A 57,671-nucleotide genomic window follows, 5' to 3' on the forward strand; every position below is an offset into this window, starting at 1 on the left:
GATATCGATCGAGATAGCGAAGTATCCCGAGAGGAGTTGCACGCCTATTTGAGCGAGCTGCAACAACAGGCTGGGGATCCGGCGTTGGGGATTCCGACGTGGTTCTTCGAACGCGATGTCGATCGCGACGACCAAGTCACGATGGCTGAGTTTGCCGAGGACTGGTCGCAGACGGCGATCGGCGAGTTCAGTGCGCTGGACGGCAACGATGACGGCATTCTGACGATGGCGGAAGTTGCAAACTCAGCGGCGCTGACCGGCGGTGACTTTGTCAACGAAACCGCGATGATCCTGCCGCCGCGCAAGACCGTGATTTCTGAAATCGTAATCGAAGAGAGTTTCGAGATCGCTGACCTGAACGTCCAGCTTTCGATTACTCATTCGCATGTTTCCAAACTAGACGGTTACTTGGTTGCGCCCAATGGCGAACGGGTTGAATTGTTCACCGAGGTTGGCGGGGCAGGAAATCACTTTGATAAGACGATTTTCGACGACCAAGCTTCGGTCCCGATCACCAAGGCGTCGGCGCCCTACGAAGGCCGCTATCTTCCCGAAGCGGTTACGAAGCGAAAGCCAGGGTTCAGCCAGTTCAATGGCACGAACAGCCAAGGCGTTTGGAAACTCGTGGTGGCGGGATCCAGAAACGATCTGTTTGGCATGCTGCACCGCTGGGCGTTGATTATCAAGCCTCGCGATACGGTCGCCCCCAGCTACGAACTCTCTGCAGCCACAGAAACCGACGCCGATGCCCTGGACATGACTGAGGTCGACAATGCCGAGCCACGGCTTAGCGACGCAGGTGAAGTAGGGACGGCCATCGATGGCCAGGCGGATGCCGCTTTGACAGATGCCGAGGCGATCCGAGCTCGCCGTGCAGCCTTGATTCAAGAGTATCGTGCGAAACTGAGCGAACTATTGGAAGCAGAAAACCGTGCCCTCGACGAAGCTGAGGCGACTCAGTAAGCCGCGATCGCGGTCGCACTGAAATCGGTCACTCCCGGGCGGCATCATCGGGACCGCGGTTCATCGTCCCGATTCGATTCCAGGTGTGGTGCACGTAAGAACATGATAGTGTGTGCGCACACTTGGTTTGGATTCCGCGATGATCGGCCCCAACACGTCACGGTTGGAATCCAATGTAACCACGTGGTCAATCTTGTCCTAACCAATCGGAAAACAGATGGCTGCCGTCGAAAATCGCGTGTTGATGATCATCCTGGCGATCTTGTTGCCACCACTGGCAGTGTTTCTGAAGTCCGGCTTTGGTAGCCAATTCCTTCTGAATGTTGTGCTGACAATCTTCGGGTTCTATATCGTCGGCATCATCCATGCGTTGCTGGTGACCCGCTAGAACATTCAGCTAAGCGACGATTCGATCAGTTGCTTTGGCGGAATGCCGTAGACCCGCTTGAATGCACGTGAAAACTGAAAGGCGTCCGCGAAGTTCAATCGCTCGGCGACGTCTTTGATCAACAGGTTTTCTTCTAGCAGCAAGGCGGCCGCATGGTTCATCTTGGTTCGCAACAGGAAACGGTACGCGCCGACTCCACCAAAACGTCGGAACAGACGCGATAGGTGGATCGGTGTGACGTCGCATTCCAACGCGACTTCTTCGATCGTATGAAAACGAAGCGAATGGGCTTCGATGTGTCGGCGAATTCGCTCGTAGGTCGCAAACGCGCGTGTCGTTGCTGGACCTTCGGCCAAGCTGCATTGTCGGATTTTGACCAACAGCAACCGTAGCAGGTGCTCGCAAATTTCCGCCACCGTGTCGCTGTCGGCTCGAGCTTCGCGATCGATCAAGTCAAAGATCTCGACAAGCTCGTGCATGCGAGTCAGGCGAAGCGGTTTGCCGTCCAAGAGGCCCGATCCGCGGACCAATTGCTCGGCCTGGGTGCCGGCGAAGTCGATGTAATGTTTCCGCATCCGATCGGCTGGAAGATTGCGGATCTGATGGGGTGTTCTGGGGCCGTAGGCGAACACCATTCCGGGCGAAAGCGGGAAAAGGTTCCCGTCAAGGACCAGTTCGCCGCGCCCCTCGGTTACCATCTCGATGCCAAAGTAAGGAAATTGGTCGCGGTTGATTTCGTAGTCAGAACGGACCTTTTCCACTCCGCCACAAACCACGGTTAGCCCAGCTTCGTTGGATGGTTTTAAATCCAAGTAGTAGCGGCGAGCTTCGGATACCTGGACGGAAACGAATTCGGGGTCAGGCTTCGGGTTCAGCGGCATCTGGCAATCGGTCTTCGAGAAAGTAACGAATGGATTGTAGTGGCATTTCTACTGAGCGTGCACAGTGGCACACCTTCGTTATGTCTTGCTTGATCGGCGCAGACCACCAATCTGGGCCTAGTGTCGATCCGGAAAGGTTAAGAATGCGCATGCAAATGTCAATCTCGGCTATGGGGACATCCCTGTAGCTGAGCCACACTATCGAGCTCAAATCAGTACTTAAGGAAAGAATCATGCTCCATCTGGAAAAATACACCTTCGGCGTCGGCGACCGATTTGCTCACCAAGCGGGCGCGCAATTGCGAGCTTTCATTCAATTGGCCGATGAGGGAATCGATGTGACGCCGGTTTGGAATAAATCCAATCGCGAGCACAACTTTGTGGGGTCCGAGCCACAAAGTGTCTACGATGCCGCCAAAGCAGCGACGGAGAAACTGGGGTGGGACAAGGCATGGCACGTTGATGCTGACCACATCCAGCTGAAGACAGTGGGCCCGTTTCTTCCCTGCAGCGACTTCTTTACGATCGACGTTGCGGATTCCATCGGTAAAGCGGCACCCGCAGAAGAAGTGACTGGCTTTGTCGATCGCCACCCCGAGTTGGTCGGCACATTGAAGTTGGATGGTCTGTCGGCGCCACTGGAAGTGACTCGCGATGACGTTCAGCGCGTTGCCGAGCAGTATCTGTTGGCGGTCAAAGAAGCGGGCCAGATCTATCGTCACATCGCCGACGCCAAGGGAGCCGACAACGTAGCGGCTGAGGTATCGATGGACGAAACCGATACCCCACAAACACCGCCCGAACTGCTGATCATTTTGGCGGCTTTGTCGGACGAAAAAATCCCAGTCCAAACGATTGCACCGAAGTTCACTGGTCGTTTCAACAAGGGTGTCGACTACGTCGGTGACCTGGACCAGTTCAAGCGGGAGTTCAACGATGACGTCGCTGTTATCGCGCACGCGGTGAAGACCTACGGGTTGCCCGATTCGCTAAAACTAAGCGTGCACAGCGGCAGCGATAAGTTCAGCCTGTACCCCATCATCCGTGAATGTCTGCAACGAACCGGGGCCGGATTGCATCTAAAGACCGCCGGAACGACTTGGTTGGAAGAGATCATTGGATTGGCAGAAGCCGGTGGCGATGGTTTGAAGCTGGCAAAAGAAATTTACGCTTATGCCTTGGAACACGTCGAAGAGTTCTGTGCCCCGTACGCCAGCGTGATCGACATTGATCAAAGCAAGCTGCCCGACGCAGAAACGGTCAATGCTTGGGACGGTCCACGGTTGGCCAGCGCGATTCGGCACATTCAAGACAACGAACACTTCAACGCGCACATGCGTCAGTTGCTTCACGTCTCGTTCAAAGTCGCGGCCAAACATGGTTCACGTTACACCGACATGTTGAAAGCCAACGAAGAGATTGTCGGGAACGAAGTCACCAAGAATATTTACGATCGTCACCTGAAGCCATTGTTCGTTGGCTAACGATTCGTGTCGTTCACGGTTTCTTCGAGGCCGCCCAGGCGCTTGACCGCGCCCACGGCCTCGACAGACGGTGGCCCATCGTTGAACTTTCGGCCCTCGGTTGGCCGACGTTGTCGTTCTGCATGCCAGGCACCCGTGTTGCTGTTGGCATTTTTGGTTTCTGATTCCCAATCACGCAGGTGTCTGATGTCCTTGATGCGCTCTATCGCGGTTGCGTCCGCACTGATGTTGGCTGGTTCTGCGATCGCCCAAGCGGCCGATCCAGCGACGCTTCCGAATCCCAAGGTCGCTCCGTCGGTCGCCAAGATCGAAACTGCGATCGCCCAGGGGCCTTTCCAGCCCGATTGGAAGTCGCTTGGAAAATACGAAATTCCACAGTGGTACAAGGACGCCAAGTTCGGCATCTTCATTCACTGGGGGGCCTACAGTGTTCCGGCACATGGCAGTGAATGGTATCCACGTCAGATGTACATCAAGGACCAACGTCGCGGAGTCAACTTCTTTGACTATCACGTCAAGACGTACGGCCCACAAAAGACTTTTGGCTACAAGGATTTCATTCCCGAGTTCAAAGCAGAGAAGTTTGACGCGGCCCAATGGGCCAAGCTGTTCAAGGACACCGGCGCGCGTTATGTGATCCCCGTGGCAGAGCACCACGACGGATTCCCGATGTACGACTGTGCGTTCACGCGTTGGGACGCCAGCGAGATGGGGCCCAAGCGTGATGTGATCGCCGAACTTTCGACTGCCGTTCGTGCCGAAGGAATGAAGTTCGGTGTTAGCAGCCACCGAGCGTTCAATTGGATGTTCTACGTTCGTGATGAATCGTTCGACAATGCTGACCCGAGTCTGGCGGATCTTTACGGCCGACCGCTGCCGTTCCTGTTTGATGAAGATGCGGCGGACTACCAAAAGAAGTTCCCGCCCCAGGATCAACAGTTTAAAGACGATTGGTTGGCTAGGTCTTGCGAATTGGTGGACAAGTACAAACCCGACGTATTCTGGTTCGACTTCGGAATCACCCCCAAGCAGGACGCGACGTATGAAACCAATTCGTATGCCGATCACCTGAAAAAGTTCGCGGCCTATTACTACAACCAGTCGTCCGAATGGAACGACGGGTTAGGAATCATCAACTACAAGTTCAATGCGTTCCCCGAAGACGCTGCGGTCTTGGACAAGGAACGATCCAAGATGGCCGAGATCCGCAAGCCTTTTTGGCAGACGGATACCGCGGTCAGTTCAAGTTCGTGGGGCTACACCAAGAACCAAAAGTACAAGACGCCGGATCGTTTGGTCGATGACTTGGTCGACATCGTCAGCAAGAACGGTTGCCTGTTGTTGAACGTCGGACCACGTCCCGACGGGACCATCCCAGAAGAAGATCAAGCGATTTTGAAGGCGATCGGCGGATGGTTGGATATCAACGGCGAAGCGATCTACGACACATCCTATTGGACAACGTTCGGCGAAGGCCCAACGTCGGTATCAACCGGTCACGTTTCGGAGGCCAAGGACAAGCCGTTCACGGCACAGGATCTTCGCTTCACGACTCGTGACGATGTGCTTTACGTCACCGGTTTGGCGTGGCCCGATAATCACCGTGTGAAGGTTGCGTCGCTTGCCAAGGGATCCAAGCTGTATACCGACGATGTCAAATCGGTCACGCTGCTGGGATCCGACGAAACCGTGACCTGGACGCAAGATACCGATGGCTTGAACGTCAAGCTGCCCAAGACCAGGCCGTCTGAGTTCGCGTACGTTCTGAAGATCACCAAGTAGAAAGAATCGTACGATGAATTTGAATCCGTCCGCGTCGCACCCGGCTGCCACGCCCATTGGGCAGACCGGTGTCAGCCTGCCTCCCATCGTGTTTGGAAACAGCTCGCTTGGGAATATTTACCGCGTCATCGATGACGACGTGAAGCGCCAAATCGTGGCCGAGTGGTTTGCTCAATCGCCGGGCATCCCTGCGGTTGATTCGGCAGGTAAGTACGGGGCAGGGTTGTCGCTAGAGGTGACAGCCAAGGCGTTGGCGGGTTTGGGAGTGGCGTCGGAATCGATCGTGATTTGCAATAAGCTGGGGTGGCGGCGCGTTCCCTTGCAGACTCCCGAGCCGACTTTCGAAAATGGGATTTGGTTCGATCTGGAATACGATGCTGTTCAAGACATCAGCTACGACGGAATTGGCCGTTGTTTTGACCAGGGCTGCGAACTGCTATCGCCATATCGTCCTCAGATGGTGTCCGTCCATGATCCCGACGAATACCTCGATGCGGCGATCGACGACGCAGACCGCACCGCTCGTTGGGACGATATTCTAGGCGGCTATCGGCGTCTAAGAGAGCTGCGTGATTCCGGTCAAGTCGCGGCGATCGGAGTCGGCGCCAAAGATTGGCGCGCGTCAAAACGATTGGCCGACCAGTGTGAATTGGACTGGGTCATGTTGGCTACCTCTTTGACCGTGTATAGGCACGACCGCGAATTGTTGGAGTTTGTCGAATCGTTGCACCAGCGTGGGATCGCGGTGATCAACTCGGCTGTTTTCCATGCTGGTTTTCTGACGGGCGGAAACTTCTTTGACTACCGCGCGGTCACCGGCGACACCGAAGAGGACCGCCAGTTGATTGATTGGCGGAAACGGTTTCAAGCGGTCTGCAAACGATTTGATGTCCAGCCGGCCGCCGCGTGTGTCGCGTTTGGAATGTCAATTCCGGGGGTCATTGCCACGGCGCTGAACAGCAGTCGGCCTGAGCGCGTCGCGCAGAACGTCGCACTTGTTAGCGATTCGCCGTCCAATGATTTTTGGTTGGCGATGAAGGACGATCAGCTGATCGATTCTGAATTTCCGTATTTGGGCACAGCTTGATTGATCTCGCTAGAAGCTCCTGATCGCATCCACTGCAAACGAGAATGACCATGGCGGAAGACCAAGATTCGAATTCGACCACTGCATCGGATTCCGGTGTCCCGATTCCCGACGCGGCCCTAGCGGACCGAAAGATCGAGGTCGTGCCACGCCAATACCTGAAAGCATTTGTGTTGACGACCTGCTGCTTTGCGCTGTGGGGATTTGCCAACGACATCACCAACCCGTTGGTCAAACTTTTCAAAGAGGTCTTCCTGATCAGCAACACGCAAAGCACGTTGGTGCAGTTTGCGTTCTATGGTGGTTACTTCACCATGGCTCTGCCGGCCGCCGTGTTCATTCGACGGTTTTCGTACAAGGGCGCGATCATGGTGGGGTTTGCCCTCTATGCAATCGGTGCGTTGCTGAGCATCCCGGCTAGCCTGAACGCGAACTTCTGGATCTTCATCGCTGGCTTTTACGTTCTGACGTTCGGGTTGGCGTTCTTGGAAACCAGTTGCAACCCCTACATCTTGGCGATGGGGCCGCCGGAGACGGCGACACAGCGATTGAACTTGGCGCAGGCATTCAATCCGATGGGGTCTTTGATCGGAATGATGATTGCGTCAACGATCATCGCCCCCAATCTTCAGGTGGGTGAGTTCCGATCGAAGATGGAATCCCAAGCACCCGAAGCGATCCAGTACGTTCAGTCCGAGTTCCCCGATGGGTTACCGGATTTCGAGCAAGAGTTCGGTGCACTCGATTCAGCGGTCGGAACCGGGCTGGCGAACATGAAGTCGGCGGATCCCGAAGTTTTCGACGCGATGCAGCAGCATGACCTGGGTGTCGTGCGGACACCGTATGTGGTCATTGCCGCGGTGGTGTTGGGCTTTCTGGCGTTATTCGCGGTGACGAAGATGCCTACCTTTGCACAGCCCCAACCGGATGCTCCCTTGGGCCAACTGGCCCGGCGGTTGTTGGCTAAAGCCCACTACCGCGAAGGGGTGATCGCCCAAGCGTTCTATGTCGGCGCTCAAATTACCTGTTGGACCTTCATCATCCACTATGGAATGGAACAGGTCGGTTTGACGTTGGGGGAGGCTCAGAACTGGAACATCGCGGCGATGTGCATTTTTCTATTCAGTCGTTTCATCTGTACGTTCATGCTGAAGTTCGTCAGCCCCGGAAAGCTGTTGGCCGTACTGGCGATCGTGGCTGCTTGTTTGACATTTGGTGCCATCATGCTGGCCGCCAAGACCGGATTGGTCTGTTTGGTGCTGGTGTCGGCTTGCATGTCGCTGATGTTCCCCACGATCTATGGGATCGCACTGAAGGGGTTGCCGGCCGAGGAAGCTAAGTTGGGTTCGGCGGGGTTGATTATGGCAATTGTTGGCGGTGCATTGTTGCCGTTGATGCAAGGTTGGTTCATCGATGAAATGGGAGTTCGCAATTCGTTCTACTTGCCATTGATTTGCTTCGTCGTCATCGCCATTTTCGGTTTCCGGACCTTCACCCGCTACGAATCCGAAGAAGTGCAAACAGCTTAGCCCCTTTCCAGTTTGGCTCGGCCAACCGGCTTGGCCGAATCAGTTCTGCGGGATCAGATCGACAGAGAAGGTCGAATCGGATGCAGTTGGAAGGAACGCCGAATATTGCTGGCGGCGGGCGCGTTTGGCGTTCCCGCCGGGGTACCATTGGATGCCAAGCATTGCGTCGACTGTCCCCGTGTCGGCTGGGAAAATCAGGTTCGTTTCGCCATAGATGGCGAACGATTCATTCAGCGGGCAAAGAATGTCGGCGCCGATCACCATCGATTCGTCAAACGGCGCCTTCGTGCCAACCACGGCGTTGGATTCGCTGTGCCCGTCCGCGATGCCCATCCATAGGGTTCCCTGGACACCGGTATCGAAGGTTCTTCGAATGTAGGCGCTGACTTGATCAACGGTTTGCAAACGGACATTCGATCCATTGAAAGTTGCGTCGTCACCCGTACTTCGCGCTCGCCCGGTCACGCCCATTTCGGTCAGGGGCGTCAGTCGATAGCCGATGCGGGCACGCCATTGTCCCAGGGTGACGGTATCGAAACCATCTTGGTAAAGGAAGTCGTGGACGATGCCCCAGCCGAGTCGTTCGCCGCGGTGGAAGACGCCCGCGGTTGTATGGTTTTGGATTCGAGTGGTGTCTTCACCGAGCAATTCAAATACTTGGACCGCATTGTCGCTTGGTTCGAATGCGGTACCGATCTGGTAGCCCAATCCCCACTCGGTGGACAGCGGCGCGGCCCATTCGGCAGCGAAGCGGACGCCTAGATTTGCGTTGACGCCATAATCTTGAGGCTGTTTCGAACCGTCGATCCCAGAAAACATAGTCAGGTATTCCGACCAGTGGTTCGTGGGCAGATAGTTCAGCGAACATGGATCGTGTTCTGCGTCGCCGTAGGCCATCACGGATGGTTCAGGCAGTGAAGCGTATCCGTGAACGCCGATGTCCGAGGTACTTTCGATCTCTGCGTTGAAGTTTTCGGCGCGTGTAGGACGGTCGCCAATGATGATGCACAGTGTGATTAGCGCGATCGCTGCGTTCGCGTTACGAAAGGCGTCAATCAACATCGGGTACTTGCTCGTAGTGTTGCTTCGGACGGATAGACGCATCGGGCTAGTTATCGGCATTTTGACGCTGGTATCGGATTTCTGGGCCATTCCAGGCGCAACGGTCCCGCGATCGTTGCAATCGGCATGCTCGGTAAAGTTTCGCGACAGACCGTCGACACGCTGCTCGACACGCTTGATGCGTGGGCAATCATTCGGATGGAAGACTTGACTAATGCGTAGAACCAATGGAATTGTCACTGATGATTGGTGCTCCTAAGAACGAAGACACTTTTGCCCAACCCATCGAGCTGCTTGGTTTGGTCGGGCGAGATCACGTGGATTCGTTCGATCAACCGTCCAGGGCGTCGGTCGATGGACAGGCTGGTTCGATGACCCGAGGGATCGATCAGCTGGATTCGCTATCCAACGCTATTGATTCCGAGATCCATTTGTCGTCGAACCCGTCGGGCGACGCCCACATACTCCCGCAGCCCATATCACCATCCACGCGGTGGCGACTATCGTCGGTTGGCCCAAACGCAACCGCCTATGAGTCGATGGATGCGCCATCCGATCATTCACGAATCCGTATGATTCTTCGGGAAGACGGATGGGATGCTCAGCAGATGTCCGATCTGCGCCAGCGTCTGGCTTTGATCCAATTGACACGTTCGCCGTCGATCTTGGCTGTCTCGGCCATTGCAATGACGAGTTCTCCGCCTAGTTTTGTCATGGACAATCCGGATAGGCGTCCGTGGAAGTCCATCGTTGATCAACTACGATTGGCGGACCAGATATCAATCGCAGGGCAACTGGTAGCGATGTTTCGCGACGCGCATCGCGTTGGGCTGACGCTGCCTGCGGGACGACTGTTTGATTCAGCGATGATTTCGATCGTGCAGTGCAGTGGAAACGATCCCAGGTTGTGCGTTGACTACAGCGGAGTCGACTGTGGCGAGGTTGAGAATCTGGCTAGCAGGGCAGTGGATCAAAGCGATTTATCGAATCAAGATTCGGTTCAGCGGGATCTATTGGAACTTCGCAATCTGTTGCGGGTGCTTCTGCCACAGGACGACAGAGGTGCTGACGTAACTGATGGCCAGGCTCGTTTGCTAGGCGGACGGTCGCGCGCAGCGGCTCGCCGGCTGTTGTCGGATTCCGGCGAAGTGCCGGGGTTGGATCAGTGGCTGTCCGTGTTGGACGCGATTGTTCCAGATCGCGCCGAGGCGAAGCTTGGCAGCGAAATGTTGCTGTCGCAGGCCGACGACGAAGACTCGGACTCGACCGGCGTATTTCCGATTGCAGAGGTGTCGGAGCAGCATCCACTGGCTCTGGACAAAACCGTTGATCGGTCGGCACCCGCCGGATTCAACTTGGACGACGAGAATCTTCGGACTGGGGAACTACCGATTCCCGGTCAACGCCCCGCGGATCCCTTGATCGGTCAATCACTTGGTCGATTCCGAATCGATGCGATCGTCGGCCAGGGTGGCATGGGGACCGTTTACAGCGGCATCGACCTGACCAGTGGCGCAATTGTCGCGGTCAAGGTGCTGCGCAACGATCTCCATGATATCGCTCAGGCTATTCGGCGGTTCCGAAAGGAAACTCGCTTGTTGGCCGACGTACAGAACGATCATGTTGTGAAGTTGCATCATGTCGGAATGGATCAAGGCATGCATTTCATGGCGATGGAGTTCGTTGACGGGATCGATCTGAAAACGTGGTCGCAAGGCAGGTTACCGCTGAACGCAGTGGACGCATTGTCGGTCATCGCTGACGTTTCGCGTGCTCTCGTCGAAGCTCATAAAAAAGAAATCGTTCACCGAGACATCAAGCCCGAGAACGTTTTGATGGGTCGACGCATGCAGGGTGACGATTCACTGGGGAACCTCCGGATCAAACTGACGGATTTTGGAATCGCACGGCATGTGCAGCAATCTGAGTCGTTGGAAGTCACCAAAGCGGGCACGATGTTGGGCACGCCTCGCTACATGTCGCCAGAACAGTGCCGCGGTGATGGCGAAATCGGAGTCGAAGCCGACGTTTACGCGCTGGGAGTTTCGCTCTACGAGCTGTTGACGGGGAAAACGCCGTTTCAAGCAGATGATCCGATCAAGATGGCCGCCAAGCACTGCTTTGAATCGCCGCCCCCGATCGCACGACGCGACGACGATCTGTCGGATGCTGCGGCTCAGATCGTGATGCGGATGTTGGCGAAAGAACCGTCCGATCGGTTCGCCAATGCAAGCGAATTGTTGCAAGAGATCGAACGTGTGCTGCGTGGCGAAACCGCAGACTTTCAGGCACATCCGCAACTGCCCCCTCATGATCCAGCTCGCATTTGGAAAAAGGCAGTCCAGTGGGATTTGGACAGCAGTGTCGATGAAATGTGGCCGCTCGTGTCCAACACCGAACGATTGAATCGAGCCATTGGTCTGCCTCCGGTTCAGTACGAAACGATCCACGATTCAAAACGGGGACTTCGGAAATTTGGTTCGTTTCGGCTCGGGGGCGTCCAGATCCGTTGGGAAGAACATCCGTTTGAATGGGTCGAAGGACAGCGGATGGGGGTCTTGAGGGAGTTTTCCAGCGGTCCCTTCAAGTGGTTCATGAGTATCGTGACGCTAAGTCCCCGTGGTGCCGGTTCGCAGCTCACTCATGAAATTCGCATCGAGTACCGGAATCTCTTTGGACGCGTGCTGACCAAAGTGGAAGCCGATTGGAAAGGATTTCGACAGCTCGATCGCACGTATCGGCGAATCGACCGATCCGTTCAGCAACACCACCAGTCCAACGTGTTTCAAGACGTCTTCGAATCGCCCACCCAACTGGATCGAAATGCGATCCGGCGACTCGACCAACGGATCGAAGCGGTGGCGCATGCGGGCGGCGATATCACGGCGCTTGAAAAGCTCGGTGACTTCATCCGACACGCCCCGCCACAGCCACTGGCCCAGATTCGACCGCGTGCGTTAGCCGATCAGTTGGCCGTTCCCGAAGATCTGATGATCGACACCTGCCTTGTGGCGGCATCGCAGGGCTTGTTGTCGCTTCGCTGGGATGTGCTTTGTCCCACCTGCCGTGTATCCGCCTCGACGACAGACATGCTGTCCCAGATTGGTGCTCACACTCGCTGTGAAGCATGCGATGTGTCGTTTCGATCCAACGTCGCTGAAGTAATCGAACTGGTGTTCCGCCCTCATCCAGACATTCGAAGCGTTGACGATCAAGACTACTGCATTGGCGGTCCAGAGCATTCACCCCATGTTGTGGTGCAAGTTCGGATCGAGGCCGGTGAACGAATGGAGCTTCCGGTGCGTCTATCGCCGGGGGACTATATTCTGCGTTCAGCCCGCTTGCCACGGACACAGTCGATCCGAGTTCAGCATTCCGCGGCACCATCGCATTGCGATGTGATTCTATCTCGCGTCGGTGAATCCACAAATATCCCGACCTTGCGTCAGGGGATGCCTACCATTCGGATTGTGAACGATGACACATCACTGCATGTGGTTCGGATCGAACGCACAGCCTCTCGCACCGATTGTTTGACCGCAGCGGTGGTTTCAACCATGCCTCGCTTTCGTAAACTGTTCCCTGAACAGACGTTTGATACAGAAAACCCTGTTACTAGCGAGCATCTGACGTTGTTGGCGACGACGGTTGTCAATATCGAAAGCATCTATGAACAGTTCGGCGAACGTGAGTCATATGAGCTGATCAAACGGCAACAGAAGGTCTTAGGCGAAATCGTCGCCCGGAATCGTGGCAGTGTTTGCAAAACGATTGGCGAAAGCTGTTTAGCGGTGTTCGAATCCTGCGACAACGCGGTGATGGCTGCGATGGAGTTCGATAGGATTGCAAAAAACGACAAACGCTTGGTCGGTCTGGTCATCGGTCAAGGCTTGCATCGTGGTCGAACTCTAGTCGCCACGGAGAACAGCCGTCTCGACTATGTGGGGTCATCGGTTCGCGCCGTACAGGCGCTGCCGCCCATGTCCGAAGGTGAAATTTTGATGACAGAGTCGGTGTTTGCAGACGTTGCGGTCGTCGCTCGGCTAGGAAGCCAGCTCGCTCAATCGACGGTGTCCGAAGTCCGCCTTCCGGGGATTGCGGATTGTCGCGTCCAATCGATCAATTCGGACCCAGGGAACAAAGAATGAATTATTTTGATGTGAAGCGAACGAAAGCCTCTTCGGTCTCGAAGTCGAATTCGAACTGGATGCTGACAGAGTTCGGAAGTGGACTGCATCAGAGCCGATCGTATCTGATCCCGATGCCGGATTGTATCGTTGGTCGGTCCACTTCCGCAGGGCTACGGATTTCCGATTCGTCCGTTTCAAAACAGCATGCGCGATTGTTCACCGACGCGGGACAATTGTTTGTCGAAGATCTGGGAAGCACCAACGGAACCTACGTCAACAACGAAAAGGTGCAGCATTCCGCCCTGGTCACCGGTGATCTGTTGCAGTTTGCAAACTCGCTCTACAAAGTGTGCGTCGAACAGACCGGTGGAGACGAAGGAACGATGGAACAGGGGCCCGAGACTTGGGCCGGGACGCTTTTGATGTTCTATCGATTGATGTCCGACCGCGCCGTCAAGCCGTACTTTCAACCGATCGTTAAACTAGAGAATCTTCAAGTCGACGGGAACGAATTGCTTGCTCGCAGCGATCTGGATGAATTGCGTGACCCCGCATCGATGTTCGGAGCCGCCGAACGGCTAGGGCAGCAAGCCGCCCTCAGTGAGCTCATGCGTGACGAGGGTTCGCGGGTCGCGTTGGGACACCCGGTCGCCGAAACCCAACTGTACTACAACACCCATTCAGCGGAATTTGGCACGGATCGACTGGACAGTTCCCTGCGTGATCTTCGTCAGCGGTACCCGACGCTGCCTCTGACAATCGAGATTCACGAGGCGGCAATTACCCAGCCGGATGCCATGCGAAAATTGCGTGCCCTGCTAACTAGCTTGGACATGCGGTTGGCCTATGACGATTTTGGGGCCGGTCAGGGACGATTGGTGGAACTGACTGAAGTTCCAGCCGACGTGTTAAAATTCGACATGCAGTTAATTCGGAACATCGATTCGGCCTCCGCGACGCGTCAAGAATTGCTTCGGTCGCTTGTGCGTGTATCGATTGACTCGGGTTCTGTACCACTTGCCGAAGGCGTCGAAACCGAGGCCGAGCACAAGACTTGTATCCAGTTGGGATTCCAGTTGGGACAAGGCTACTATTACGGTCGGCCGGCACCTATCTAGCGAAACCTCTGTGGCTCAAGCACGATTGTGTCTGACGGGTAACGCCGGACAAAGGACGTCGGCCCATTGAAATGAATGGATTGCCAATTCGTAGGCCCGTCGGCTAAGGAACGCTGCGAAGTGATTCGATTGCTTTGGCGACTCGATGGGCGATCACTTTGCTGCCTTTGGGATTGCTGTGGATGCCGTCGTCGCTGAGACGTGAATCGGCGGACATCCACATGCCGGGCGGGGCGATGGGGCTGTTCAGCACGATTTGGCGGAGCCAAGTATCGGCAACCAGTTCGACATCTTTCTCATACGCAATCTGTCGTTCTAGACTGGCGAATGGATCCAACATGAATCCGCGCGGAATCTCCATCAACACAACCTCCGCCCCGTTCGCATGACACTGGTCGATCATGTCGATCAGGTTCGATTTGGTGGATGCACGACTGTGCCCTTTCAGAAAATCGTGGCCGCCAAGTTCGATCACGACCACGGTGGGTTGGTGAGCCAGCACTCGGGGCATCAGGTCCAGTCCCTGGTGGGTTGCGATTCCAGAGAATCCTTCATTGATGACAGGATTGGTCAGCATTTTGTCTAGCGCATCGGGATAGCCAAGGTCGGGCCGCATGCCATCGGTCAGGCTGTCTCCGATGCATACGATCGTTGCATCGTCAGCGAAGGATTGAAAGTGGGGGCGACCACAGTGGATGATCCTGTGGTGTTCCCATAGCATTGCTGCCCAAGCCAACCAAAGTACAAGCAACCACAACCACGTTTGGCGTGGTGCAACCTGCGGATGATGGCGCTTGCGAAATCGAATCCAAGCGGTCGCTGTCAGCACGACGCCGAACACCAGCATCGCCGGTGTGGCTGGTACCAGTCGAACCAGCAACAGGATGATGCAGAACGCGAGTGGGAACCAACCTGGACGCCCCCAGAACCGCAATGTTGTGTGGACTGCAAGCCACAGGGCGATCACCCAAGGGCGAACGCTGGGGAACGCCAGCAGAGACAGCGCAAGCACGGATCCGATCGCCAGAGTGCGAATCACGCGCCGAAACAATGATGCGATCCGCGCCGCGGCGGATCGCTGGTCGTCTGGTGCCGGGACGTTCAATGCGTCGGACATCGACTTCCTGAAAAGGTTCAAAGGAGAGTGCCTGCGGTTCAGGCGATCGAATCGCGTAAGACGATAGGGATCTGTCCGGTCGCATCGGAATGCATCGACTGGCTAGGAACCGGCATTGGCAAATGCGTATTCAAGCCGCGGCCAGTTAAAAGCCAATGGGGGCGTTGCCAGTAGCGCATCCATCACGTGCCACGCTTCAATCCTAACTGATCCGAATCGGTGAAAAGGTCGCCGCGATTGCTTTAGAAGGAAGATTTCGGTAGTGATTGCAGGTTCCAAATGGCATCAAAACGCATCCGACCGCGCCCCATCGAAGAATGGATTCGGCCCTTGATAGAAGGTCCTCGCAGTTCCCTGCACACAGTCTCGATTTCACAGGTGTTGAAATGTCCACAAGTCTTCCCCCGAATGGCGTTCGAGCGAACGTCAAGCCAGAATACGAAGAACAGCTGATCGCGAACCCAATGTCCGGTTGGGGGCCTTTGGCCGTGTGCTTTCTGATCGTGTTGATGGGGATCGGCAGCTTCGTCACGGGCGTCAGCAGTGGTTCGCCCGAGTTTTTGGTGCCGCTGGCTGCGTTGATGATGTTCTGCGCCGTGGTTGGCTTGTTTGGGCTGGTTGCGATCGCGCCCAATGATTCCCGAGTGCTGCTGCTATTTGGCGACTACAAGGGCACGATCAAGAAGTCAGGCTTCTTTTGGGTGATCCCGTTCTTTTCGAAACGAAAAGTGAGTTTACGAATTCGCAACTTCGAAACAGGATCGTCAACAACGCCCGAACAAAAGTCCAAAGAAGGCGTCATCACGCAAGCCAAGACTCGCACCGCGGGTCGTCCATCGAAGGTCAACGACCGCGATGGCAATCCGATCGAAATTTCGGCCGTGGTGGTTTGGAAGGTGGTCGACACGGCCGAAGCTCTGTTTGAAGTCGACGACTATCAAAACTACGTCGAAGTACAAAGCGAAGCGGCCCTCCGCGGGTTAGCGACGCGGTATCCGTATGACAGTCGCGATGACGAGGTGTCGCTGCGTGGCAGTACCGAAGAGATCTGTGATCGGCTTCGCGAGGACATTCAAGACCGACTGGGGAAGGCGGGCGTCGAAGTCCTAGAGGCTCGTATCAGCCATCTGGCCTACGCGTCCGAGATTGCTGCGGCGATGCTGCAGCGTCAGCAAGCCAGTGCGGTCGTTGCGGCTCGGACTCAGATTGTCGAAGGTGCCGTCGGTATGGTGGACATGGCTCTGGAGCACTTGAAACGCGATGGTATCGTTGACCTAACGGCTGACCAACGCGCCAGTCTGGTTTCAAATCTATTGGTCGTCCTGTGCAGCGACCGACACACCCAGCCGGTTGTCCAAACGGGCAGCTAAGCCGAGTGGAACCGTTGAATTCGTCGACCGGTTATGAACGTATCGACGCGTCGAGGCGGACGAAAAAAGCCAGGTGGAGAGATCTGCCCTTGGAAGGCGTATCCTCGCACCTGGCTTGAAGAAGCTGACCCGTTCCGCACGGCGTGTTAGGCCGCGGCCTTCTGTGCCACGGGTTCGGAATCGTTCAGCCATTGCTTCATTTGGGACAAGTCTTTGTTCCATGCTTCGGCATCGCTGCGGCGATCGCAAAAGGCGTGGAACAACAGATCAACCGTTTCGCTGAGGGTTCGGATCGCATCGATGCGGTCGTCATCTTCGAATTCTTCGTCTTCGTCCAGATGAATCTTAGCTCCGCTGATCGCGAACGTTTCGGCCTGCAGTACCAAGTCAAAGGTCCGTCCTTCGCGAACGATCGTCAGCCCGGCTTTGCGTGGCAGTTTGCCACTTCGGACAGCCTGCATCGCTTCGGGCAACTTCACCGGGCATTCCGATGTGATCGTTTCTTTGCCCGATTCGCCAAGTGGGCATTCCAATGTCAATGTTTTGGCAAACATCGCACAGACTTCGGTTTCGTCGGCCAGATCGATGGTGTCCGATTCGTTTTCAAGCGTCCACCAAAGCCACAGCAGAAATTCGTTGCCTAGGAAGTCGGGAGCCTGCGAATGCTCGTTCGCCCAAGGCAAGCTTGCGTGCGTGTGGGTGTCGACAAACGCGGCTGGATGCAGATCGTCCAGATCGGCGAACCGGTCCGCGTCGATGGCCCACTGCTGAGCGATGATGCCGGCGCTGATCCGACGCATTTCAACTTCGAAGGTGCGTTCCAGCAGGTCGATGCAAAAGGCGCTGGACGTTCCGACGGATCCGCCAAAGTACAGCGTGCTATTGCCATGGTCCCACAGCAGCGGGAACTGTTGCATGCGACGGTATTTGCCGGACGCTGCTTCGACTTCGCAGCGTTGTTCAACAGCTTCTTTCGCTTCTTTGCGCTGTGCCTTGGTTGGTTTTCCCGACGGGCTATCTTTGGCATAGCCGGTCAGTTCCATCTGTAACCAGGCCTCGCGGATGGCGGCGGGGATCTGGTTGGTGTCAATGCGAACCGAGCAATGGACGGCTTCGTTGATCACGTTCTTGGAAGTGTCAAAGTCTTGATCGAACAGGTGGGCACCGCCCAAGTATCCGACGTGCACGTTTTCGGTCGATGCACTCTCGTTTCGCCCAGCCGCGTTGTTGGTAAGAATTTCAATGTGTTCGTCATCGAAACTGGACGACTCGAAACCTGCGACGCTGAATCTTTCGAATCCTAGGCTTCCGCGGAGGAATGGCATATACGGTCCTAATCTAGGTGAAGGTCGAACGGACGGAAGTGTCGTTGCGTTATCGACCTAGCGGATGCCTAGAATTTGCCATAACCAAAACAGGTCGTACCAATGACCTACCCCACACGACCCTGTCGGCGCGACAGACCTTGCCAGACCGGCAAGGTTTGCCAGGGCGGCTGAGTGGCGGAGACTTGGCTGCCCGTTGTGGTTGTTTGAATTGCCCCCCCACATGGCGCGAGCCATGGAGGGGAATTGCACGGACCAATCGGGGGCGTCGTGTTAGATTTTTCCGTCCAATCCCATTTGGTAATACTTGTGGGTGATCTTGTCCTGGTTGTCGAGCAGCCAGTCGATCGAAGGTTCGTTGTTCATCGCCTTGTGGATCGCTTGGGCCATCGCTTTTCGGTGGATGTCAAACAATGCCTTGTGGTCCAAGTCTTCACAGGTCGCCACGCCCGGGTTCAGCCAGACGCTGCAGATGATGCCGAGATCATTGGCTTTGTCTTTGGGGAGATCGCCGGCGCGAACGGCATCCAATACACCGTTGGCGATCGCCGCTTGGACGGTGCCCATCAGAATATTGGTATAGCGACTGTTTTTGACCGTCACCTTGCTGACGCATAGCGTGACCGGACGAACTTGAATGTCGGTGTTCAAGATGGCAAACACCTTGGAGTGTCCCATCGACTGATCACCGGTCAACGTTGCCAGCGCGGTGCCAACCGGTCCATCCAATTCGCCGATGACGACCTCGGGTTCCGCGGCCGTGAATGGGGGACCACCAGCGACCAAGGATTCGCCGGTGCGAAGTACGATACGTTCTGACATGGTGGATTCTCGAGAGATTGAAGATTAGGAAACAGAAAGACGGAAACGGTGAGCGGCGGTCGTTATCGCTGGATTCGCCAGAATTCCACCTCGTGCAGCGACTTCTGGCGAAATCCAATACGCCAGTTGTGGTCTGACCGGACCGGTAAGAACCTATGCCAACCGACGTCCGCGTCCCAGCCCCGGGCAATGTAACTTGCGAGGTCCGCCACGGTGGCCGGTACAGCGTCGGATGGTCACTGGTTGCCGATGCAGGTGATCTGCCGGATCGTGTGCGCGTAAAGTTTGCCATCGGCATAGCTGATTGCCGCTCGTTGGAACGATTGCCCGACCTGCCCCAAATCGTTGACCGCGATCAGTGCGGTTTCGTCTAATCGCGGGGCTTGGGAATCGATCACATAGACGGTGCCATTCATGATCGGGACGTAAAGTCGCTGGTTGACCACGGTCGGAATCGGCGAAGCATGGTGTCCCCAACCGGTTCCCATCGAACGGTTGTCGCCCATCACGACCAAGCCCCGTGAATTTTTCATATCGTTGGGTTCGAAGTGCCATCGTTCGATGGGAATCACGGAACTCCGTTTCTTGGACTCTTTCCGCACCTCGGCGATGACGTTCGCAGACATTCCGGATTCATCCCACAACCACTGCTCGTCACCGGTCAGCGACCGCTTCACTTGGACCGGCAGTTGCAGATAATCCACGCGGCCGGTTTGGACATGAATGCGGCCTAGATAGGGGCGGCTATAGCTCCGGAAGTAGTGAAATTGACCGGCAAGAATATTCGACTGTTGGATGATCGCACGTTTGTTCTTTGCCGCCGGAAGCGACTCGTTGACAATTTGCCATCCCTCGGCTGAATGCCGACATACCGCAACGTCATTCAAGAACGACACTGATCGGTTGACTTTGCCGTTGTTTTCGTCAATCCACAGGTGTTGGTCATCGTGGAATACCAGGACGTTGCCTTGGGAAAGGTGGAACGCCATGGTGCTCATGAATCCAGGCAACGGAAGCGTCCATAATGTCGAACCGTCTTGCGCATCCAGCATCGAAATCCCTTCGGGGTGTTCCGGTGGCGAGTGTCCGCCGCCACGGCCGACAACGATGACCCGTCGTCCATCGGTTCGTTCCGCAAGCACCGGAACGCATCCCATGTTGACGCCACAGTCCGTCGTCCACTTCGTTTTGCCAGTCCGCATGTCCAGGCATTCAATTTGAGTCCACTGTTCGACGGGGGCATCTTTGTGTTCGTGCGTAAAATGCCCTTGGTCGTCGGGCATGTAGCGTTGACGGATGAACGCGACCCCATCGTCGATGATCATCGGTTGCGTCCGCCCAACCGGCATGACTTCGCGAGTCCAGAGTTCGTTGCCGTCGAAATCAAAGCAACTGATCCGGCCAGACGCGTTGAAGAAGCAGACGCGTTGACCGTCGGTGACCGCAGGCGGCGCCGAACTGTCACTGAAACAACCGGAAAGTCGCAGCGGGAACTGACCGGTCACTTTGCGATTCCAAATCGTGGCACCCGTACCCGCATCGCAGCACCAGGCAATGATGTTCTGGCCCAGTTCTGCGTCCGCGGTGACTTCTTCCATCGTTGTGAAAAAGATCCGGTCGCCCCAGACGGTCACCGTGCTTTGGCCGGTTTCCGGCAGCGTCTTGTTCCAGACGATGTTCCGGCTGCGGACAACACTCCAATCGTCGGGCGGTCGCGGTCCGGCTGCGCTGAAGTCAGCGGCCGGCCCGCTTCCCTGTGGCCACCCTGACGAATTAGTTGAAGACGCCACAGCGGAGGGCGTCTCAGTCGAACGCATCAAAGTGGATTGAAAGAAGGAGAGCACTTCTGTGCGAACTTCGGGGGTTTGAAACTGCTTTCCGCCATGGCCGGCACCTTGGACGACGTGCAGTTGTGATTTGACTCCGGACGCGCGTGCAGCCTGGTGAAGACGTTGGCTTTGCTGGATCGGTACGCCGGTATCCTGGTCGCCGTGCATGATCAAGATCGCCGGATCATCCGAAGTGACGTGATGCAAACCGCTGGCGTCTTGCGCCAATTCCGGAACACTGGAAACCGTGGCACGCAGCAACTTGGCGCCATTGCTGTTGGCAACCTGAGCCGCCGATCGTGTTTCGTCCACGATGTTGGGCGGCATCGTGGAAAGGTCACTGGGGCCGAACCAGTCGCATACTGCTTGCACGCGGCTGGATGTTGGATGGTCTTGCGGGTCCGGTCGATTTCCCATCAGGATGGCAAGGTGAGCCCCGGCTGATGTGCCCCAGACTCCGATTCGATCGCGGTCCAGGTTGTATTGATCTGCGTGGTCTCGAATCCAACGCACGGCTGCATATCCATCGTTGATCTGTGCGGGCCAACCGGCCACATCGGTCAGCCGATAGTCCATGCTGGCCACGACGAAGCCGTGTTCGGCCAACCAAGCTGCGTGTTTCTTGCCGCTGGCTTTGCTGCCCCCCTTCCAACCTCCACCATGCACAAAGATGACAACGGGACGACGTCCCCCGGCATCGACAGGCAGGTACAAATCAAGTTTTTGATAACCTGAGTCATCCGCGCCATAGACGAGGTCGGTTTCGATTCGCACTTCCGGGGCCATCGCGTGCAAGCGACCGCCCGAATCGACGCCGCACACCGCAACGCAAACCATCATCATCAACAAGTTTCGATACACTCGGGGGGGCCTCGATCAAAAGCAGGTCATCCAGGGAATAGCAGCCAGGCCGATGGGCACACCAGCGGCGGCCCGGGCCATCAGGATCCGAGTCGTCTGGATTCGGACCTGCGGACGATTTTAGCAGCATGGGGGCGGCGGGGTGGAATATCGGCGGCCCGAACCGGTCGGATGCGATCAGGAACCGTTCTCCTGATCGGTCTTCCCATGCAAAAATCTTGCCGGTCGCCTGCCGGATCGGTGACTGGAGTTCACGTCGACATCTTCGGACGCTACGTTTCCTAAGTCGCCAAGCAAGTGTGTGAGTGAAATTTGGTGGAAGCCTTCGCGGGCAGCGCCCTGCGGATGGTCGCTCCAACGCAGCCCACGGGCGAAGTGGCTGAACGAGTTCGCCCTGGCCGTTCCCACTATGCTGCTTGCGTTGCATCTTTGTTTTGACTCTGCCACCGGATCCTTGTCCATCATGAACTGGAAGACCTTCCTTCGTCAGCAGACGACTCAGCCCGTTTTCCTTTGGCAGATGGTGGCCGTCGTGCTTTCCATCGGGGTCATCGGTGGGGTGATCACCAGTCGTCTGCCGCACCGATATTCACCGGATTCGAATTCGATTGGGGATGTGGTTGCCGCTGTTCGGCAGGCGACGTTGACATCCGGCGGAATCGACGACCTTCGCAATCAGAACGTACCGTACGAGCACTTGTTGATTGCGTTCGCATTTTCCGCAGACGTTGATTGGATTGATCCTGAACAAGCAGCGTCCATGATCGGTGACGATGGCGATCGATCGACTATCGCTGTCGAGCTGATTCGAAGCGTCCAGGATGAAGTCCCTACAAAAACGTTGGTCCAAATGGCGGATCAGCGGGTCGCGTATTCTCGCCTGGCGATTGGGGCGTTCTACCTGAGTCAGCAGCGGTACGAGGCCGCGGCAAAAAATTTCGAAGCCGAGGTGGACGTGTCCGATTCACCCATCGCTCGCCAGTTCGCTGTGGATTGCTACAACGCCGCCAATGACGTCACGGCCATTCGTCGGCTGGCGAGCGACCCGCAGTATCAGTCGCTGATCTCGCCGAGCGATCGACTTTTGATTGCCGAATCGGATCAGGACTGGGGCAAAATCTTCTGGATCATTCCGCTTTTGATGGCCGAGAGGATGGACAACGCCATGGCGGCCGGTTTGGCGGTCTTTGCGGCGGCGGGGTGGTTTGTGGTGCTGATGCAGATGGGCCAGGCCGATGCTCGCACCGGCGTTCGATGGTGGCTTTGTCTGGTCGGCGTTGCCCTTGGTTGTCTAAGCATCTGGCCCACGCATCTGTTGAACATCTGGCAAGAGATCAACTGGGATTTGCTGGAAGGCGACGATTGGTTCCAGAACGTCAAGTATTACGTGTTGGGCGTGGGACTGCGTGAAGAACTCGCCAAATTGTTGCTGCTGTTGCCATTGATGCCGTTCTTGGCGTCACGTCGAAACACCATCGAAGCACTTTTGGTTTCGGCGTCGGTTGGGCTGGGGTTTGCAATGGTCGAAAACATGGGCTATTTCAGCCGCAGCGGTGGCACCGATTCCATGGGACGATTTTTGACCGCCAACTTTGCTCACATTGCCATGACGGGCTTGATCGGGTTGGCCGTCGCGAGGGTGATCTGGAAACAACAGGACGTCAGTCATGCGTTGTTGGTTTTTCTATTGGTGATGCTAGCGCACGGTTTCTACGACGCAGCGATCGCAGTTCCGGAACTAAGCGAATACAGCATCGGGGGTATGATCTTGTTTATCCTGTTGGCTTATGCGTTCTTTCACGAGGTTCGAATGGCCTATGTGCCACGCAGCGAAACGATCAGCTTGACAGCGACCTTCCTGTTCGCAGTATCCGCCATGACCGCGACGACGTTCATGTATGTCAGTTGGCAGGTTGGTTTGATCGCTGCGGCCACTCTGTTGGCGACCGACATCGTTTCGCTGGCCCTGCTGGTGTACATGTACCTACGCGAAATGCCCAACTCTTTGATCCGATAGGTTGCCCGAAATGCAGATCCCCCAAGATGGAAACCTGTTTGCGGGTACGGACCAAGTCTTGCCCCAGGAACTGATCGAAGTCGTGGCTGGATCGGCGAACCAGTCCCTTCGCATCAAGCGGATTGTTTCGCATGGCCAAGCAACGCCACCGGGCCAGTGGTACGACCAGTCGCAGCATGAATGGGTTGCGGTGATCGCTGGCGAAGCGGACCTGCGTTTCGAGGATGAAGCGGTCGCGCGGACGATGCGAGCGGGGGACTATGTTTTCATCCACGCCCATCGTCGGCATCGAGTCGATCGTACCAGCGATTCGTGTCCGACCATTTGGATCGCGGTCTTCTACGATGCGGATGCGTATTGAAACCGCGATGGACGTTGGTGTGCGTGCCTTGGAAGTCTGCGGACGCGAAGCCACAACACGACGAAGTGATCGGCGATGCAGTAAAAAAAAAGATCGGGCCACCGCGATGGGCGACCCGATCTGATTTGATTTCAGCCGAACGATTTCAGTACGGCTCGGATTTCTTGACTATCAAACTACTTCGCTTCTGGACCAAACACGGCGGCTTGGTACAGGTGGAAGGTGCCTTCGCCATCCAGCCCGATCCGGATGTACTTGGCTGTCGTTCCGGCAGGGAAGTCGATGACCCATTCACCCATCATTTCGTCCGCGGACCAAACCTTGGTGAAGTCCTTGTTGTCGTCACTGACCCAGACGGTCAATCCTTCGGTGCGATAGTGGAACGCACTGTTGACGCGATTGCGGAGCCAAAGCTTCGAAATCGGCTGGCTCTTCTCTAGACGAATCGTAACAAATGGATTCTTGACATCGTGATCCGAGTGGAACACAAAATCCTGGGCGTCTCGCATGATTGGCGACAACAGCAAGTGCGTGTCGGTGTTGTAGGCATTGTTTTGGAAGCCATCACCTAGCTTCACCGCAGCACCACGCGAAATTTCGATCGCGTCGCCCTGTTTTCGAAGCGGCAATTCCTTTTGGTATTCAGCACGAACCCAACCCTTGTCGTTGACGCGGTTGATGTCCTTCTGAGCCTTCAGGTATTCGATCAAGTCCAAGAACTCAACCGGCGCGATCGTCTTGACCAAGCCCTCGGGCATCGAACTTGCCTTCATGTCCTTGCGGATTTCGATTTCTTCTTTTTCCAACGTTTCTTCTTTGCCGTTGGCGATCCCCAGCGTGATGAATTCGTCATCTTCACGCAGGATGAAACCGGTGTGTGTGGTTCCGTCGTAGGTCAACAGCAGCACGGTTTCGTAACCTTTGGCGATTTCTTCGTTGGGCATCACGATGGTTCGGATCAACTTTTCAGCGTCCATTCGTGAACCAACCGCACTGAGGTCGGGGCCGAATTTTTTGCCCAGTTCACCGACTTTGTGACATGCCGAGCAAACTTGTTTGAAGACGGCTTCACCGCGTTGACGATTGCCGCCCCGGATGCCCGCCAATTCGTGGATCGCTCGCGAACGAGCTTGGGGGGCGGCGTCCACGTCGTCTGCGATCTCCAAAGGTGCAAACGCTGCTCCGCCGGGACCGCTCATCGCACGGAACCGTTTGAAGTAGCGTTGGGCCGATTCGCTGCTGGAGGCCAGGAAGTTTTCACCAGACTGCTGGGTTTTCCAAAGCGGTTCCAGTGCGTGCAGGGTGTGTTCCAGCGTGTAGCTGATCCAATAGTCCATGGGCATGTCGACCACCGAAAGCGCGACTTCGAGGGCGTCGTCGGTTTCCAAGAAACTAGCAGCCCGGACAGCTTCCAATCGGACGCGAGGGTTTTCGTCTGCTGCGGCGCTTGCGATCAGCGATGCGGCCGATGGCATGCGAGTGATCTCGTTGGCGGCCGTATGCACTGCGGCACCACGAGCACGCCAATCGTCGCTGGCCATGATTCGCTGGACCAGTGCGGGATCGACTGCTTTGAAACTCTCCTGCATCCACATCGCTTCGCACAAACGATGGGGGGCGACATCGCCTTCGATCCAAGCATTGATCGCGGTCAGCACTTCGGCCTTGTCGCGAAGACGTAGTTCGCGTCGAACGCGGTAGCGGGTGCGTAGTTCAGGAACCAATAGTTGGTCCAACAGTTCTGGCACCGCCAATGCTTCCATGTTGACGATTGGCAACAACGGTTTGTTCTGGTTGATCATTCGATAGACGCGACCGTGAGTGTGGTCACGATTCGGGTCACGCTGTGAGTACTGCATGTGACCGATCAACGCATTGCACCAATCGCCGAACCAGATTGCTCCGTCGGGACCAATCTTGGGGTCCACAGGTCGGAACGTCATGTCGGTGGACGACAACAGATCTTCGACTCGTTCGCCCGCCATGCCGGCGGTGCCCTCTTCGTCGCGAAGATTGAACCGGGGCATCCCGTGCATGTTGATCACACAGGCGTAAATGAATTGGCCCTGCATCGAATCGGGTAGATGACGCGACAGCAGGAATTCATTGCCAACCGCGGGACGCATGCCTTCGTTATCGAAGACGGGTTGAAGCGTCTTTCGCGTGTCAACTTCTTTGCCCGATAGTGGGGCGGTCCAGTGCTGCTTGGCGTTGGTTCCGTCGCCGACAATCCCGTTGTTCCATTGATCGAAAACCAAGCACCACGGATTGCCGTAGCCCGGAGTCACGAAGTGGCGGAAATCCATCGTTTGCGTGTCGTAGATGTAGGTGCCGCCACGGTTTCGGTTGCGGAAGGCGCCCCAGGGTGTTTCCAACGTTGTCGAAAGAGAGATCCCTTCCAACATGTGAAGCAAACCACTGTGCGAAAATTCCCAGGCACCGACCGTGTGGTGGGTATCGTCGGTGGCGATCCCATCGACCAATTGGATCACTTCGTCGGCTTGATCGTCACCATCGGTGTCCTTCAAGAACAGAATGCGTGGTTCGTCGACCACCAGAACACCACCGTCATAGAATTCGAAACCGGTGGGGCAGATCAATTTGTCATAGAACGTCGTGGACTTGTCGGCCCGTCCGTCACCATCGGTGTCTTCCAAAATCAGCAGTCGGTCATCGGGGCGTTTCGCGCCGGGTTGCCACTGTGGGTAGTTCGGCATGCAGGAAACCCACAAGCGACCTTTGGAATCGAACGCGATCTGATTGGGGTTGGCCAATTCGGGAAATTCGCGTTCCGACGCAAACAGTTCGACTTTGAAACCCTCGGGAACCTTCATCATTTCGATCGACTCTTCGGGAGTCGGGTAGATCAGTTCTTCGGGCTCGCGCATTTGACGGAAGTTTTCGTCACGGGTGCCGAACATTGTTTCGGGGGTGAACACTTCGCCGGTGTTCGAATCGTCAGGAATTTCCGGAACCGGCTTCGCGGAGGCTAAGTCCCAGATGTACTGGTCTCGCACTTCATTCATCGCCCGGATTTTCCGGTATTCGGTGGGGAACGTTTCGGTGTCCCAGGTTCGGCGGCCGCCGTAGACGTACCAACCGTTCAGCATCCGGTAATCTTGTTGGTGCAACCAGGACTTGTCGTTGACCCACTTTTGAACGTTTTCGTATTGTTCGGTGGTCCAGTTGGCTGGTTTGCCGCCCAGCAATTGGGCGTCGATCAGGTCGGCAATCATTTGATCGCCAGCTTCGTTCAGGTGCGCACCGTTGATGGTGAACTGGGCGCCCGGTTCTCTTTGGAACTCGGTCACCGTTTCGTCAAACAGGTTGACGAATCCGTGTCCGTCTTCGGCGGCTAGCTTGGCGATCGCATCGCTGTAGCGACGCAGGCTGGCGTTCCGTTGATCGGCGTCGGGATGGAATTCGTTGCCGGTCGATTCAAACGCGGTGGGGCTGACCAACACGAACTGAGTCGGTTTGTCGGCGGCGGCGTAAGTCGACGCCAATTCGGCGATCCATTTGCGATACTGTTCGACAAACGATGCGACACTCGCGTCGTCATCGCCAGCAAACGATTCATTGAATCCGTAGAAGCAAAGAAACGTGTCGGCGCCGTAGACCTTCAACGGGTCATCGATCGTGGTGTAGCTGCTAGGTCGCTGACGAACACCGACTTCATCGGCAGGCCAACCGAAATTGCGAAACACCAGGTTGTCGCCTGCGGTTTGCAGGTGCAAACGCGTTTCGAAGTGGCCGAATAGATTCATTCGCTCGGCTGTGGCATTGCCGACTGCGGCGATGCGTCGGCCGGGTTCCAGCTTGACGGCGTTGGAGGCAGCTTTGCCAGCGTCGTCGGCGAAGGTTGGCGGCCCCGCAAAAAGAACGGCAAGAGCCAGGAACTGTAAGACCGGGAACGGGGGGCCAATCTTCATGCGTGCGATCACTCGATGGAATCGGGGGGGGGGGGTAAGGTTCTGGCGCACAGGCAGCGTTTACTGGGGCGAAAATCGCCAAAGGCCGCGGCGCGAGCAGGTGCATTGTACACCAGATTTCATTTTGGGCAGCTGCAACCAGCGGCGTTCAAACGGCCTGATCGTCGCAAGCCAGCCGTGTGGGGCTACCCAAAAGATACGCCTGGAAGCCAGGTTTGCCACCCCAATGGGGCCCTGGGATCCGTTATCCTCTTGGACTGTTGCTGTCAGGTTCCATCGATCGGGGCGCTTCAGACGGTTATCTATTCTTCCATTCTCGGATCTTCAGGACTCCATTCACATGCATTCTTCTCGACGAGGCTTTCTGAAAGCCACCGCTGCCGCCACGTCCGCCTTGTCCGTCAGCGGGACGGTTTTGGGCCAGGAAAATAGTGAAAAGAAGCTTCGGCTAGGCAGCATCGGCGTGGGTGGCAGCCGAGGTCGGTACAACCGCGGTGGCAGCATCGCCCGTGGAGCCGCCAAGTTTGCCAATATGGTCGCGGTCTGCGATGTGGATGACCTGCACACCGCCGAGTTCAACAAGGATTTCGGTGGGAAGCTGAACGAGTATCGCGACTATCGCGAGATGCTGGAGAAGGAGAATCTAGATGTCGTCACGATCGGCACCCCTGACCACTGGCACGTCCCGATCGCTATTGCGGCTTTGGAAAGCGGCGCCGACGTCTACTGCGAAAAACCGCTGACGTTGACGATCGACGAAGGCAAGAAAATTCGCAAGGTCGTCGAGAAGACAGGCCGAGTGTTTCAGGTCGGAACCCAGCAACGGAGTTCGAAAGATCTATTCCTGACTGCCGTTGCGATGGTGCAAAGCGGACGACTGGGCAACAACGTCAACGCGTACATCGCGATCGGCGGAGCCCCCGGTGATGGTCCCTTCGAATCGACGGCAGCCCCGGACGATCTGGATTGGGACATGTGGGTTGGCCCAGCCCCGGAAGCAGAGTACAGCGAACAACGCCGAAGAATGTTCCGTTGGTACTTTGACTATTCCGGCGGCAAAATGACCGACTGGGGCGCTCACCACATCGACATCGCACAATGGGCGCTGGCACCGGGCGAAGATGGCCCCGTCAAGATCTCGGGGACTGGAAAGTTCCCCGACATCGTGCCGACGGACTTCAATTGGAATGCGTATTTGGATGGCGAAGCTTCGCTGCCGAACGGATACAATACGGCCACCAGCTTTGATATCGATCTGACCTTCGCCAACGGATCGGTGATGAATGTCAATGATCACTACAGACGCGAAGGCGACAACGTTGATTTTCCCAACGGGATTCTGTTCGAAGGCGACAAGGGCCGGATCTTTGTCAATCGCGGAAAGCTGGAAGGTGCACCGGTTTCGAATCTGACCGACGCTGATCGTGCGGAATTGGACGAAGCGATCATCAAGCTGTGCAAAGGCAAGAACCCTGGGAATCACATGAAGAATTTCTTCGAGTGCATCGAGGATCGCGGCCAGCCCATTTCAGACGTCTGGTCGCATCACCGAACGATGACGTCTTGCCACATGTGCAACATCGTTTTGATGCTTGGACGCGACTTGCAATGGGATCCCAAGACCGAGCAGTTTGTCGACGACGAACAAGCCAACGCACTCTTGTCACGCAAGTCGCGTGAAGTTGCGAAGGCTGTTAGCTAGGTCCCCGGCGGGATCGTTCGATCGGGAACCAACGTCGTCTTCGCCGACGCCGTGGACGCCTCAGGACACCGTTTCGGTGTCTTCGCGGCGAGGTATGCGGGCGAACGCCGCTGGCCCCCGTGTTGATCTGGCCGTGACCGAATCGTTGATCCCGAAGGCCATCGGTCCGAACGTTGGCGGTTTAAGTTTCCGTTCTGCCGCGCCACGCGATTTGGCGGCCCATCAAGTGGTTGGCCAGTGCGATCCATTGCAGAGCGACAAACAGGGCGACGGCGGGACCGTGACAGACCACGCCCAACAACGGTTGTCGAAACCGCTTTGCCGCAATCGCGCGTGGTGCGTGCCCCGCCGTGACGGCCATGACGGAAAGAGCGATTGCCCAACTATTCCTCTGTGCGATCGCGAACGCCAGCGTGATCCATGGCAGGACGCTGCCGCCCAACAGCAAGATCGAAAACACACCGATCAACCTTGGGTTTGCGATCCCTTCGATCGCGTTTTTCAGGACACCGCGGACGACTTCCGCCGCGTTGGTGTACATCCGACAGGTGGCGATGGATGTGCCGTCGACAACATCGGTGCTGAGTCCGGCAATCCGAAAGGCGCGTGGCAGTTTCAGGCCATCGTGACGTGACCCGCGGATGGATTGATGGGTGCCTGCCGCCATATAGTCGCTTTGCATCGTCAGGAAACACTGACCGCAACCCGATGCATACGACGGATGTGTACTCTGACGCATTCGGGGCAAGGGCAGGAACCCCAACAGGATGTAGTGCATCAGCGGGATGATCCACTTTTCAAGCCATGTTCCGGTTTCCTGATGTGGAAAGGCGCTGAGCAATGCGACTTTGTTCCGGTCCTGATATTCGATCAATCGGGCCAGTCCATCGGTGGCCAGCCGAACGTCGGCGTCTAGGAACATCAATCTCTGGTAACTCGCAAACTGCGCTAGCTGGAAACACGCATGTTGTTTGCCGTTCCAACCATCGGGCAGCGGTTTCCCCGCAACCAACCGGACGCGATGATCACGCCGGGCCATCGCGTCCACCACCGCAGCGGTGTCGTCCGTCGAATGATCGTCCAACACGATCACTTCGACGTTCACATTTTGGCTTTGAAGGATCGATTCAATACTTCGGGCAATCGATGCCTGTTCGTCTCGGGCTGGAACCAGCACCGAAACCGATGGTGGCTCTGTGTGGAAGGGGGCTGATCGGGCGAGTGCATGGTCGCTCGCCGAGTGGGGAAGCGGTTTTTCGCCGGGGGAACTCGTCGAAAGATTCGCGACGCCGGATTCTAGTTCCGATGCAGCGTTATCGGCGGCATCCCGATGATCGCTAGCAGATCGATCGCCACCGCGATCCATGACGCAAAACAGCGGAAGGTTCGCGATGAACATCAAAGCCGGGATCAGTGAAAGGATGAATCCAACGATTGATAGAGTCAGAATCATTGGAATTGATCCCCGTGCTGAGGACGAAATTCTTTGCCCGTCATTTTGGATCGAACCCAGCGGAACCAATCGTAACTAGCCCCGGCGCCCGCACGTCCGATCAGCAGGTTGTCGAATGGGTCACTGCAGCGTGCGATCGCATCGGCGGCCAGATCGGTTTGCGCCGTGCGAAGTCGGTCGGACAGCATCGTATTCCACTGGGATTTTTCGAGGTTTGGAAAGTCGGCGATGTTGATGGGGACGCCCAAACGAGCCAAGCAAACCGGTAATCGGTCGTCCCAGAAAACGTACTCCAGCGCCAGCGGAAACACCCATCCAGAGTTTCGACGCGAACACAAATGGGCCAGCCCGGGCATCAGTGGTGCGTGGTGGTCACGAACGTCCGCGAAGCGTCCCTCGGGGGTCATCCAAATCGCGGTACCGGGACTTTCCAAGATCGCACGGCTTTGCTTCAGAAAGTCGGACGTTCCTGATACCGAGTTCATTTCAACGCCGTAGAACCCAAGCTTTGCAAAGACTTGATACTGTTGCAGTGCCGACGCATCGATGGGGGCATAGAATTGACGTGTCGGAAACAGATTGCGATTCAAAAAATGCGCGACCAACGGATCCCACCATGACGGATGGTTTCCGTAGACCAGCAACGGTTCATCGTCGCGAAGCCCGGACTGGTCTAGCGTGTGGCGGTCGATTCCGACGGCATGAAAATGACGCCGAAGGAATGGCTTTAGGAATCGGTGGAATCCATCCTGGAACCACTTTTGAATTTTCGGGACGGCGCAGGCATTCGCGTTCGACTTTTCGTCAGCGTCGCGAGAACTTGGATCGGGCATTTGATAGGTTTCCGCAGCCTAAAACAACGTCGGCGCGCCAACGCGACGGTGGATGCGATTGCAGACCTGCGGATCGATTCGCAAGCACTTCGCAAATTCACGCAGGTATTGTGCTTCTAGATTCGTGTCCAGATGCATTGCCATCAGCGATACTTGATAGACCTCGTATTCCATTCCGTTTGGCAGTGCGTGAATGAACGCGTGCACGTCGTGGCGTCTGCCAAATTCACGACGAAGGAACTGCAATTCGTCCTGGTCCAATGGTTGCAACTGCTGCAGAATGCGTTCCTGCTCGGCCGCGTCAATTTTCCCGTCCGCCTGCGACGCCATCACCATCGCCTCGATCAGAATCTCGGCGCGCCGATCGTAACCAAGTCCGCTGTGATGATCTTGGTGGATGTCGTGACGTGGACGTGGGGCGCCGCGAACGACGCGTTGACCTGGTTCGGGCCTGTACCCGCCGCGGCCATAGCCAGCGTTATCGGAATGACGTACCCATCGCTGTGCCTGGCTGGGCAACTGTCCGCCACCATGATGATGACGACCGATCGAATCACGCACCATGTGTTCCAGCGGCTGGTGATGTTGATCGGCAAAACGTTGATCACCATCATGATGATCAGGGCGATCGTGATGCGGGTGGCGATCGTGATGATCATTTGCGTCTGCAATCCCGCTTAGGATCTGTCCGAGCACAGCGCCATTGCCGCCCGTTCGGGATGCTCGTTGGCTAAGGAGACTGCCCAAAACTTTCACTGCATCCATCGTCCGCTCCGGTGTGTCAGGTGCTGCATTCCTGTCGCGAAGAAACGCATCCGCAGGCAAAGCATCCCAGACAGTCTAGCCCAGCGGGCAATCCCCTTCATCTACCACAATGCACCGATCGCTAATTGCGGCTTGGAAAAAGGCAACCGATCAACGGGTCGATGGACTGGAGCCGGATTTGATGGCGGCAAGGTCCAACCGCCAAGCGGACGCTGTGGAACTGAGCCCATCCCAGCATCAGGATTGGGCAGGCGAAGAGGTCACTTCTAGTCGGTTTCGAATTTGGAGTCCGTTGGCGTGAGGTCGGACCGCCTCGGTTGCCAACTGCTTCATATAAAACGAACCGACGATGCCCTCCAAACTTAACTTATCGCCATCCACTTTCACACGAACCATACTCAGTTCACGTACCCCGGTCTTGCGAAGAGCTCCGGAACACTGGACGTCTCGCCCGGTGGACGCATCAAAATCATCGAGTGGAATCATCAAACTGTGCCGCTAGTGAAGTTCAAACTCGCACGATCCATCCACAGGTTGCCAAAATCGACTTGCAGTGTGAACGACGCGATGACAGGAGACCGTCAATGCCAATCGGGGTAAAACCATTTTCACGACAATCGTGCGTTGCTGGCAATAGTGATTTCTGGTCGCAACGGCCGCTGGTCGTCTTCCCCCGAAGCTTGGCAAACAACATGAAACCCAACTGCGAATAGCATGCCGTCGCGGAAAAGTTTCCTTTGGCAAGTTGGTTAGACGACCCATTGATTTCGCCCGTCAAGTTGGCCCAGCGCAGGATCGGGGCGGCACGCGGTTGAATTGAAACCTTTCCAGCTGAATGATCCGACTTGCCATCCTGGGATCACTGACAACACCTCGCTATACCGCTGACGAGGATGCGAAAGAAACATCGAATGCCAACCCAGGATTCCCCAGTGCTTTCCGAAAAGGGGATCGGGATTTGCGACCCTTCGAAAAGAACCGCAGGATTGCGTGCGTACCGACGAATTGGCGCGGTGTGGAAACCGAAGTTTCCTTCTGGTGGGGGATGCAGAAGCTATCGTGCGAACCGGACCGAAATGGAAAATTGCACGCAGATTTTAAAAAAGAATCTGACAGGCTTTCCGCATTCAGTGGGCAGAAGTCAGCTTGCTCGGATCTTCGCTATCCATCGCAAGGTTCAAAGCGGCGATCGTTTCAGGCGACGGTTTGAAACTACCTGGCCGTTTGCCGCTTGCGATCATCACTGGTGTCCAACCGTATTGATTCTTTTGGTTCCAAACGGACGATTTCGCACCAAGCGATGATAGTTTGGCGACCACCAACGGGTAGTTGCGATAGGCGGCGCCATGCATGGCAGTTTCGCCATTTTTGTCGACGTGGTTCACGTCCAGACCTAGCTGGACCATTCGGTCGATGACGGCCAGCACCTCCGATTCCGTTCCGGCTTCCTCGCCAACGGCCACCACACCGATGCCTGCTGCGGCCATCAACGGGTTGCAATCGTCGACGTTGTTGATCGTTGGTGAAGCGCCCAATCGCAGTAGCGTCTCAATCAGCGGCAGGTCAGCCGTCTTGGCTGCCAATAGGAATGGCGTGGCACCCTTGCGGTTCAGCTTTGCTCGACCACTCGGGCCACGTTTTAGAGTTGCGTTGACATCGGCACCGGCAGCAACGATTCTTTCGACAAATTGCAGGCTGTTCACACTGCCCGAACCGCGTGGGGCGGGATCCCCTTCGACATTGTCGCCGCGGTCGGTTTTGCGAACCCAAGTGACTGCATGCAGGGGAGTGTAGCCGCTGCTTTGGTCATTGGGATTGGCGCCGTTTTGGACCAACCACAGTGCGAGTTCGAAGTGTCCGCTCTCCACGGCCAACATCAACGCGGTCATCCCTTTGCGTGGGTTTCGACCGGATGTGTTGGACGGTGCCATCGTTTGATTCACGTCTGCGCCGGCATCGACCAATCGTTGGCAAGTTTGCAGATGGCCTTCACGTGCGGCGAACAACATTGCGGTGAAATCCTGATTGGTCTTCGTTTTCCAATCGGCATCACGGTGCAGCAATGCATCGACCGCGGCGGTGTTTCCTTCGGCCGCCGCCCACATCAGGGCCGTCTGCCCTCGACGCTCGGTCGCGTCCACATCGGCCCCGGCCTGAATCAGTAATTCGACGCAGCGAGGATCTCCCGTTCGGGCGGCAGTCATCAGGGGTGTTTGCCCGCCAGCGATGGATCGATTGGGATCGGCACCGGCGGCCAACAGTTGTTCGACCAACGGATGACTGCCCAACTGGCACGCGAGCAACAGTGGCGTGACACCATACAAATTGGCGGCCGATGGATCCGCACCTTGTTGGATCAGCCGGGCAACGTCGGCCACGGACTGTTGCTGGACCGCGCGATGCAGTTCGGTCCAGGCAACGTTTTCGGCGTGACCTGGATGGCCCAAACACAGCAACAGCACCACTGTGGCGATGGCAAAGATTCGATTCATCGGACGTGTCAGGTTGGTTGGACGGAAGACGGCTGCGGTTACAGATTGACCGGGTCAAAGAGTTCGTCGACCGTGCCATCGCTATCCGCGAATGATTCCAACGGCACACCAACTTTGTTCAACAAGGTTAGATGCAGGTTGGCCAGCGGAGTCGGCGAATCGTAGCGGATGTGTCGGCCGCCTCGCATGTTGCCGGCCGCACCGCCAGCGACCAAGATTGGCAAATTGGTGTGGTCGTGTGCATCCGAATCACCCATGCCGCTGCCGTACAGGTACAGCGTGTGGTCCAACAGCGATCCTCCCGCTTCGGGCGTGTTGGCAAGGTTTTGCAGGAACTCTGCAAACAATGACACATGGAACTGATTGACCTTGGCGATCTTGGCCAGTTTTTCGGGGGCGTTGCCATGGTGGGTGATCGGATGGTGCGGATCGGGTACGCCGATTTCGGGATAGGTGCGTGTGCTCGCCTCGCGTGCCAATTGGAACGAAACGACTCGCGTGATATCACCTTGGAACGCCAACAGTTGAAGATCGAACATCAGTCGTGCGTGATCGGCATACTGGGCAGGCACACCGACCGGGCGGTCCAGATCTGGCAACGGGTTGTCCTTGGCGGTCGCTTCGGCGCGTTGGATCCGTCGTTCGACTTCGCGGATGCTTTCCAGGTAGCCATCGATCTTGTTGCGATCCGAAGGCCCAACGCGTTTCTTGAGCCGCTTGATCTCGTCGGTCACCGAGTCCAGAAGACTGGCGCGTTTGCGAAGGGCCTCGCGGCGCTGCTCGGGTGTGCCCCCGTCACCAAACAGGGTTTCAAAGACGATCCGTGGATGGGCTTCGCTGGGCAACGGGGTGGTCGGGGATGACCACGACAGATTGTTCTGATAGACGCAAGCGTAGCCGTTGTCGCATTGCCCGACGGTGGACAGCAGATCCATCGACAATTCCAACGACGGTAACTGTGTCTTGGTCCCAATGTGTTTTGCCGCGATCTGGTCGACGGTGGTGCCCAAACGATAGTCGGTGCTTTCCGTCCGCTTGGCTCGTGCAGCACTTAGAAACGCCGAATTGGATGTCGCGTGAGAACCGGGATAGGCGTTCTGCAAGTCCATCCCGGTCAGAACGGACAACTGATGCTTGACCGGTTCCAGTGGGGAAAGCGACGGAGATAGCGATTCCAGCGTATCGCCCTCTGGGATCCACTCGGCCGGGTTGAAGCCCATCGGGATATAGATGTATCCGATCCGTCGAAGCGATGCCGCTGCGGCCGGCGTCGCCGCGGTCGCCTTCATCGACGGGATCATCGCGTCCAGCAATGGCAACGCAAAGGCCGCCGAGGTACCGCGTAAAACCGTCCGCCGCGAAAGGGCTTTTTGTGGAATCAGCATCAAGGAAACCTTTTCGAGATTGGGCTCGGTCGATTGGTCGGGCGAATCGCGATTGCGGACTGAATGTTCAAGCGCATCGGCGCTAGCGATGCAGCACTTGTCACGGCGATACTGCGTTGCCGTCGGTTGATTGGGTCGATCGATGAGTGAACGGCTGGCTGGTCACGATCGATGTCACCAATGCGGCGAATCGGAAGTCTGACTTGGCAGCAGATTGCACGATGTCGCGAATCGCGGGGCCATCGTCGGGTTCGATCCCACGGCCTAGGCCGAAGGTCATCAACTTCTCTGCCATCGTGGTGACGAATAGTTCTGGACGCTGCAGTATACCCCGCTGTAGGGATTCAATTCCATCGATATTTTGGCCATCTGGCATCGTGCCCGCCGAATCGATGGGCAGCTCGCCGTCATAAAGTCGCCATCTGCCCACCGCATCGAAGTTTTCGAGTGCGAAACCGACGGGATCCATCAAGTCGTGGCAACTGGCACACGCCGGATCGGCGCGATGCATCGCCAGTCGCTGCCGCACGCTGGTCGCCAATAGCGTCGACTTTTCTTTTAGATTGGGAATCCCGGGCGGTGGCGGTGGCGGCGGTGTACCAAGGATGTTTTTCAGAACCCAATGACCGCGAATGGTCGGTGAAGTACGTGTGGCGTAGGAGGTGACGGTCAGGATGCTGCCGTGGCGGAGGATACCGCCGCGAACGCTGGACGCGGGCAAATCGACACGACGAAAGTGGCTGCCGAACACGCCACTGATCCCGTAATGCTTTGCCAGCCGCTGATTCAGATACGTGTAGTTCGCACCGATCAAATCCAGCACGCTGCGGTTGTTCTGAACCATGTCACGAAACAGCGACTCCGTTTCGCCACGAAATGCTTGCCGCAAATTGTCGTCAAAGTCGGGGAATAGTCGCAGGTCAGGCGTGATCGAATCCAGATTTCGAAGATACAACCACTGGGCGGCAAAGTTTGTCGTCAACGATTCACTGCGATCGTCAGCCAACATCCGCTGGACTTCGGCGGCCAGGATCGCCGGTTCGTGCAGGCGGTCGGTGTGCGCCAGTTCCAGCAATCGGTCGTCCGGAAGACTGCTCCATAGAAAGAACGAAAGGCGAGACGCCAGTTCGATGTCGCTGATTCGATATGACGCCGCGTCGGCGATCCCTTCGGGTTCGGATTCGATGCGGAACAGGAAGTTTGGGTTGACCAAGATCGAAGTCAACGCCGCTTCGATCCCTGCGTCAAAACCGTTCTCCCGATCGCCTTCGGTAAAGAACCATATCGCGGATCGAGTGTCGTCGTCGTTCACTGGACGTCGAAATGCGATCCGCGCGATGTCTTGGATGATCGGCTTCGCGATCGCCGCATGTTGGCCTGCATCGTCACCGGGCGACGGTCGAGTGGTTTGCCAGGCGGGGCGATCGGTATGAGCGGTGGCGGCGTTTGAATCGTTGCCCCGCCGATCGGCAGATGATTCTGGTGTAGGTTCCAACGGACCAATCAAAGACACCTGGAAGATTGCAGGTTCGTTTCGTGGATGCCGGTGCCGGTTGTAGCTGGCGTCGAAAGGTTGTCGCTTGGTTTGGGCCAGCGATGCACCTTTGCTGGGGAACGTGACGCCTAGCCGATGGTTCCCGGCGGATACTTTGATTCGCGTTCGCAGGTGAGAGTCGACATGGGTAAAGTCTTTTCGTCCGGGCGGTGGTTTGACGGTGAACTGATGAACTCGATCGTCGTCCAGCAAAATGTCGATCTGATGCGGTTCGGATAGCCCTTCGACCTTCTCGTCGCGGTCGCGCGTCAATTTCAGTTCGATCTCGTACTCGCCATCGGCCGAAAAGTGATGTTCGAACACCGTTCCACCCCGCGTCCCCAATGGAAGTCCATCGACGTGCGACGACTGAGTCCGATCGGCGGGAACACGAACGGTCAACCCAATCGGTCCGGTTTCGCTGCGTCCGACTGCAGCACGCGCGATCGACTGTGCCGCCGATACGTATCGGCTGAGCAACATCGGGGAGAGTTCGCCGACGGTGATGTTGTCGAATCCATGGCTGGATTCATCCGGCGGCAACATCGATGCGGCGTCGATGGGAATTCCCAATAGGTCGCGGATCGCATTGCCGTACTCCGTCCGCGTCAGTCGGCGCAGTGCATCGGTGCGACCGGGCCTGGGGAACGCCGCGATCCGGCGCTGCAGCATCCGGTCCAACTGTTCGACCATCGATTGGTATTCGGAATCACTAGGCCGGGAAGCGTCGATCGGCGGCATCTGACGACTTGTAACGCGTCGCAAAATCGATTCCCAAACTCGACTATCGAAATCTGGGCCCGTCAGCGACCGAGACGAGAAGTCAAAGTCTTCCAAATTCAGTCCGGCTGCCGGCGCGCCCGAGGTGTGACAGTCCAAACAGTACTGTTCAACGAAGCGATGCGTCTGGGTAGCCATCGGTTCGAAATCGTTTGCATCGATCGCCAGTCTTTCGGCTGGTGAATTCGATGGGGCCACTGCGCGATCAGAATCGGATGTTGGGGCGTCCGCGGTGGCGGGAATCCACGGCGAAATCGCAAAAGCAACAGCCAGGGCAATGACCGTCGGAAATCCCGGGTTCGCGTGACGCATCAGCAGCTAGCTCGATCGAGTGCCATAGAACAGAAACCGTGGCAAGCATTCTAACGCACGCGAAGGCGCCCCGTCATCGATTTGCGATCGAATCGGCGAATCAGAGGCCAGCGTATTGAAGGCGGCGGGTGCCAGAGTCGCGGGCGTCCAGATCACTGATCTCGGGCGATTGGCAATCGATCGCGACGCACGTCGCATCTATTCGGCGAAACGCCCTAGAACCTGTTCGTAGGCGACTTCCATCTCGTCGGTCGACAGGATATTGACCGACAGGTCTTTCAGCAGACCGTCGGTGATCGCATAGATCCAACCGTGAACGCCAAGCGTCTGTCCGCGTCGCCAGGCGTCGCGAACGATAGTCGTGCGACAGACATTCATCACTTGTTCGATGACGTTCAGTTCGCACAAATGATCGACTCGTTCACGCGGACATTCGATCGCGTCCAGACGTGGTCGATGCATGGTGGCAACGTCCTGAATGTTGCGAAGCCAGTTTTCGATCAACCCAAGCTCTTTATGAAACATCGCGGCACCCACACCACCACATCCGTAGTGACCGCAGACGATGATGTGTTCCACTTGCAGCACTTCGACCGCGTACTGCATGACGGCCAAACAATTCAGGTCCGTATGCACGACCAAGTTGGCGACGTTGCGATGGACGAACAGGTCGCCAGGGTCTAGTCCGACGACTTGGTTGGCTGGCACACGGCTATCGGAGCAGCCGATCCACAAGTACTTGGGACGCTGATTCTGCGACAGCCGTTCGAAGAAAGTCGGATCGGCCTCCACAATCTTTTCGGCCCATTGCCGATTGCGGATGAAAAGGTCATTCAGCAGGTGCATCGGATACGGCCTCACGATCTTCGAAGCGTGAACGGACTAGGCGATTGTACCTATCCAGTATGGTGGACGCGGTCTGCTGTCGCTACCAAAGCGGATCGGCCGATGGTGATCAGCCGTCTTGTTTGCGGACGTCGATGCCGTTGGTCAGCGTCGTCGTTCCCGCGGTGGTACGAGCAATCGCAAACGCAATCGCTCGTTCCGCATCCGTTTTGACGTGGCCAACCAACCGTGGGCCTTTTTCTTCGATCTGACACTGCACATCGGGCAGATCATTGCGACGCAATGCGGCCGTGATCTTCTCGCAAAGTTGCTCAGACGATGAGTTGTCGGCAGCGCTGGTAGGCGTCACCGGAGCGGCCGCCGCTTGACTAGGCGCCGCTTCGGCTGGGGCCTGTTGGTCGGCCGGAAAAGAAGGTTCGTTGGTTTCGGACATGAACTCGATATCAATTGGGGGGGATCTTAGAAAAAGGCGTGCCCGCCAGCGAACGACTGAATCAAGGGGGAAGTGATCTCGGCAAATTAATCGCCGGTTCCCTCACCTCAGTCCGTCACCAATTTGTGAACCGAAAAGCATCATCGTCGCCAATGACATTCTTCGGCCCGAAAGTCTAACCCTTGATTCGAGACTTACGACCGCCGGTTTACCGCTATCAAAAAGTTTTATCCATTCTTTGAATGCATTCACTACTCACAAGCCATCTGTTCGGAACGCTTGTGCGCTAAGCTGCGGTTGATCCGAAAAATAAGATCCCCGCCACAGAGGGCCGCAGTGGTTAGCCTACCGCAATCCAGGGGGGACATCATCTGTTTTCTTCCACAAGTCCGCGCAGCACGGGACATGCGCCCACCGATGGGACCGAAATACGCCGACCTTCGTCGTGATGTTGGATCGGTAGGTGGAGCTTCCCATCGTCGGTGTCGATCCATCGAAGATATCGATCTATAGGGGGGGCTGCCGCGTCCGTGTCGTGATGTTGCCAGTCGGCGAATCGCGGAACCATTGACGAGTTTGTCTTTTGAGTGAGCCGAGACCCGTGAGCGCCCGGGAATTCTTCGTGCACTGATGGCCAGCGGCCCACCAAATCTGTTGAAAGTTCGATTCCATCAACAGGCCGTTGATGGAAACTGCTTTACCGCGTTCGGAAATGGAATCCTCTGGGAATCAACGGCTTCCCAGCGGGCTGATTTTGGACAGGCCAGCGGATCGATCGAATGGGGCTGGACCATCCAATCCGGCCGCGACGAGACCGTGGATCACTCAATTCGATGGGAAAGAATCCCGATTAGCGGGCTGACGCGGGCCCAAGGACCGATTTTGGACGCCTTGCTTGGTGTCGTTTCATCGTGCACCTTCCCTGCTTTGCATGATTTCCTAGAATCATGCCCTACCCGTCATCAGCACTTTGACACCTTTCTTTGGTTCGGACCCCCTATGCCCCGCTACAATCCCGCCGAAATCGAACCTCGTTGGCAAGCTTTCTGGGAATCGGACCGTACTTTCCAGACGCCCAAGTTGCCGGTCGCTGGTGAAGATGGATCGGTCCGCAAACGTTACATCTTGGACATGTTCCCCTATCCCAGCGGCGATGGGCTGCACGTGGGACACCCCGAGGGGTACACCGCGACCGATATCACCGCTCGATTTTGGCGTGCTCGCGGCGAAAGCGTTTTGCACCCGATGGGGTTTGATGCGTTCGGATTGCCAGCCGAGGAACACGCGATCAAGACAGGGGAACACCCTCGCATCCAGACACAGCGGAATATCGACAACTTCACTCGCCAGCTAAAAATGCTGGGATTCAGCTACGACTGGGATCGAGTGCTGGCGACCACGGACGAGTCCTATTTTCGCTGGACTCAGTTCATCTTCCTGGAACTTTACGACACCTGGTTCGACGTCGAACAGCAAAAAGGGCGGCCGATCGCAGAGTTGCCGATTCCGCAGGACATCGCCGCCCAAGGTGATGCGGCGGTCGCTGCCTACCAAGACGAACGTCGCTTGGCGTACCAAGATGACGCGTTGGTGAACTGGTGTCCCAAACTAGGGACCGTGCTCGCGAACGAGGAAGTTCAAGACGGCAAAAGCGAAGTCGGTGGGCACCCGGTCAAGCGGATTCCGCTGCGGCAATGGATGTTGCGGATCACTTCGTATGCGGAACGCTTGCTAGAAGGTCTGGACGAACTCGACTGGCCGCTGGGCATCAAGAAGCTGCAACAGGATTGGATTGGCCGAAGCACCGGTGCGGAAGTCGACTTTGTTGCTGGTGATCACAAGCTACGTGTTTACACGACACGCCCCGACACGCTGTTCGGTGCCACCTACATGGTGATCGCCCCGGAACATCCGATGGCCGAAGTGTTGACGACTGCCGACCAAAAAAGTGCGGTCGCCGCGTACTGTGAAAAAGCATCCTTCAAGAGTGACCGAGAACGTACCGAGGGCGACAAAGTCAAAACCGGCGTGTTCACCGGAAGCCACGCGGTGAATCCCGTCACCGGCAAACCGGTCCCGATCTGGATCGCCGATTATGTCTTGGCCGGTTACGGGACCGGCGCGATCATGGCAGTTCCGGCGCATGACGTCCGCGACTTCGAATTCGCCAAGCAATTTGATCTGCCGATCATCCAAGTCGTTGACCCGCCAAAGAAGGACCCCGACTACGAAGCCTACACGACAGGCAAAAAGTGTTTCGCTGGTCATGGTGTCGCAATCAACAGCGGCCCTTACGACGGAATGAAAACGTCCGAAGTCAAACACGCGATCACCGAGTGGTTGGCCCAGCACGATGCGGGACATGAAGCCGTCAATTACAAGCTTCGCGATTGGTTGTTCAGCCGCCAACGATTTTGGGGAGAACCGTTCCCAATCCTGCACGAAGTCGATGCCGATGGAAATCCGACGGGCATCAAACGTGGCGTCCCCGTGGACCAGCTTCCCGTCCGGCTGCCGGATCTGGAAGACTTCAAGCCACACGGACGCCCGGAACCGCCGTTGGCGAAGGCCGATGACGATTGGTTGTACGTGAACATCGATGGCAAGCGGTATCGCCGCGAAACCAACACGATGCCCCAGTGGGCTGGATCTTGCTGGTACTACCTGCGGTACATTGACAATCAAAACGACAAGGCGTTGATCGACCCGGCGAAAGAGAAAGCTTGGATGCCCGTCGACCTATACGTCGGTGGTGCCGAGCACGCGGTGCTGCACCTGTTGTATTCGCGGTTCTGGCACAAGGTGCTGTTCGATCGCGGCCACGTCACCACGACCGAACCGTTTGGGAAACTGGTCAACCAAGGCATGATCTTGGGCGAAGTCGAATACACCGGCTATGAAACCGAATCGGGAACCCCCGTTTCGGCCAGCGATGTGAAACGAGACGTGGACGGAAACTTTGTCACCAAGACGGGCGACCCAGTGACGGCAAAGTCATTGACCGAAGACGAAGTTGACAAAAAGGGCGACGGGTTTGTGCTGCGTGCCGATCCGAAGCTGCGTATCGACAGCCGGGCTCACAAGATGTCCAAGAGCCGCGGCAACGTCGTCAATCCGGACGTGATCGTCCGCGAGTTTGGCGCCGATTCGCTTCGTCTGTACGAAATGTTCATGGGACCTCTGGAAGCTACCAAGCCCTGGGCGATGACCGGGGTCGGTGGCGTCAAGAACTTCTTGGACCGCGTTTGGCGAATGGTCGTGGACCAGGATTCGGACGACGACATTCTTAGCCCGACGTTGACCGGCGATGCCTGTGATGAAGACCAGAATCGGATGCTGCACGCGACGATTAAAAAGGTCACCGAAGACACAGAGAACATGCAGTTCAATACTGCGATCGCCAGAATGATGGAGTTCACCAACTTCTTCACGCGAAGCGAAAAGCGACCGGTCCAGGCGATCAAGACTTTCTTGATTCTGTTGGCCCCATACGCGCCGCACCTCTGCGAAGAACTGCACCGACGGCTTGGTGGTGAAGGATCGATTACCAAGGAAGCTTGGCCCACCTGGGATGAAGCCGCATTGGTCGAAACCAGCATCGAAGTGCCTGTCCAGATCAACGGGAAGATCAAAACCAAGATCAACATTGCTCCGGACGCCTCCAAAGAAGCCCTCGCCGAACTGGCGCTTTCCGATCCGAAGGTCAAAGAACTGATCGAAGGCAAGACGATCGTCAAACAGATCATCGTTCCCGGTCGATTGGTCAACTTGGTCATCAAGTAACCGATCCGGCGCGGTCCGCTGCGGGCGATCCCCTTTTGCTCGCCTAACACTTCCAACGAACTTCACTTACCCCCAAAACTCTATGTCCATCGGTATCGGAATTGTCGGCGTCGGCATGATCGCCAACTTTCACGCTCGCGCGATCGCAGACGCGACCGGCGCCCACCTGGTCGGCGCCACCAGTCGGCGACCCGAGCCCACCGCTGAATTTGCGAAACAGCATCAGTGCAAAGCTTTCGATTCGCTCGAAGCGATGTTGGCGGATCCCGAAGTCCAAGCGGTGGCGATCTGTTCGCCCAGCGGCGCACACCTGGATCCGGCCGTTGCTGCGGCCAAGGCCGGCAAACACGTGATCGTTGAAAAGCCGCTCGAGATCACGACCGAGCGTTGTGACCAGATCATCCAAGCCTGTGATGATGCCGGCGTTCGTTTGGCCGTCACCTTCCAAAGCCGTTTTCACGAGTCCAGCCGGCTGATGAAAGAAGCCGTCGAAGCCGGTCGTTTCGGAAAGATCACGATGGGCGATGCCTACGTGAAATGGTTCCGCAGTCAAGAGTATTACGATAGCGGTGCGTGGCGCGGGACTTGGAATCTGGACGGCGGCGGCGCGCTGATGAACCAAGCGATCCATTCGGTGGACCTGTTGCTGTGGTTGATGGGGCCCGTGGTCGAGATCAGTGCGATGACGGCCACCTTGACTCACGAACGAATCGAAGTGGAAGACGTTGCCGTGGCGACTCTGAAGTTTGCAAACGGTGCTCTGGGGGTGATCGAAGCCACAACGACGGCCTACCCGGGATCCTTGAAGCGAATCGAGATCAGCGGTAGCCATGGAACCGCGATTTTGGAAGAAGAAGACATCAAGCAGTGGCAGTTCGCCGAAGAAACCGACGAAGACGATTCGGTTCGCCAGCGAATGGCGGGCAAGACGGAAACCGGCGGCGGTGCTGCTGACCCGTCCGCGATCGGGCACCACGGACACACGATGCTATTCGAAGAAGTGATCGCGTCGATCAACGAGAACCGTCCATCGATTCTCGATGGCCACGAAGGCCGCCGCAGCGTCGAGGTGATCTGCGGCATTTATGAGAGTGCTAAAACGGGTCAAATCGTTCGTCTGTCCTAATTGGGCGAGACGACCTGAGCCACGGCAGTGCGGGGATCGCTCGCCTGCCTTGGTTCACCAAAGAACAAACCGGTTCGCTTCCGTGACATGTTGTCTTCGGATCACATGGATCGCTCGCGATCCGGTTGGTGGACACCGGTGAGGGCGGCCGGGGTTTGCCCCGATTTTACTTTTTGGCCACCAGACTGACGCCTGCGATCGCGATGCCCATGCCGGCTAGGTGTTGCAACGATGTGGGTTCGCCCAAGACTGCGATCGCCAAACCCATCGTCAGTACCGGGCCAACGGATCCGATTACCGTCGTCCGAGTGGCGCCGATCCGCACGATCGCTTCGTTGATCATGAAGCTCGGCAACACGGTGCATACGAACGCCAACACGGCGCCATAGACGTAGATGATCGGTGCCGCGCCGATTGCATCGCTGACCTGATGCGTGAGAGCGAAATGGACGCCGACAAAAAACGTCGATCCGATCATCGCAAGACTCGTGAATTCGCGGCTTCCAATCCGCTGCATCGTCGGTTTGGCGAACAGGATGTATAGCGAATAGCTGAGCGCGGCGCCGATCACCAACAGCACTCCCTTGGGCACATTCTGGCCGCCATCCAACGATCGCTCTTGGCCGTACATCAGATACACGCCGAGATAACAGAACACGATTGCGGCGATGATTCGGCGGTCGATCATCTCGCCCAAAAACAACCATGCCAAAATGGCCACCATGGCTGGATACGTGAACAGCGTCAGACGTTCCATTTGCGCTGAAATGTATTCGAGGCCCGACAAGTCCAGGTACGATGCAAGGTAGTACCCTAGAAATCCGAGCATCAGCGAACGCAGAAGGTCTGTGCGGCTGATGGGCGGGCAATCGGACTTCCGTCTCAGCAGAATCAGCACGACCACATAGAACGGGAACGCCAACACCATCCGCACGGTCAACAACAGCGTCGCATCCGCCCCGGCGGCGAATGCCAGTTTGATAAAGATCGATTTCAGCGCGAATAGAAAGGTGCCGGCGATCGCCAACGTGACTCCGGAACGAAAACGATCATCAGCGGCCTGCCGAATTCCGATATCGATGTCGGGTTCGATTGCAGGTTGGGGCAAACGTTCGTCAATGGGTTTGTCCAAGCGGCACGACACGGGATGGAGGAGCGATGGTGGTGATGCATGGGGGACGCACCGGCGGTCGGCTAGGTTCGCATACCATCGTCGGTGTTGCCACCAGCCGGCGAAACCGCCGCCCCGGCCAACTTCGGTTGGACGAAATCTTTCTTCGCTACCAACGTCCCTGTGGCGTTGCGATCTGGACTAAAATCGTCCAAGCCGCCGCTAGCGGTTGGTTGATTGAGTTAGCCGCAGCCCTGCCAGCGACTCACCCCTGGTGAAAGCTCGACAGGATGAACCGTCGGCTGGCAGCGAAGTGGCTAACAACGAACTGGCTAGCAGCCCCGCCGATCCCCTTCCCCGATCTCATTGACCAATCGAGACCCACCGATGATTCCAACGCGCCGCCTTCTGATCCTGTTTTCTATTTTGGTTTTGGTCGGTGCACGAGGTGGTGTGGAGGTTCGGGCCCAAGATGGCGCCGGCAAAGGTGCGAAGCAAGCGACGGAGTACACCACGGAAACGGACCTGTTGTATCGAACTGGCGATGACCTTTCCGAGGCGGCCAAGCAGAGATGTCGGTTGGACGTCTACCGTCCGACGAACGTCGAAGGCTATGCGACGGTCGTGTGGTTTCACGGCGGCGGGCTGACCGGCGGCAGCAAGTCGATCCCCAGTGAACTGAAACGCCAAGGGATCGCGGTGGTCGCCGCCAACTACCGCTTGAATCCGTCGGTTCAATCGCCGACTTACGTCGAGGATGCGGCCGCGGCGGTGGCATGGACGATCAAGAACATTCAGTCGCGAGGCGGATCACGGGAGCGGGTTTTTGTCGCCGGCCACTCCGCCGGCGGATACCTGACCAGCATGGTTGGTCTGGACCGCAGCTACCTGGCCGCTCACGACCTCAACGCGGACGACATCGCCGGACTGATCCCGTACAGCGGTCACACCATCACCCACTTCACCGTTCGCAAAGAACAGGGGATTGGTGGCAAGCAACCGATCATCGACAAGATGGCACCCCTGTACCACGTACGCCCTGACGCTCCACCGATCTTGCTGATCACCGGCGATCGTGAACTGGAGATGCTAGGTCGCTACGAAGAGAATGCCTACTTTTGGCGAATGTTGAAGGTCGCCGGTGACGAAGACGTCGAACTGTTCGAACTCGATGGCTATGACCACGGACAAATGGCAAAGCCCGCCCACCCATTGATGATCAAGTTCATTCGCAACATCGTCAACACAGGTTCGTAACCAAGCAGACGGCCCCACCGGTTTGCGTTTCAATCTCGGAACAGTCAAAGTCACCAAGCGGCGATTCAGTTCAAACTGAAGGGCGGTGGGAATCGTTCGTCTTTGGCGGTTTGGGTTTCGAACGATTGTTCTTCGCTGGACACCGAGTGCAGTTGAACGGCGCCGCTTTTCAGCAGTTCGATCAGTTGCGCGGCCCGCTGATCGACATCCGGCTGAGCCAATAGTTTCAGTTTGGCTTCGACCATGAACGGCAGCGTGTAAGAAATGATGTCCGTGATCGGCCCCAGGCCCATCTGGCCAGCCATCAATTCGTGCAGATTCTTCTGCACACTGGCGCTGGCGGGGATGATGTCGGCAAAGGCGGCTAGCAGGTCGCGTTTCAGATTCAATCGATCTTCGGCGCCGTGGGGCGGATACACGTCTTGGTCGACGTCGACTTCGGCGATGCGAAACGATCTTGGTGCGTCGTGTTCGCGGACAATCCTGGCTCGCTGGGTACCGATCAATAGAACGTTGTGTCGATCATCGCCCAGATCGGCATGCGATACGATTTTGCCGATGCACACCGTCGACGCGATCGGGGGGCAGTCGCCGGGCATGGTCGCGACTCCACCGGTCAACGTCGCCATCGCGATCAGCCGGTCGGTCGCAAGCGACTCACTGAGCATGTCGATATAGCGAGGCTCGAAAATGTGCAGCGGTTGCATGGCGTGCGGGAACAGCACCAACTCGGGCAACGGAAACAGACGCACCTGACCATCAAAGTCGTCGGGCAACTTCGTTACATCGTTCAGGTCGTCCATCCACTTATCCCACTAGCTCAGATACTTGCGAAGCCAACCGTGGTCGGCCTTGGAAAGTTCAATTGCAAACGCGTGACGCCATTTCGAACTCGGATCAATCGTTGTTGGAAAACGACATCAAGATTCGCAGCACGTACCAGAACAACAGCACGACCGAGGCGAATAGAGCCAGCGATGCAGCAACGTATTGGCTGGTGTTGTAGTGATGCATGATGTTCGATGTGTCGTACAGGATGTACCCGCAAGCCATCGCCACCATCAACGCGCTGAACCAAAGTCCCAGCGAAAATCCGAACATGATTCCCGCGAAGATGGCTCCGATCGCAACCAAACCGCCCAACGCCAGGAATTTGCCCCAGCTGGCCAAATCGACTCCCGTGATGAACACAAAAGCGGTCAAACCGATGAACACGACCGCCGTGATCGCCGCTGCCATGATCGGCAGGTTGGGTTCGCCCATCACGCGGATGCAGATGTAAAGCATCGGCAACAAAATCACCGCCTCCGCCACGACATACAGGCCAAGCCCGGCGTACTGGATCGCTTTGGACGCGCTGCTGTTGGCCCAACTTCGAGCCAACCAGCTGACACCCATGAACAGACCAAGAACGATCATCCAGCCCCAGCCGCCCAACATCCGACCGACCAATGATTCCATGGTCTGAGCGGGCACGACGGCAAATAGAACCGCTTCGATCCCGATCAACGCCAAAATGGCGCCAGTCATGTGAGCGTACGTGCGACGGATGAATCCCAAACGTTCGTTTTCGGCGGCGAAAGCGGCCGGGGTGCCCATCGATGACAGAGCGTAGGGATTGGGGCTGTCGGCGTGCATCTGTGTCTTGTCCTGGATAATGATGTATTTCAGTTAGCTGCTGACCATCGGCCGGCGCTAAGGGGGGCTACTTGATCACGAAAGATCCGTCGGCGGCGAACCGATGGAGTCGACGCTGCGGAAGTTCTACCCGCTAAGTGGATTGGCAAAAAAACTTCCCAGTGGTCACATCCGCACGCGCCGAAACGCGTGCATTGAAAATCTACCTCGGCGAAACCCGTTGGTCGTCTGGATTTGCTGGTTGGTAAGATTTTCCGGTCGCACCGGCACCGCGGGTCACCTTCTTACTATAAGCGGGGTTGTCATCCGGTGGGGAGAGTAAATGATTGACGCTGCCCCGGTGATGCCAGAGAATGTTAAGATTGAGGGAGCCTTTTGTGATCGGCCGGTTGCCAGTACTGTGAAGGGCGCCGTTTCGCAGCAGGGGTTCATGGCACGTATCGCACCGTCGTAAGGCTGATGTCGTTGCTTGGGACGTACCCGCCCCTCGTGCATCCCGTTTCCTGTCCGCTCCACGCTCGGCTTAGCAAACATGCTTCTTTCAGGTGATGAGATTCGGCGGCGTCAGGGTGACAAACTGCGTATCGATCCTTTCGAGGAATCGCGGCTAAACCCCAATAGTTACAACCTTTCGCTTCATCACGAGGTGTTGGTTTACGAAGAGGTGGTGCTAGATGCGGCATCGCCCAATCGGTATCGGCGGATCGAGATTCCCGCCGACGGGCTAACGCTGCAGCCGAACCAACTGTACCTGGGCCGGACCGTCGAATACACCGAAACGCACGACGTGGTCCCCATGATCCAGGGACGAAGTTCGCTCGGTCGATTGGGACTATTCGTGAATCCCGGCGGCAGCCTTGGCGATGCGGGCTATTGCGGTACCTGGACCCTGGAAATGCACTGCGTTCAACCGGTCCGGATCTATCCAGGAATGGAAGTCTGCCAGATCTATTACTGGGGGATGGAAGGCACCTGCCAGGGATACGACAGCGAAAAGTACCAGAACAGCCGCGATATCAAGCCGAGTCAGATGTTTCGCGAACTCGGCGCCGAAGGTAGCGACCAACAGCTGGAACTGAAGTTCGATGAACTGCTGCATGGTGCTCGCTAAGTCATCTGCTGGCAAAAGTGATTGCTGGCCCGAACACTGCATCACGGATGCGATGGTCGGGGGGATGCATTTCCGGTCACGCACCGCTACGCCTTAGGCTTAGGCAAAGTGCTGAGGATTTCCTCGATGGCGGCTGCGTAAATGGGGGGGGAAACCTCGCCTGAACCGCGCCACCTTGGCGGATGAACCACAGTCCACGGAGATTGGCCGCAGTGCTCGGGGGGGGGCTGATCCGGACGCCTCCTTGCCGCAGAATCCGACCAGACGGCGCAATCGGTCTGGCACAGCAAGTTCCGGGCATCCAAAATTCGGCTGTGGGCGTCGTTGTCTCGATTCAGGAAGTAGCTTGGACGTCGATCGGATGCATCGTTCCCGATTTTCTTTTGTCCTCAATCGTAGCGTCAGCCTTGACTCCATCATCGCAGTCTACCGAAGCAACGCCCGCTGGACCGGCTTCCACGGTTCCTTCGGTCGATTCCCTGATTCGGGATCGCGTGGCTGCGATTGCTGACCAATCGGTCGATCGTGACGACTTCCATCGGCGGATGGCGGGCGAGCTGTTGGAACATTTCCGCGGCGGGTTGATTGCCGTACTGGCGAATCATCTGCCAGGGCCGATGCTGATGGTGGCGGACGAACAGCTGGCAAAACGGATATCGCACCAAGATTTATCGGATCGCCTGCAAACCGCGGCCGTCGCTCCGGTCGCCTGCAACGTTGGTTTGGTACCATCACCGACCGATGCAACGGCCGGCGCGACTTCGGTGACGGCACCCGCTGGATCGCCGCTGGATTCGATGGCTCGCGGGCTTCGAATCGAGATCAGTCCCGAACCGGCCCGTGCCGCGTGGTTGCTGATGTATCCTTACCAAAGTTGCCCGCCCGCGGTGACTCAGGTCGAAGATCTTCGCGAATTGAAATGTTACGGCGACGCCGCACGCCAGATCATCCCACGATTTCCCGAACCTAGATCGTCTGATGCGGCGACCGACGGTGCGCCCCAACCGTCCCGCGTTCACCCTGGGATGACGGAACAAACGTTGGCGACGGCCCAGGATCCAGCGATGGCGATGAACCGTTCGCTTGGGCTGTTTCATCGTGACTTGAACCTCAACGCAACCTGCTATCGGATTGCAAACGAATCCAGACGCCTGCTGAAGTGCGACCGTACGACAGTCTTAATCGCTCGCGGTCGTCGATTTCGAGTCGCCGCAGTCAGCGGTGTGGCAGTGGTCGATCAGCGCGGCAACGCGGTCACTCGCGTCGAACAGATGGTCGATACAGCGGTGGTCATGTCACGTCCACTGATCGTGCCAAGCAGCGACCCATTGCCACCGCAAATCCAAACGCCGCTGGACGATTACTTCGACGAAACGGGGGTGACATCCGCGATCATTCTGCCGCTGCACAGCCCCACCGAACCTGGGGAAGACGTCGACGAATCGACCCACTTTGATCCATTCATTGGTGATGGACCGTGCATCGGCGTTTTGGTGTTGGAATACTTTACCGGGCAGGTCCCAAGCACGATCGAATCAGGGATGTCGGTGGTCGGGGTCGAAGCGACGTTGGCCCTTCGGAATTCGTTGGAACACCACAGCGTGTTCGGGTTACGTCTTTGGAAATCCATCGGTGGACTGTTGGGCGGACGCAGGCTCCCGTGGGTGATGTTGGCGTCTCTGGTTGGCGTTTGCCTGCTGATCGCGGCGATGGTCATCAAAGTCGACCATCACGTGATCGCCAACGGATCGGCCGAGCCGACCCTGCGACGTGATGTGTTTGCCAGTATCGATGGGATCGTCAAAAAATTACACGTTCGGGATGGGCAGTCGGTCAAGGCCGGCGACGTCCTGTTTGAACTCGAGAACGCGGAACTGGACAGCCGGGCCGAGTCGTTGACGGGTGAACTGGAAACGGCGCTTTCTCGCTTAGCTTCGATTCAGGCTGTACGACTTGGTTCGCAAGCGGACCCTGCCCAATCTGGTCGGCTTGCCATCGAACTTCGGCAAGTCGAAGGCGAACTGGCGGGGCTTCGTGGACAGCAAACGATCCTGGATACCCAGCGTCAAGCGTTGATCATCACCAGCCCGATCGATGGAACCGTGGTGGGTTGGCAATTGGAACAGCGGTTGACCAACCGTCCAGTTAGTCGCGGGAATTCGTTGGCGTCGGTTGTTGATCCCAGCGGTCCTTGGTCGTTGAAATTGAACATTCCTGATCGCGATGTGGGCGACGTGATCGAAGCCGCCCAAACAGACCCCAACCTGTCGATCCAGTTCGCGGTGGCAACATTGCCGGAAGCATCGTACCTGGCAAAACTGGACCACTTGGCGACGGCGTCTCGTCTGAACAAGGAAGGCCAGCATGTGGTGGATGCGGACGCGGTCGTCGTCGTGCATCCTAACGACGTCGAAAACTACGATGCGTTTGATATCGATTCGATGCGCAGCGGTGCGGACGTGACCGCCAAGATCGCGTGTGGCCGGCGAACGGCATTGCGCAGTTGGTTCGGTGACGTGTTTGACTTTGTGCAACGAAACATCCTGTTCTACGTCAACTGATCGGTTGCCCGAAACCAACCATGAATCAACTGCGCCCATTGTCGGTCCCGAGTTCGTCGGCTGGTCGACCAGCATCGAACAAAGTCGCGGCCAAGGGCCCTGCCCTGCTGGTGCGACGTCGGCCCGACTTGAAGGCCGTTCAGACAAACCACAAGCATGATTCGGCTGTCGTGATCAAGGATCCGATCGCCATGAAGTACCACCGTATGCGGCCAGACGAATTTTTCGTTTGGGAACAACTCGACGGTCAGACGTCCCTGGAAAGCATCCGCAGTGCGTATGAATTGCGATTTGCACCGTACAAAGTAACGACGGCCGAATTGAACCAGCTGATCTTCCGGTTTCATCAGAATGGTTTGACGGTTTCGGACGTGTCGCTGCAAGGCGAACGTCTACGGGAACGATCGGTAAAAGAAAGGAAACAACGCTGGATGCAACACATCACGGGCGTGTTGTTCATTCGGTTTCCGGGTGTCGATCCCGAACCGCTGCTGCGACGAATCTATCCCTTGGTTCGGCCGCTGTTTTCGAAGTCGGGAATCGTCGCTTGGACTTTGTTGGCGATCGCCTCGCTGTACGTTTTTGCGATTCACTACGATTCCTTCGTTAGCCAATTTCCGGCGATGGGGCAGTGGATCCAATTGAAGGCGGTTTTGATCTTGGCGGCTGTGATCGGTGGAACCAAGATTCTGCATGAATTGGGGCACGCGTTGGTGTGCAAGCACTTTGGTGGCGAGTGTCACCAGATCGGCCCCATGTTGTTGGTGTTCACGCCGGCACTCTATTGCGACACGTCGGATTCTTGGATGCTGTCCAATCGATTTCAGCGCGCTGCGGTCGGCTTGGCGGGCATTGCAACAGAGGTCATGTTGGCCGCGATTGCGACGATCGTGTGGGCATCCACTGCGGACGGGATTGTTCACTACACCGCCATGAATGTGATGCTGGTGTGTAGCGTCAGCACGTTGTTATTCAACGCCAATCCGTTGCTTCGCTACGACGGCTACTTTGTGTTGTCCGACCTGGTCGATGTTCCCAACCTTGCGGAAAAGTCGCGTCGGTTGTTGGCAGCCTATGCCAACGATTGGTTGCTAGGAGTCGACGAGCTTCCGACCGATCCGATGTCGACCGGCGAGCGAATTGGATTGTTGGTCTACGCAGTGGCCGCCTTTGTCTATCGCTGGACCCTAACGCTGGCGATCCTGTGGTTGGTGGGAACTCTATTGACCCCCTACGGTCTACAGTCCGTTGGACGACTGCTGTGCCTGTTCGCAACCGGCGGCATGTTGTTCGCCTTGTTTCGTGCTCCCGTCAAGTTTCTCCGCAACCCTGCTCGTCGAAAGAACATACGCATGAACCGCTTGATGACCTCGGCTGCTGTGGCGGTGGTGCTGTTGGTCGCCGCCGCCTACCCGATCCCGTCGGGTGTTTCGGTGGTTGCACGCGTCGTGCCGCATCAGGAAACGCCGCTGTTTGTCGCGACCTCGGGGATCCTGCGTGTCCTGCATCGTTCGCCCGGTGATCAAGTCCGTGAAGGCGACAAGATTGCGACGCTGGAAAATGCGGATGTTGAACTTCAATATGCGACGATTCAAGGACGCCAAGCAACCCAGGCCGCCAAAGTCGAATCGATGCAGCGTGCCGCGTTGGATTCGATCGAAGTTGCGAATGAACTGCCCAATCAAATTTCGCTGCTACGCGATCTGGACCAGCAACTAGAAACTCACGCCAAACGTCGCGATGGACTGGTGATCCAATCGCCTGCCGATGGGCAACTGATCGCCGCCCCGCGACGGAACGAGGAACCTGACGCGGTTGCGAAAAATCGTCTGGTTAGCTGGTCTGGTTATCCGACCGATCCGCGGAACCAAGGTTGCTATCTGGAACCCGGTTTCGAATTGATGAGCATCGTTGGTGACGATCGTTGGGACGCCGAGGTGGTGCTGGACCAAAGTGAGGTGGAACGCATCTTCCTTGGCAGCGATGTCAAAATGGTTCTGGAGGCGAAGCCGTCGGTAAAGCTACAAGGCCGTGTGACGGAGATCGCAAGAACCGAATTTGACGATTCCGAAAACGGCCAGCGGCGCGACGATCCCAATGCCGCCCGTTCAGGGAACCCCTTGGCCACTTCGTACATGGTGCGGATCGAGCTGGATGAAACCGGTGACGCGCCGATGATTGTGGGCGCGGCCGCGGCCGCACGTATCGAAGCGACGGAAATCTCGGTGATCGGCCGAGCCAGTCGTTGGCTGAGCGGTTTGCTGCGGTTCCGCTAAGTGTCGCTGGATTCGCGCTGGTCCAACATCGCTTGAAGGTCAGATTCGCTGATCACGTTGACGCCTAATTCTTTGGCTTTGGCCAGCTTGCTGCCCGCTTTCTCGCCCGCCAGCAGGAAGTCGGTTTTTTTGCTGACGCTGGTCGATGCTCGTCCGCCCAGCTTTTCGATCAGGCCTTTGATCTCCGCGCGTTTGAACTGCTTCAGCGTTCCGGTCACAACCACCGTTTTTCCAAAAATGGGGTTGTCGCCGACGATTGGTTCGGGCTCGGGGTCGGACAACTGGACACCGGCCGCTGCCAGTTCACGAAAGATGGTCTGGCCGGCGGTGGAGTGGCAAAATTCGGTGACGCTTTTGGCAATCGCATCGCCGATTTCGTGGATCGCCGCCAAATCTTCCGACGATGCGTCCATCAATTGTTCGATGGTGTGATAGTCGTGCGAAATGACTCGGGCAACTCGCGGTCCGACATGACGAATCGAGATGGACGACAAGACGCGAGCCAGCCCGCGATTGCGGCTTGCGGCGATCCCCTTGATCAGGGCTTCGGCGTTGAGTTGACCGAATTGGACATCGATCATGGCGCCGTCTTTGCCCTTTCGTTGGCGAGGCCAGGTCAATTGGGCGACTTGATCGACCGTCAACCGATACAGGTCGGCATAGCTGTGAACCAGTCCATGCCCCAGTAACAGGTCCACCACTTCGTCCCCCAGGCCATCGATGTCCATGCCGGTACGGCTGCCGAAATAGATCAGACGCTGACGCAATTGCGCTGGGCACTGTGGATTGGGACAACGGATATAGACGCCGCCTTCGTCACGCACCAGTTCACTGCTGCATTCGGGACACTTGGTTGGGAAGGTCCACTTGGTGAGTTCGCCTTGCCGCATGTGCTTTTCGACGCGGACGACTTTGGGAATGATCTTGCCCGCTTTTTCGACGATCACGGTGTCGCCTTCGCGGACGTCCAGCCGCTCGATTTCATCAGCGTTGTGCAGGGATGCCCGCGATACCGTCGTGTCGGCGATGTCGACCGGCGTCAGGTGAGCAACGGGAGTGATGGTGCCGGTCTTTCCGACCTGGACCGTGATTGAATTCAGCGTCGTCGTCGCTTCGTATCGTTCGAACTTGTAGGCGATTAGCCAGCGAGGACTCTTGCTCCGCATGCCCAGCTTTTCACGCTGGGCAAAATCGTTGACCTTGAACACGATCCCGTCGACCTCGAAGGGCAGGTCAGGCATCTCGTCCTCTAGGATCGCCACCGCTTCGATTGCGGCCGCTGCGCCATCGAGCAACTGAACGTCTGGGGTGGGGGGAATCCCCAGGTGTCCAATCTCTTCTAGGAAATCTATGTGTGTTGTGGATGTCAGCCCTTCGGTTTGACCGACGCCGTGACAGAAAAACCGCAACTTTCGCTGCGCCGCGATGGCCGGATCCAACAGCCGGATCGTACCCGCGGTGACGTTGCGAGTGTTTTTGAACGGTTCGTCCCCCGCCTCGGCTTGGCGAAGGTTCAAATCCGCCAGATCGGCGTTGGTCATGTAGACTTCGCCACGCACTTCCAGCACGGCAGGAGGGGTTTCACCGCGAGTTGATAGTGGTAGGTCGCGCACGGTACGAATGTTGTGCGTGATGTCGTCGCCCACCGTGCCGTTGCCGCGTGTCAGGGCCAATTTCATCTGACCGTTTTCGTAACGTACCGATGCCGCGACGCCGTCGATCTTGTACTCCATCACCCACTGGATGGATTCGCCTTCGAGCAACTTTTCGGTGCGGTCAAAGTACGCCTGCAGTTCCTGGCGGCTGTAGGTGTTGTCGATCGACAACATCGGGACGCTGTGCTGGACCTGGACCAAGTGTTCGACGGGAGCATCGCCGATTCGTTGCGTCGGCGAGTCGGCCGATCGTAGTTCGGGATGCGCGGTTTCTAGTTGCTTCAGTTCCTGCAGCAAACGGTCGTATTCAAGATCCGTGACTGCAGGCTTGGCTTCGACGTAGTACAGATGGTCAAGACGACGAACTTCCTGGCGCAGTTCTTGGACGCGTTTCGCAGCTGGTTGGGCCATCGGTGCTCGGATCGTACGAAAAGACAAAGGTTCAGATTGATGAAAAGACACTTGGCGGCCACATCGTGCCGTCTAAAACACTTTGTGGCAAGCGATCGGTCGGTTGTCGCACCGGTATCGCAGGGATGCCGCTAGCCGGCTGAATCCAA

The 57,671-nt window shown here is 56.8% G+C and carries 40 protein-coding genes (2 of these 40 running past the window's edge); 19 read left to right on the forward strand and 21 right to left on the reverse strand.

The window, feature by feature from the left end:
* Positions 1-963: the 3' portion of a proprotein convertase P-domain-containing protein gene (locus K227x_RS13930; protein WP_246146794.1), read on the forward strand. It extends 870 nt beyond the left edge of the window; only the last 963 of its 1,833 coding nucleotides appear in the window; its start codon lies off the left edge, out of view; its stop codon occupies positions 961-963.
* 217 nt (positions 964-1,180) lie between these two features.
* Positions 1,181-1,351: a YqaE/Pmp3 family membrane protein gene (locus K227x_RS13935; RefSeq protein ID WP_145170320.1), complete on the forward strand. Its 171-nt coding sequence runs from the start codon at positions 1,181-1,183 to the stop codon at positions 1,349-1,351.
* A 5-nt stretch (positions 1,352-1,356) separates the two neighbouring features.
* On the opposite strand, the gene K227x_RS13940 is transcribed toward K227x_RS13935, so the two are convergent.
* On the reverse strand, positions 1,357-2,232 hold the full coding sequence (locus K227x_RS13940) for a helix-turn-helix transcriptional regulator (protein ID WP_145170322.1): 876 nt from the start codon (positions 2,230-2,232) through the stop codon (positions 1,357-1,359).
* A gap of 233 nt (positions 2,233-2,465) precedes the next feature.
* Here K227x_RS13940 and K227x_RS13945 point away from each other — a divergent pair, with 233 nt between their 5' ends.
* From K227x_RS13945 to K227x_RS13960, 4 genes are all read left to right on the forward strand, one after another.
* Positions 2,466-3,716 carry a tagaturonate epimerase family protein gene (locus K227x_RS13945; RefSeq protein ID WP_145170324.1) on the forward strand — a complete coding sequence of 417 codons (1,251 nt, stop codon included), beginning with the start codon at positions 2,466-2,468 and terminating at the stop codon, positions 3,714-3,716.
* A 225-nt stretch (positions 3,717-3,941) separates the two neighbouring features.
* Positions 3,942-5,498, forward strand: coding sequence for an alpha-L-fucosidase (locus tag K227x_RS13950; protein WP_391540449.1), 1,557 nt, complete (start codon positions 3,942-3,944; stop codon positions 5,496-5,498).
* 13 nt (positions 5,499-5,511) lie between these two features.
* Complete coding sequence (locus tag K227x_RS13955) at positions 5,512-6,585, forward strand: aldo/keto reductase (RefSeq protein WP_145170328.1); 1,074 nt, start codon at positions 5,512-5,514, stop codon at positions 6,583-6,585.
* Between the two features lie 50 nt (positions 6,586-6,635).
* A complete protein-coding gene (locus K227x_RS13960) occupies positions 6,636-8,114 on the forward strand; it encodes a sugar MFS transporter (protein WP_145170330.1) in 1,479 nt (492 codons plus the stop codon).
* A 39-nt stretch (positions 8,115-8,153) separates the two neighbouring features.
* On the opposite strand, the gene K227x_RS13965 is transcribed toward K227x_RS13960, so the two are convergent.
* The gene (locus tag K227x_RS13965; RefSeq protein WP_218934000.1) at positions 8,154-9,176 is read right to left on the reverse strand and encodes a DUF6666 family protein; all 1,023 of its coding nucleotides are present in this window, start codon (positions 9,174-9,176) and stop codon (positions 8,154-8,156) included.
* A gap of 242 nt (positions 9,177-9,418) precedes the next feature.
* On the opposite strand from K227x_RS13965, the gene K227x_RS13970 reads away from it, so the two are divergent.
* Both K227x_RS13970 and K227x_RS13975 read left to right on the forward strand, forming a co-directional pair.
* Positions 9,419-13,324 (forward strand): protein kinase domain-containing protein, encoded by a 3,906-nt coding sequence (locus K227x_RS13970; RefSeq protein WP_218934001.1) that lies wholly within the window; start codon positions 9,419-9,421, stop codon positions 13,322-13,324.
* Entirely contained in the window at positions 13,321-14,424 is a 1,104-nt protein-coding gene (locus tag K227x_RS13975; RefSeq protein WP_145170335.1) for an EAL domain-containing protein, read from the forward strand. Before K227x_RS13970 ends, K227x_RS13975 begins: the two co-directional genes overlap by 4 nt.
* 103 nt (positions 14,425-14,527) lie before the next feature.
* Here K227x_RS13975 and K227x_RS13980 read toward each other — a convergent pair whose 3' ends face one another.
* Positions 14,528-15,541: a GDSL-type esterase/lipase family protein gene (locus K227x_RS13980; RefSeq protein WP_145170337.1), complete on the reverse strand. Its 1,014-nt coding sequence runs from the start codon at positions 15,539-15,541 to the stop codon at positions 14,528-14,530.
* A 386-nt stretch (positions 15,542-15,927) separates the two neighbouring features.
* On the opposite strand from K227x_RS13980, the gene K227x_RS13985 reads away from it, so the two are divergent.
* The gene (locus K227x_RS13985) at positions 15,928-16,911 is read left to right on the forward strand and encodes an SPFH domain-containing protein (RefSeq protein WP_246146795.1); all 984 of its coding nucleotides are present in this window, start codon (positions 15,928-15,930) and stop codon (positions 16,909-16,911) included.
* Positions 16,912-17,057: 146 nt separating this feature from the next.
* On the opposite strand, the gene K227x_RS13990 is transcribed toward K227x_RS13985, so the two are convergent.
* From K227x_RS13990 to K227x_RS14000, 3 genes are all read right to left on the reverse strand, one after another.
* Positions 17,058-18,236 (reverse strand): hypothetical protein, encoded by a 1,179-nt coding sequence (locus K227x_RS13990; protein ID WP_145170339.1) that lies wholly within the window; start codon positions 18,234-18,236, stop codon positions 17,058-17,060.
* Positions 18,237-18,509: 273 nt separating this feature from the next.
* Positions 18,510-19,058 carry a formaldehyde-activating enzyme gene (gene fae, locus K227x_RS13995; protein ID WP_145170341.1) on the reverse strand — a complete coding sequence of 183 codons (549 nt, stop codon included), beginning with the start codon at positions 19,056-19,058 and terminating at the stop codon, positions 18,510-18,512.
* Between the two features lie 236 nt (positions 19,059-19,294).
* Positions 19,295-21,730, reverse strand: coding sequence for an alpha/beta hydrolase fold domain-containing protein (locus K227x_RS14000; protein WP_145170343.1), 2,436 nt, complete (start codon positions 21,728-21,730; stop codon positions 19,295-19,297).
* Between the two features lie 481 nt (positions 21,731-22,211).
* Here K227x_RS14000 and K227x_RS14005 point away from each other — a divergent pair, with 481 nt between their 5' ends.
* Positions 22,212-23,765, forward strand: a complete 1,554-nt coding sequence (locus tag K227x_RS14005) for a PrsW family glutamic-type intramembrane protease (RefSeq protein ID WP_218934002.1) — start codon at positions 22,212-22,214, stop codon at positions 23,763-23,765.
* A gap of 10 nt (positions 23,766-23,775) precedes the next feature.
* Positions 23,776-24,126: a cupin domain-containing protein gene (locus K227x_RS14010; RefSeq protein WP_145170347.1), complete on the forward strand. Its 351-nt coding sequence runs from the start codon at positions 23,776-23,778 to the stop codon at positions 24,124-24,126.
* Positions 24,127-24,302: 176 nt separating this feature from the next.
* On the opposite strand, the gene K227x_RS14015 is transcribed toward K227x_RS14010, so the two are convergent.
* On the reverse strand, positions 24,303-28,058 hold the full coding sequence (locus tag K227x_RS14015; protein WP_145170349.1) for a PVC-type heme-binding CxxCH protein: 3,756 nt from the start codon (positions 28,056-28,058) through the stop codon (positions 24,303-24,305).
* A 340-nt stretch (positions 28,059-28,398) separates the two neighbouring features.
* Here K227x_RS14015 and K227x_RS14020 point away from each other — a divergent pair, with 340 nt between their 5' ends.
* Positions 28,399-29,760, forward strand: a complete 1,362-nt coding sequence (locus K227x_RS14020) for a Gfo/Idh/MocA family protein (protein ID WP_145170351.1) — start codon at positions 28,399-28,401, stop codon at positions 29,758-29,760.
* Between the two features lie 181 nt (positions 29,761-29,941).
* Here the strand turns inward: K227x_RS14020 and K227x_RS14025 are convergent, their stop codons facing one another.
* The 9 genes from K227x_RS14025 to K227x_RS14065 all read right to left on the reverse strand — a co-directional run bounded on the left by K227x_RS14025 (position 29,942) and on the right by K227x_RS14065 (position 40,593).
* Entirely contained in the window at positions 29,942-31,213 is a 1,272-nt protein-coding gene (locus K227x_RS14025) for a glycosyltransferase family 2 protein (protein WP_246146796.1), read from the reverse strand.
* On the reverse strand, positions 31,210-32,046 hold the full coding sequence (locus K227x_RS14030) for a lysophospholipid acyltransferase family protein (protein WP_145170352.1): 837 nt from the start codon (positions 32,044-32,046) through the stop codon (positions 31,210-31,212). The genes K227x_RS14025 and K227x_RS14030 overlap by 4 nt, the downstream gene beginning before the upstream one ends.
* A gap of 18 nt (positions 32,047-32,064) precedes the next feature.
* Entirely contained in the window at positions 32,065-32,811 is a 747-nt protein-coding gene (locus K227x_RS14035; protein WP_145170354.1) for a DUF533 domain-containing protein, read from the reverse strand.
* Between the two features lie 237 nt (positions 32,812-33,048).
* Positions 33,049-33,297, reverse strand: coding sequence for a BON domain-containing protein (locus K227x_RS14040; RefSeq protein WP_145170356.1), 249 nt, complete (start codon positions 33,295-33,297; stop codon positions 33,049-33,051).
* 641 nt (positions 33,298-33,938) lie between these two features.
* Entirely contained in the window at positions 33,939-35,303 is a 1,365-nt protein-coding gene (locus K227x_RS14045) for an ankyrin repeat domain-containing protein (protein ID WP_145170358.1), read from the reverse strand.
* Between the two features lie 38 nt (positions 35,304-35,341).
* Positions 35,342-36,688: a DUF1552 domain-containing protein gene (locus K227x_RS14050; protein WP_145170360.1), complete on the reverse strand. Its 1,347-nt coding sequence runs from the start codon at positions 36,686-36,688 to the stop codon at positions 35,342-35,344.
* 100 nt (positions 36,689-36,788) lie between these two features.
* Positions 36,789-39,314, reverse strand: a complete 2,526-nt coding sequence (locus K227x_RS14055) for a DUF1592 domain-containing protein (protein WP_246146797.1) — start codon at positions 39,312-39,314, stop codon at positions 36,789-36,791.
* A gap of 198 nt (positions 39,315-39,512) precedes the next feature.
* The gene (gene can / locus K227x_RS14060) at positions 39,513-40,160 is read right to left on the reverse strand and encodes a carbonate dehydratase (RefSeq protein ID WP_145170364.1); all 648 of its coding nucleotides are present in this window, start codon (positions 40,158-40,160) and stop codon (positions 39,513-39,515) included.
* A gap of 109 nt (positions 40,161-40,269) precedes the next feature.
* Positions 40,270-40,593, reverse strand: coding sequence for a hypothetical protein (locus tag K227x_RS14065; protein WP_145170366.1), 324 nt, complete (start codon positions 40,591-40,593; stop codon positions 40,270-40,272).
* A gap of 999 nt (positions 40,594-41,592) precedes the next feature.
* Between K227x_RS14065 and leuS the strand changes: the two genes are divergently transcribed.
* On the forward strand, positions 41,593-44,376 hold the full coding sequence (leuS, locus tag K227x_RS14070; RefSeq protein WP_145170368.1) for a leucine--tRNA ligase: 2,784 nt from the start codon (positions 41,593-41,595) through the stop codon (positions 44,374-44,376).
* Positions 44,377-44,458: 82 nt separating this feature from the next.
* Positions 44,459-45,502, forward strand: a complete 1,044-nt coding sequence (locus tag K227x_RS14075) for a Gfo/Idh/MocA family protein (RefSeq protein ID WP_145170370.1) — start codon at positions 44,459-44,461, stop codon at positions 45,500-45,502.
* Positions 45,503-45,668: 166 nt separating this feature from the next.
* On the opposite strand, the gene K227x_RS14080 is transcribed toward K227x_RS14075, so the two are convergent.
* Positions 45,669-46,595 carry a DMT family transporter gene (locus tag K227x_RS14080; RefSeq protein WP_145177873.1) on the reverse strand — a complete coding sequence of 309 codons (927 nt, stop codon included), beginning with the start codon at positions 46,593-46,595 and terminating at the stop codon, positions 45,669-45,671.
* 65 nt (positions 46,596-46,660) lie between these two features.
* Between K227x_RS14080 and K227x_RS14085 the strand changes: the two genes are divergently transcribed.
* Together K227x_RS14085 and K227x_RS14090 are read left to right on the forward strand one after the other, a co-directional pair.
* Positions 46,661-46,891 carry a hypothetical protein gene (locus tag K227x_RS14085; protein WP_145170372.1) on the forward strand — a complete coding sequence of 77 codons (231 nt, stop codon included), beginning with the start codon at positions 46,661-46,663 and terminating at the stop codon, positions 46,889-46,891.
* 109 nt (positions 46,892-47,000) lie between these two features.
* Positions 47,001-47,870: an alpha/beta hydrolase gene (locus K227x_RS14090; RefSeq protein ID WP_145170374.1), complete on the forward strand. Its 870-nt coding sequence runs from the start codon at positions 47,001-47,003 to the stop codon at positions 47,868-47,870.
* Positions 47,871-47,935: 65 nt separating this feature from the next.
* On the opposite strand, the gene K227x_RS14095 is transcribed toward K227x_RS14090, so the two are convergent.
* Together K227x_RS14095 and K227x_RS14100 are read right to left on the reverse strand one after the other, a co-directional pair.
* Positions 47,936-48,673 (reverse strand): LON peptidase substrate-binding domain-containing protein, encoded by a 738-nt coding sequence (locus tag K227x_RS14095; protein ID WP_145170376.1) that lies wholly within the window; start codon positions 48,671-48,673, stop codon positions 47,936-47,938.
* A 94-nt stretch (positions 48,674-48,767) separates the two neighbouring features.
* Positions 48,768-49,508, reverse strand: a complete 741-nt coding sequence (locus K227x_RS14100; protein ID WP_145170378.1) for a Bax inhibitor-1/YccA family protein — start codon at positions 49,506-49,508, stop codon at positions 48,768-48,770.
* A gap of 532 nt (positions 49,509-50,040) precedes the next feature.
* Here K227x_RS14100 and dcd point away from each other — a divergent pair.
* The 3 genes from dcd (at position 50,041) to K227x_RS14115 (ending at position 55,456) form a co-directional block, all read left to right on the forward strand.
* Positions 50,041-50,619 (forward strand): dCTP deaminase, encoded by a 579-nt coding sequence (dcd, locus tag K227x_RS14105; protein WP_145170380.1) that lies wholly within the window; start codon positions 50,041-50,043, stop codon positions 50,617-50,619.
* A gap of 407 nt (positions 50,620-51,026) precedes the next feature.
* Positions 51,027-53,180, forward strand: a complete 2,154-nt coding sequence (locus K227x_RS14110; protein ID WP_218934003.1) for an efflux RND transporter periplasmic adaptor subunit — start codon at positions 51,027-51,029, stop codon at positions 53,178-53,180.
* Between the two features lie 20 nt (positions 53,181-53,200).
* Positions 53,201-55,456 (forward strand): M50 family metallopeptidase, encoded by a 2,256-nt coding sequence (locus K227x_RS14115; RefSeq protein ID WP_145170384.1) that lies wholly within the window; start codon positions 53,201-53,203, stop codon positions 55,454-55,456.
* On the opposite strand, the gene ligA is transcribed toward K227x_RS14115, so the two are convergent.
* Together ligA and K227x_RS14125 are read right to left on the reverse strand one after the other, a co-directional pair.
* Positions 55,453-57,522, reverse strand: a complete 2,070-nt coding sequence (gene ligA, locus K227x_RS14120) for an NAD-dependent DNA ligase LigA (protein ID WP_145170386.1) — start codon at positions 57,520-57,522, stop codon at positions 55,453-55,455. The genes K227x_RS14115 and ligA overlap by 4 nt on opposite strands.
* A gap of 131 nt (positions 57,523-57,653) precedes the next feature.
* Positions 57,654-57,671, reverse strand: partial view of an arylsulfatase gene (locus tag K227x_RS14125; protein ID WP_145170388.1) — the 3' end only. The gene runs 1,410 nt beyond the window's last position; 18 of the gene's 1,428 nt are visible here — the last part of the coding sequence; its start codon lies beyond the right edge, outside the window; its stop codon occupies positions 57,654-57,656.

This window comes from Rubripirellula lacrimiformis (assembly GCF_007741535.1).
Lineage (GTDB): Bacteria > Planctomycetota > Planctomycetia > Pirellulales > Pirellulaceae > Rubripirellula > Rubripirellula lacrimiformis.

Bases quoted from the DNA above. Each gene is read 5' to 3' on its own strand.
- K227x_RS13935 (WP_145170320.1), top strand. From the start codon at position 1,181: ATGGCTGCCGTCGAAAATCGCGTGTTGATGATCATCCTGGCGATCTTG.
- K227x_RS13940 (WP_145170322.1), bottom strand. From the start codon at position 2,232: ATGCCGCTGAACCCGAAGCCTGACCCCGAATTCGTTTCCGTCCAGGTA.
- K227x_RS13945 (WP_145170324.1), top strand. From the start codon at position 2,466: ATGCTCCATCTGGAAAAATACACCTTCGGCGTCGGCGACCGATTTGCT.
- K227x_RS13950 (WP_391540449.1), top strand. From the start codon at position 3,942: ATGTTGGCTGGTTCTGCGATCGCCCAAGCGGCCGATCCAGCGACGCTT.
- K227x_RS13955 (WP_145170328.1), top strand. From the start codon at position 5,512: ATGAATTTGAATCCGTCCGCGTCGCACCCGGCTGCCACGCCCATTGGG.
- K227x_RS13960 (WP_145170330.1), top strand. From the start codon at position 6,636: ATGGCGGAAGACCAAGATTCGAATTCGACCACTGCATCGGATTCCGGT.
- K227x_RS13965 (WP_218934000.1), bottom strand. From the start codon at position 9,176: ATGTTGATTGACGCCTTTCGTAACGCGAACGCAGCGATCGCGCTAATC.
- K227x_RS13970 (WP_218934001.1), top strand. From the start codon at position 9,419: ATGATTGGTGCTCCTAAGAACGAAGACACTTTTGCCCAACCCATCGAG.
- K227x_RS13975 (WP_145170335.1), top strand. From the start codon at position 13,321: ATGAATTATTTTGATGTGAAGCGAACGAAAGCCTCTTCGGTCTCGAAG.
- K227x_RS13980 (WP_145170337.1), bottom strand. From the start codon at position 15,541: ATGTCCGACGCATTGAACGTCCCGGCACCAGACGACCAGCGATCCGCC.
- K227x_RS13985 (WP_246146795.1), top strand. From the start codon at position 15,928: ATGTCCACAAGTCTTCCCCCGAATGGCGTTCGAGCGAACGTCAAGCCA.
- K227x_RS13990 (WP_145170339.1), bottom strand. From the start codon at position 18,236: ATGCCATTCCTCCGCGGAAGCCTAGGATTCGAAAGATTCAGCGTCGCA.
- fae (WP_145170341.1), bottom strand. From the start codon at position 19,058: ATGTCAGAACGTATCGTACTTCGCACCGGCGAATCCTTGGTCGCTGGT.
- K227x_RS14000 (WP_145170343.1), bottom strand. From the start codon at position 21,730: ATGATGATGGTTTGCGTTGCGGTGTGCGGCGTCGATTCGGGCGGTCGC.
- K227x_RS14005 (WP_218934002.1), top strand. From the start codon at position 22,212: ATGAACTGGAAGACCTTCCTTCGTCAGCAGACGACTCAGCCCGTTTTC.
- K227x_RS14010 (WP_145170347.1), top strand. From the start codon at position 23,776: ATGCAGATCCCCCAAGATGGAAACCTGTTTGCGGGTACGGACCAAGTC.
- K227x_RS14015 (WP_145170349.1), bottom strand. From the start codon at position 28,058: ATGAAGATTGGCCCCCCGTTCCCGGTCTTACAGTTCCTGGCTCTTGCC.
- K227x_RS14020 (WP_145170351.1), top strand. From the start codon at position 28,399: ATGCATTCTTCTCGACGAGGCTTTCTGAAAGCCACCGCTGCCGCCACG.
- K227x_RS14025 (WP_246146796.1), bottom strand. From the start codon at position 31,213: ATGATTCTGACTCTATCAATCGTTGGATTCATCCTTTCACTGATCCCG.
- K227x_RS14030 (WP_145170352.1), bottom strand. From the start codon at position 32,046: ATGCCCGATCCAAGTTCTCGCGACGCTGACGAAAAGTCGAACGCGAAT.
- K227x_RS14035 (WP_145170354.1), bottom strand. From the start codon at position 32,811: ATGGATGCAGTGAAAGTTTTGGGCAGTCTCCTTAGCCAACGAGCATCC.
- K227x_RS14040 (WP_145170356.1), bottom strand. From the start codon at position 33,297: ATGATTCCACTCGATGATTTTGATGCGTCCACCGGGCGAGACGTCCAG.
- K227x_RS14045 (WP_145170358.1), bottom strand. From the start codon at position 35,303: ATGAATCGAATCTTTGCCATCGCCACAGTGGTGCTGTTGCTGTGTTTG.
- K227x_RS14050 (WP_145170360.1), bottom strand. From the start codon at position 36,688: ATGCTGATTCCACAAAAAGCCCTTTCGCGGCGGACGGTTTTACGCGGT.
- K227x_RS14055 (WP_246146797.1), bottom strand. From the start codon at position 39,314: ATGCGTCACGCGAACCCGGGATTTCCGACGGTCATTGCCCTGGCTGTT.
- can (WP_145170364.1), bottom strand. From the start codon at position 40,160: ATGCACCTGCTGAATGACCTTTTCATCCGCAATCGGCAATGGGCCGAA.
- K227x_RS14065 (WP_145170366.1), bottom strand. From the start codon at position 40,593: ATGTCCGAAACCAACGAACCTTCTTTTCCGGCCGACCAACAGGCCCCA.
- leuS (WP_145170368.1), top strand. From the start codon at position 41,593: ATGCCCCGCTACAATCCCGCCGAAATCGAACCTCGTTGGCAAGCTTTC.
- K227x_RS14075 (WP_145170370.1), top strand. From the start codon at position 44,459: ATGTCCATCGGTATCGGAATTGTCGGCGTCGGCATGATCGCCAACTTT.
- K227x_RS14085 (WP_145170372.1), top strand. From the start codon at position 46,661: ATGGTGGTGATGCATGGGGGACGCACCGGCGGTCGGCTAGGTTCGCAT.
- K227x_RS14090 (WP_145170374.1), top strand. From the start codon at position 47,001: ATGATTCCAACGCGCCGCCTTCTGATCCTGTTTTCTATTTTGGTTTTG.
- K227x_RS14095 (WP_145170376.1), bottom strand. From the start codon at position 48,673: ATGGACGACCTGAACGATGTAACGAAGTTGCCCGACGACTTTGATGGT.
- K227x_RS14100 (WP_145170378.1), bottom strand. From the start codon at position 49,508: ATGCACGCCGACAGCCCCAATCCCTACGCTCTGTCATCGATGGGCACC.
- dcd (WP_145170380.1), top strand. From the start codon at position 50,041: ATGCTTCTTTCAGGTGATGAGATTCGGCGGCGTCAGGGTGACAAACTG.
- K227x_RS14115 (WP_145170384.1), top strand. From the start codon at position 53,201: ATGAATCAACTGCGCCCATTGTCGGTCCCGAGTTCGTCGGCTGGTCGA.
- ligA (WP_145170386.1), bottom strand. From the start codon at position 57,522: ATGGCCCAACCAGCTGCGAAACGCGTCCAAGAACTGCGCCAGGAAGTT.